The organism is Paraburkholderia solitsugae, from assembly GCF_013177695.1.
GTDB classification, from domain to species: Bacteria; Pseudomonadota; Gammaproteobacteria; order Burkholderiales; family Burkholderiaceae; genus Paraburkholderia; species Paraburkholderia solitsugae.
Genome location: NZ_WOEY01000074.1, coordinates 1 through 46,251, shown reverse-complemented (window position 1 = coordinate 46,251; position 46,251 = coordinate 1). Strand labels below are relative to the sequence as shown.

Genomic DNA, 46,251 nt, shown 5'->3' with positions numbered 1-46,251 from the left:
ACCCGGAATTGACCGGCGGCACCGCCGGTCAATTCCGGGTGATCCCAGACGATGATGCTCAACTGGTCGCCGATGCCAAGCCGGTAGTCGTAGGCGCCGCGTGTCTGCAGCGTCAGGCACGACAGCGGGCAGACGGCCGGCACCGCAGCCGCGCGTTGCTGGCGAAAATAGCCGACATCGATGATGTGCACTGGAAATTTTTCGGCGGTCTGCTCCGGCGGAGCAGGCGGCTCCAGCCGCTTGGTGTCCAGATAGGGTCCCGGCGCCAGTGAACAGGCGCATAGAGATGCGGCCGCGAGCCCTGCGGCAATTGTTCTGATAGTCATTTTGGTGGTCCCTCGCGTGAAGCAACGCGTTGATCGGTCAGCGCGCCGCCTCCTGCCATGCCCCGCGCATTGCGCGTAAACCAACTCGCCATTTGCGAAGCGCGAGTGCCACGCCGCCGCGCTCGAACGCCAACGACAATGCGCGCAGGAACCCCGGGTCCGCGCGATCGCCGATCAGCGTCGAGTAAACGACGAACGCCCATCGGCCGGGTGGCGTCAGGTATTCGCACATGATGAGTCGGAGATTGAATGACGCGTTATAGAAGGCGGCGTCGTTAAATGTGAAGCGCTGGTCTTCGTCGCTGCGCTGAGCCGGGAAATGCTCCACCAGCAGCGACGGGTCGTAGATCAGGGTCCAACCGCGCCGCTGCACGTCCAGACTGAAGGCCATCTCGCAGTGAACCTGCGCGCCGGTACCGCGCAAGCGGGCGTCGAAGCGCAGCGTGCCGATCGCCTCGCGGCGAAACGCCATGTTGACGCCCTTGAGCACCTGGACTTCGCGTGCCGCGCCGTGGCCGATATGGTGATTGCCGATGGTCCGGCCATACCAGCGCACGAGGCCGACGCGTGGCTTCTGCCCCTGCAGAATGCCATTGCGTTCATGCACGATGTCGCGTCCACCGAGGCCGCCGAGCGCCGGATCGGTGTCGAACGCGAGGGCGATCCGCGCGATCCAGTCGGAATGCGGCGCGGCATCGTCGTCGGTGAAGCAGAGCACGTCGCCGCTCGCGCTGTCGATGCCGAGGTTGTAGGCCGCGACCACGCCCGGCTTGTGCACCAGCACGATCCAGCGGCGCGGGTCGGGCCGGGTCGTGTCGCGCGTGCGCAACCAGTCGAGCGTCGCGTAGTCGTCGTGACGCGCTATCACGATCACTTCGTCGGCACGCCGCTCCTGCGCATCGAGTGCCGCGAGGCAGCGTGCGAGATCCGCCGTGCGCCGGTACGTCGGCACGATCACGGAGACTTTCACAGACGGTTTCCGAAGTGGCATGGTCAGAATGCGTTGCGGCCGACGAAACCCTTGAAAATCGTGATGAACACGATCTTCATGTCGAACCAGAACGACCAGTTGTGGATATAGAAGAGATCGAACTTGACGCGTGCCTCCATCTTTTCGACCTTGGTGGTGGCGCCGCGATAACCGTTCACCTGCGCCCAGCCGGTGATGCCTGGTTTGATCCGGTAGCGGTTCATATAGCCGTACACCTGATCCTTGTAGAGATCGTCGTGTTCGACCGCATGGGGACGCGGCCCGACCACCGACATCTGGCCGAGCAGCACGTTCAGGAATTGCGGCAGTTCGTCGAGACTGGTGCGGCGCATGAAGCCACCGAGCTTCGTGACGCGCGCGTCGTGGCGCGCGGCCTGCGTGACCCGGCCGTGCGCTTCGTGGTGCACGGTCATCGAACGGAACTTGTAGATCGCGAACGGCTGGCCGTCCACGCCCTTGCGGGTCTGGCGGAAGAACACCGGCCCCGGCGAGCTCAGCTTGATGCCGATCGCGAGTGCGACGAACACGGGCGCGAGCACCAGCAGCGCGGCCGCCGCGAACAGGCGGTCGAAGATCAGCTTGGGCCACATCTGCGGCGACGAGACGGGCGTGGCGCTCAGATTGAGCGTCGGTAAACCGACGACATCGACCAGCGCGTGGTTGAAAAGCGAGAGGCTGCGTACATCGGGAATGAAGCGCAGATTCACGAAGTCATGTCTGAATATGCGCGTGAAGCGATAGATCATATGTTCTTCTGAGAGCGGCAAAGCGAGCCATACCTCGTTCACATGCTCTGCGCGCACCTTGGCGGCGAACGCATTCAGATCGGTCAGCACGGGCAAGCGATTGAGACGCACGCCGTAGGTGCCAGCCGCTTCGATGCTGGTGTCGAAGACGCAGACGGGCCTGAAGCCGGCTTGTGGCGCGTGGTTGAGATGCGCGAGCAAGGTACGCGAGAAACCGGGCGCACCGACGATCGCGACCGTGCGGAAGTTCATGCCGCGCCGGCGCACGCTCTGCAAGGCCACATGCACGAGGCACTTGGTGGCGACGATCAGCGCGCCGGAGATCAGCGTCGAGTACGCGAACCACAGCCGCGACACCGCATCCATGCGGTGCAAGGTGAACGCCAGCAGAAGGGCGGTGGCGACCACCACCAGCCACGCGGCGGCGACTCTCAGCAGCATGGCAGGCAGCGCCTTGCCACGCCACGTTTCATAGACGCCGAAGCCGGGAAACATCAGCAGCACGAGCACACAGTTGAAGGCGATCAGAAGACGCTCGGTGTCAGACAACGCGATCGGCGTCGAAAAACGCATCCAATGAGCGAGCAGTCCGCCCGCAATCACAAAGAGTGCGTCGAGACATCGCGCAGTATTCCTGAACATGTAGATCTACCCTGTAATCGAACGATGCAGCCCTTGATCGATTGCTTATTCGACGGTTTCGGCCTGACGCAGGCGCGGCAGCAGGCGATCGAATTCGCGCTTGACGAGGCCGTAGCATTCGCAGGCGCGCGCTTCGAGACCTTTGCGATCGAGTACCTTGATGTGGCCGCGGCTGTGATGGATCAGGCCTTCGTCGTGCAACTTGCCGGCCGCTTCAGTGATGCCTTCGCGGCGCACGCCGAGCATGTCGGCGATCAGTTGCTGGGTGACCGTCAGGTCGTTCGATGCCACGCGGTCCACTTCGATCAGCAGCCACCGGCACAGTTGCTTGTTCAACGCGTGGTGGCGATTGCAGGCCGCGGTTTGCGCGACTTGCGTGAGGAGGGCGTGCATGTACAGCAGCATCAGGCGGCGCAGGAAATCAGAGCGTGCGAATTGCTGCTTGAGCGCCTGTGCGCTCATCCGGTAGGCGAAGCCGGCGCATTGCACCTGCACGCGGTTCGGCATGGTTTCGCCGCCTGTCAGCACGGGCACGCCGGTCATGCCTTCGCGGCCGACCGCGGCGATTTCGACCGAACTGCCGTCTTCCATCGTCGAGAGCATCGAGATGATCGCCGTGGTCGGGAAGTAGACGTGATGGATGCGTTGACCGGAATCGCACAGCAGCTGTTCGGTGCGCAGATGAACCAGCTCGAGATGGGGGGCAAGGGCTTGCCATTCGTGGGACGGTAATGCACCGAGCAAATGGTTGCCGTGCAGATCTGATTGAAGTGTCAACATGATCGGTCCTCGCTGAAGCCGCGCGCAGCGTGACTTCGTGTTTTTTGATCCGATGCCTGCATCCTTGAATAAACGACGTGCTGCCTGGCGAGCAGCGAGGGATGGACAGGAACGGCCCCGTATTGGCCTGATGCATCACCGCCGTTCTTGTGGATCTGGTTGCGGCGACGCGGTGCTGCGCTTTCTCTTTAGCGAGGAGCGTGCCAGCCCTGGGGAAAACGAGTGCTGGTGCGGCGCAGCGAACCAGGCTTTAGCGATGCGCGAAGCCAAATGTGGCTTTTTGTTTCAATTCTGTACAACGCCTGCTTAACGCGCGGCCCCTTCGCAGGGTATTTCTATTCGAGTCAAGTCCTTGACCGGATTGGGTTAGAGGCCGATGAGCATACCTTTGCAGGGGGTGTCTCACAGATGAAATAGGCTTTGTGTGCGCGTTGTCGGGGGTCGTCCGGGATGTGCCGGAATTGATTCAGATGTGTTCTATGCGTTGCGCACGGTTTCGCACGCGATGTCTCTTTTTGAAGATCAGGAAGTCGCAAAATAACTAACAGTGATTCTGTAGACCAGACAGGTGAATTCGCGCAGCGCGAGGTTTTACGCGGCTTGCGAAGGCATAGCTAGTTGAAGGACGACAATCAACCGTAAAAGGTGGCGGAAATCGCATTGATCGCGCGTACTTCGCCTGCGGGTGCCTCGCATGTTGCGTCAGCTTTAAACACCGCGTTAGATGCACGCGCAACGAATTGTTCAACGGGGAGGAGCGGCACGACGCAGGGGCGGTTCGGCGGCAGATGGAACCAGTCGTGCGCTGCGCGGTAATGCGTGTCAATGATATGAACGAAGCGCGCAAAGCGCTTTGCTTCGATGATCAGCTGCCAGCCGTCGGCGCTGCGTTCGGCGCCGACCGTGAGGCCGAGGTCCTGACGTTCACCCGCGCGCCGCTCCGGCAGATGAGCCGCTTCTGAAACGATCCGGCCGCTCGCCGGATCGCGTAGCGTCGCAATCGTGACGTCGTGGGCGCGCGGACCGAAGCGGTAGGCGTGCGTGAAATCGAAGAACTGGCCGAGGCACCCGGCCGCGCTGATGCGCTGCGAGCTGTGCGGCGCCAGTTCGACCGCGCGGCTGGCCGACGCGACCTTGACGCTGCCCTCGCGCAGGCAGACCAGCTCCAGTTGCGCGCGCAACGGCTGAGCACGTTCGTTCACCAGATGAATATCGAGGCCGTTGAGGCCTTCGTCGGTCAGGACCACCTGGATGGGTTGCAGCGTCCGCGCGAGGCCGTGCAGGGCGCTTTTAGGCCGTCCTGTGGCGTCGATCAAGCCCCAGCCTGCACCGGGGCGCAGATCCTGGAGTTGCCAGACCAGCGCGCCGCCGCATGTCGAGCCGGCGCGCCGCCATTCGGCGAACACGTCGCCCATCAGCTCGGCGACCACCGCGCGTGACAGATCCAGATAGCGCTCGGGGTCTTCGTAGCGCAAGCGCGCCGGATCGACGCCGTAAAGCGTCTGAAGATAATGATCGCGCACATCGTCGAAATCCCAGCCGGCGCCGGGGTCGCGCGGCACCGCCGCTTTCCAGCGCGGATCGTGCAGATGGATCGTGCCCAGCGCGTCGTGCAGGGTGGCGTCGTCGGGCACGTTGGCGAAGGCGAGGCATTCGGCGGCGAAACGGACCTGCGCACGGCGCACGTCGTCGAGCGGGCGTTGATAGGCGCCCACACCGTAGTAGTGCGTGATGCCCTCATTAGTCGAAAACGGCCACGCGCCGCCCGAGGGCGAATTGCTCACATACGGAACATCCGGCCGCTCGCGCGCGACGATGGCGGGTAATTGCTTGGTAAAAAGTGGTTGCGCGCGCATCGAAGCGGGCAGGCCGAACATGGCCGCCTGCTGGTCGACTTCGCTACCCCCGCACAGCACCGCGAGCGATGCGAAGCGCCGCGTGCGGGTCAGAAATTGCGTCGCTTCGCGCTCGATGGAAGCGCCGAAGTCGGCGTCGTTCGGGTAGTCGAAATTCGCCAGCGCAAAGTCTTGCCAGACGAGCAGGCCGTATTCGTCAGCAAGCGAGTAGAAGGTGTCGGACTCGTACACCATCGTGCCGCCGACCCGCAGCATGTTCATGCCTGCATCGCGAGCAAGCGCGAAAGCGTGGCGAAATTGCGCCTCGGTGCCGCTCAGCGTGACGAGATCCGCGCTGGTCCAGCAGGCGCCGCGGCAAAACACCGGCGTGCCATTTACGCGTAATGCGAAGCCCGTACCGTCCGCGCCGCGATCCACTTCGATGCTGCGAAAGCCGACCGATCCCAATGAATGGGATTTCGCGCACTCGTCATCAAGCTGCAACGTCAGAGGATATAAAGCGGGTTCGCCATGCGTGTGCGGCCACCAGCGTTCGGCATGCGGTACACGCACGCTGCCGGTCAGTGTATATGCATCGCGCCATTGCAAAGACGAAACAACGCCACCGCAATTCAATGAGGCGGCGCACGCGCCGACTTCATGCGGATGAAGGAAATGTAGCGTCAACGAAACAACGCCGTCGTCGTCCTCGAGTCGGCTTGTCAGATCAATCGTGTCGAATGCGTGCGGCGCGTCGCTCAACATTTCAATCGGCCGCCATGGCCCGACTGCCTGCACCGATGGACACCATCCCGGCATATGGCCGAGCAGGGTGGTGCGCACGTTGCGCAAGGTGGAAGGTGTGACGAGCCGCGGCCGCCAGCGGGCACGGGAGCGTTTTGCCGCTAGCGCCGGGGTTAGCGAGCGAAAGCACAGCGCGAGCGTCGCGCTGCCGTGCAGTTCGATGTCGAGATCGTGCGCGACGAACATCGAATCCGACGTCAGGCGCCGGGTGCCGTCGAGCCAGACTTCGGCGAGCGTGGCGAGGCCGTGCAGGCGCAAGCGGCGTTTGCCGGTACCGGTCAGCGTGAGCTTGTACCAGTGGTCGTCGAAGGCGAGCGGTGGCGGATTCGCGGTGTCAAGCAGGCCCGCGGCGCGGCGCGCGCTCGCCACCGTGCCGGGGACTTGCGCGGCGAGCCAGCCCTGCGCGGGCAAGTCGGCGGGCGACGCGCAGGCACCGGCCGGCGTGCTGACGCACTGCCAACCCGTGTCGAGTTGCCGCGGCCAGAGGTGCAGGGATTGGGCGTTGGCCGCGGCGACGGCCGCGGTCATGCCAGCAGCTTCGGCCGTCTCAGCAAACACCGGCGGAAGCGAGTCGTCTTCATCCGGTAGCAGGTCAGTCGTCAGCGCGTCCACGGCGATTTCCTGAAGCTCGACTCGAGCTCGTCAAAGCACAAGTGCGGCGAGCGGCGGCAGCGTCTTTTCATAGGCGCTTTCGAGCACGTCGAAGCAGTCTTCGCACGGATCGCGGCGTCCGCGCGCGATGGCCCGCACGAGCCGGAACTGCATCACCATCGCCTCCGATGCGATACGTTGCGCCGCCTCTGGGATTGACGCCGGCACCTCGAAGCCTTGCGCGGAGAGCCACAACAGATACTTCGAAAGAAACTCGAAGTTCGCGCCGAGCTGCCGCATCAGGTTGAACGAGTACGGATGGAAGAACGTCTCGCCGCGTTCAAGCAGCGTATCGAGGTGCGCGGGAAACGCGGCGCGCCACTGCGAGATCGGATTGGTCAGTGGCCGCCGGTTTAGATGCGCACACAACAATTCCGCCGATGCTTCGGCGAGCGCGGTGCCCTCCAACGCGGGCCGCGCCTGCTTGGCGAATTCGACGTACGGAAACAGCAGATCGGGCTGCTGCGCGAATTGCGGCAGCTTGCGAAACACGCCGTCGTAGTCTTCACCGTCGAGCAGGTAATAGCCTGTGTTGTGGAAATAGCCGAGGCGGCGCGCCGGCGGATCGATAAAGTCGATCCCTACCGTGGTTTTCGGATGTTCGCGCCGATACGACGTGGCACGCGTATTCGGCAGGTAATAGCCATCCACTTCCACCAGCACGGTATGGCCGCGCGAGGTCTGCGCGAGCACGCGGGCTTCGAGCGAGTCGTAGATCGCCAGTTCCTGCACCTGGGTGCCGTATAGCCGTTCGAGGTCTTCGAGCGGGAATTTGAAGAACGTGAACTGATCGCCTTCGAAGTCCTGCGTGACGGTAAAACCGAGCGCCGCGCGCGGATCGAGCCCGAAGCCGTGCAGCAATTCGATCCACAGGTCGACGTAGCAGTTGGTTTCCTGCCAGACGCGCTCGCCTTGATGCAGCGCGTGCGGCGCGTGCTGGCGCAGCGCCGCTGCGGGCGCAGCCGCGCCGCCCGCAGCCGGCAGATCGAGCCGGCGGGGCAACGGGAAGGGGGATTGCGCGCCCTTCGGCACGGGGATCGGCGAGGGATTCATGCGCTATCTCCGGCACCCTGCACAGCCACCCCGGAAGCCGGCGGCATGGACTGCATGCCCTGCGTCACGCGCGCCTTGGTGTCGCCCCACAGCAGCGCGCGCACATCGTCCGGCCACGCGTCGACGGCGAGCCCATGATGACGGAACAGCGCCAGCGTGATGCGCTCCATGCCGAAGCCGACGCAACCCGTGTGCGCCACCGCGCCGTCTTCGCACGCGATTTTCCAGATCGCGCCGAAGTGGTCCATGTGATAGTTGAACGAGAGGCACGCCGTCTTGCTGTCGGGGTTCGCCACCGGAATCAGCAGTTCGAATTTGAGCGCCTGGGCACGCTGGCTATCGGCGACGATCTTGCCGCCGCGGCCGAAGAACGGATCGTTGGCGAGATCCACTTCCACCGGGAGTTGCAGCAGCGTAATCAGCAGCGAGCCGCGTTCGACCCACATCTGCCGGAATGCCATCACCTGCTCGGCGTTGCCGAGGCGCACGTATTCGCGCTGCCGGAACATCTGCATGCGGCCCGGATCGAGCGACGGTTCGTGGCGGAAGCAATACGACAGCACATCGATGGTGCGGCCGCCGGCGGGCAGCGGGCCGCGCCGCGCCATCACCGGATAGATCGGATAGCAGGCGGCCGGCGTGAGCACCACGCGAGTCGGCTTCTGCTGCGCCATCCATTCTTCGCTGCGTTCGTCGTCGCGCTCGGTCACGGCGTCGTCGAGTGCGCGCAACAGGCGCTGGTGGCCCATGTCGTTGCCGCAGAACGAGTGGATCGTGCCGGCGAGGTTCGGGAAGCTCTTCAGATATTCGCTGTCTTCGAAATCGGTGCGGCGCATGGCGGGCGGAAAGCGCAGCACTTCCGGCTGCTGGTCCGCGCCGAGATGCGTGATCGCCACGTTCAGGCGCTCCACCACGTCTTCGAAAATCTGGCTGCGGCCGTACAGGCCGTTTTCGCCGGTATCGATCAACAGGCCTGCAGCGAGCAGCTCGTCGCGGAAAGTCGGCGCCGCGGGTTCCGGGGCGGCAGCGGCCAGCGCGGCGGTATCGGTCATCGTGTTCATGTCAGGCTCTCCCCGGGGGGGCAGGACGCTGCGCGAGCAACAGGCTCGCCGTGTTCTGCGCGATACGGTCGTTATTGATCATCAGCGGCGCGGAGTAGAGGTCGCGCAGATGCCGTCCCACGCTGTATTCCGTGCCGTTCTTGTAGCCTGCCATGCCGCAGATCATCAGCACTTCATGCACGACTTGTAGCGCAGTGGTCGAGATGCTGGTCTTCAGCGTATTCATGTCGGAGGCGAAGCCGAGCATCGCCGAGAGCGGCGCATCGGCCTGGCAGCCGCCGTGCCGCGCGTGGTGGGCGGTGCGTGCCGCTTCGAGCGCGACCGACAGACGCGCCTGCATCATCTGCAGCAGACCGACCGCTTCGGCGAGGCGCAGGCCGGCCGGCGGAATCGAGCCGGGCTTCGAGCGGGCCTGCGCACGGAAGAAGGCTTTCGCGCGATTGACCGCGTCGCTGGCCACGCCGGTCCATACCGAGGCCCACAGCGTGTGCGAGACCGGCAGCATGGTCTGATCGGCGATATCGGCGAAAGGTGTCGGCAGGATCTGCTCGGCCAGCCCCGTGGCGACGAGCCGGAAGCCCTCGCTGCAGGTGCCGCGCATGCCCATCGAATCCCAGCCGCCGCGCTTTTCCAGTTGCGTTTCTTCACGTAACGCGACGATCAGCACCTGGTCGGCCGCGGCCGATTCAGCGGTGCGACGCGCGGTGACCAGAATGCCGTCAGCGTGCGCGCCGTACGAGATCGTCGGCGCGAGCTTTTCGATGCGAAAGCGCGGGTTGTCTGGCGCTCCGTCGAGTTCGACCGAGCAGGCGCTGGTGCGCATATTGCCGCCGATGGTTTCTTCGGAGGTCGCCGAAGCCAGCAGCCATTGATGCTCAACCAGTTGCGCGAGCAACTGCCGGTGCCAAGCCGACTCGCTGCCGTGCGCCTCGATGCAGGCCACCTGGATCTGATGCATCGCGTACACCATCGCGGTCGAGGCGCATCCCTGCGCGAGCATTTCGCAGATCGCGCCGACATCCGCGAGCGAGAGTCCCGCACCGCCGAACGCGGCCGGCACCATCGCCGACAGCAAACGTTCGCGCTTGAGCGCGTCGAAAGCTTCGTGGGGAAAGCGCGCTTCGCGGTCCACCGGATCGGCGAACTGCGCGGCCACAGCGGTGCAGCGCTGCGCGGCGGCGCGCCAGCCGGGTTCGGATTCCACCGTGCTCAGTACGACGCCTGCGCCGGCGGGTTGCGCCGCAGCGGGGTCGGCGAGCGGCGCCGCCACTGCGGCTGTGTCCAGCAGCGGGGCGTTCATGCGGCCGCCTGTGCCCGTTGCAGCTCGGTGACCGCGGCGGCCATCGAATCGATGCTGGAGAACAGCCGGCGCGTCAGCATGCGGTCTGGAATTTCGATGCCGAATTCATCTTCGATGGCGAGCATCAGATGCACTGTGGCAAGCGAGGACAGGCCCGCGGCGTACAGATCGGCGTCGTCGGCCAACGTGTCTGGCGGAACGTCGAGACGGGCTGATTCGGAAAGGATGCGTCGCAGTGCGGTTTTCATGTTGAGGTGCCCCCTTGTTGGTCAACGGTCTCTCGAATGTTGCTGACGTAAAACGAACGGATGTCGTCGTTTCTGGGTGTCTATCGCAGCGCGTGACGTCATCGCGGCGCGTCTTGTGGCGGTTCGGTGCGTAGCTTTGTCGCGCAGGCACGGTGCCCTGAAGCCGTTTTGGCGGTTTCTTGCTACACCATGTCCCGTCGCCCCGTATTTAAGAATTGTCAAAGCCCAGCGTCAGTGCGATGGCGCACGGAAACACGCGTTTCGCGGACGTACCGTGTAGCCATGACAACAGGCCGGCGTGTCGAGCCAGGCTGGCGAGGACGGCGTGCGACGCCGGCCTCGCTGAACTTATTTACCGCTGGGGAACGTGATGAACTGGAAAACGCTGGACTTCGAGCAGCTTTCGGCACGCGAGTTGTATCTGATCTTGCGAGCCCGCAGTGCGGTCTTCGTGGTCGAGCAATCGCACGTCTGTCTTGACGCCGATGGCCGCGACGAGAACGCGCTGCACGTCTTCGCAGTCGAGGACATGACACGGCCCATGCCGATCCTGGCCTATGCGCGCCTGCAACCCGGCGACGCCGAAGATCCGGAAGTCACCATCGACAAGGTGCTGACGAGCCCGCTGCGGCGCGGCGACGGCACCGCCGAACAGCTGCTCGAACGGGTGCTGCAGGCGATCGCGGAACGTTGGCCGGGGCACGCCGCGCGCGTGAGCGCGCCGCTCGGGTTGCGCGACTTCTACGAGCAGTTCGGTTTTCGTAAAACGGAAGGGCCGTACCTCGAACATGGCGTGCCGTTCATCGGTTTGACGCGCCAGGTGCGCGGCAGCCAGCCGTTCTTCGGCATGCGGCGCCGCGAGCGCGATGGCGTGGCGCTCGTCAATACCTTCGAGCTCCTGTAATGGTGCGGATGCTGATCACGCCTTCCACGCAGGTCGGACTATCGACGTCGCCAGGCACACCGCGCACGCTGCCCGGTGAGGCGCTCGCGCCTGATCGGGCCGTGCCTGCCGCCCAGGCAGCCCGCACGCGGCGCAAGGGCTTGCGTCATCCTCTGAGCTTGCCGTTGCTGCTGTTTGCCGCGACCTTGGGCTTGATCCTTCTGCATCAAGGCCGGCTGGTCGAGTACTTCTTTCCGCTCGGCGCGTTCGGCGTGGCGGCGGTGTTGTACTGGCGCTCGCCCGCGCATTACATCGGATTCGTCTGCTGGCTGTTTTTTCTGACACCGGAAGTGCGGCGCCTCGCGGACTTCGTCAACGGTTCTTTCAATGAGCAAAGCCCGATCATGGTGGCGACCTTGCTCGCCGTCGCGCTCACCGGTCTGACCTTGATCCGGCGTGCCGCCTTGCTGGGGCAACGCCGTGCGGCGCCGCTGGTGCTGATCGTGATCGCGCTCCTCTATGCCTTTGTCGTGGGCATGGCGCAGGCCGGTCCGGCGGCCGCGACGTTTACGCTGATCAACTGGCTGTATCCCGTGATGGTGGCGTTTTATCTCACCGTGACGTGGCGCCACTATCCGGACTATCACCGCGTCCTGCTCAAGACCTTCGTCTATGGCGGACTCCTGATGAGTGTGTATGGCCTGCTCGAGTTCGTTTCGCCGATGCCGTGGGATGCGTTCTGGCTGATCTCCTCGAAGATGCTGTCCGAGGGGCAGCCGGTGCCGTTCGGCATGCGCATCAGCAGCACGATGAATTCATGCGGCCCCTTTGCCGTCACGCTCATGACGATTCTGCTGATGTCGCTGGCCGCGCGGGGCAAAGCGCGCATTGTGCTCGGCTGCGTGGGGATTCCCGCGCTGCTGCTCACCAGCGCGCGCAGCACGTGGGGCGGCTTTGCGATCGCGCTGGTGTATTCCTTCGCCATGCTCGACGGCAAAAACCGCATGCGGCTGATGGCCGGCGTGCTGGGGCTGGCCGTGGTGGCCGCGCCGCTGATGATGATCGATCAGGTCGCGGAACCGGTGATGCAGCGGTTGAGCTCGATTCAGGACCTCGGCCGGGACGACAGCTTCCAGGCGCGCGCGGATTTTTATAAATCGTTCATGTCGTCGGCGCTAACCGATTTCGCCGGCCAGGGACTCGGCACGACCGGTCTTGGCAGCAAGCTGTCCAACGACACGGCGGCGCAGGCGATGCTCAATTTCGACAGCGGCCTGATGGAGGTGCCCTACGTGATGGGGTGGCCAGGCACGCTGCTTTACACGACCGGCATCGTCATGTTGCTGTGGCGCGCATATCGGGCGAGCCGCCAGCACCCGTCCGACCTGCTGGCGATCTCCGGCGTCGGCGTGGCCGTGGCGATTCTGTCGATGATGGTTTTCATCAACACGCTGACTTCGGTGTCGGGGATGTTTTTCTTTCTCGGCGTGACCCTGCCGGTGATTTCGCTGCGCTATGCGCGTGAACGCCACAGCGCGGTCACTGCGGCGCCGGCACGACCCTAAAAAATACCAATAAGAAGGACAACAGGATGCGGATTTTGATCGTCACCCACGTCGTGCGCAAGAACGATGGGCAAGGACGCGTCAACTACGAGATCGTGCTGGCGGCGCTCGCAGCCGGTCATTCGGTGACACTGCTCGCCGCCGAGGCGGCCCCCGAACTGGTGCAGCACCCGCATGTGCGCTTCGTGCAGATCGCCCGGAGCCGGCTGCCGACCAAACTGGCCCAGTACCAGATATTCGCATGGCGTTGCGGTGCGTGGATCCGTGCACATCGTCAGGCGTTCGATGTGATTCACGTGAACGGCTTCATCGCCTGGGCGCGTGCCGATGTCAATGCGGCGCATTTCGTTCATGACGGCTGGTATCGCTGCGGTTTCTATCCGTTCCGCCTGTTGCGCAGCTTCTACGATGCGTATCAGGTCATCTACACGCTGCTGAATATCGGCTGCGAAAAATGGGCCTTCCGGCATGCGGAGGTCATCGTGCCGGTCTCGCATGCGGTCGCCGCCGAGGTACGCGCGCTGGACATCGGCCGGGCGCAACTGCACGTGATTCATAACGGTGTCGATGTCGACGAATTCGCGCCCGGTGCGCCTGAGCGGGCCCGCTTCGGTCTGCCGTCAGCGCCGTTCATGCTGCTGTTCGCGGGTGATCTGCGCATGTCGCGCAAAAATCTCGACACGGTGCTGCGTGCACTCGTGCACACCTCGGCCGATGTGCATCTGGCGGTCGCGGGGATTCTGCACAACAGTCCGTATCCGGCGCTGGTGGCTTCGCTCGGGTTAACGGAACGGGTCCACTTCACGGACATGGTGATGGACATGCCCGCATTGATGCGTTCGGTCGATGCGTTCGTGTTCCCCTCGCGTTACGAACCGATGGGACTGGTGCTGCTCGAAGCGCTGGCCGCGGGATTGCCGGTCATTACCGTGCGTACCGCGGGCGGCGCCGAAGTGATTACGGCCGGAAGCGGCATCGTGCTCGACGATCCCAACGATGTGGCCGCGCTAGCTGCCGCGATCGAACGCCTTGCGAGCGATCGCGAATACGCCCGCCGGTTGGGGCAGGCGGCGCGTGAAGTCGCCAGAACCTTGAGCTGGCAGGCGATGGCGGAGCGCTATCTGTCGCTCTATGAGCAGGTGCATGCGCGGCGCACGGCGCAATCGTTGCCGGCCGGCTGTGCGACCGCATCGGTGGACCTATGAGCGCGCCAATCGATTCGCTGCAGATCGGCATGCACTGGTTCAACGAGCGGCCAGGTGGCCTCGATCGCATGTTCAAGGCGCTGATCGATACGCTCCCGGCGCAGGGCGTCAATGTCCGTGGGATGGTGGCGGGCAGCCCCGCTGTGTTCGATGCGTCGGGCGGCAGCGTGCTGGCCTTCGCCGGCGTAGAGGCGCCGCTCGGCACGCGCCTGTGGGGCTCGCGCAGGCAGTCGCGTGCGCTGCGGGCGGCGAAGATGCCCGACGTCGTCGCCACGCATTTCGCGCTCTACGCGGCGCCGACCGTGGGCCTGTTCAGACACGTGCCGAAGGTCGTGCATTTTCATGGACCATGGGCGGCCGAGTCGTATCCGGACGGCGGTGGCGGCTGGTCGCGCGCGATGCGGGTTGCGCTCGAGCGCTTCGTGTACCAGGGCGGCACGCGTCACATCGTGCTGTCGCAGGCGTTCGGAGAGATTCTGCGCGAGACCTACGGCGTCGACGAGGAGCGCATCCGGATCGTGCCGGGCTGCGTGGACGTCGGGCAATTCGATATCCGCGTGACGCAGCGGCGGGCGCGTGAGCGCCTCGGTTTGCCGCTGGACCGGCCGCTGCTGTTCTGCATGCGGCGCCTGGTCTCGCGCATGGGACTCGAGGACCTGATCGATGCGATGGCCATCGTCAAGCCCATCCTGCCCGACGTACTCCTGACGATCGCCGGCAAAGGGCCGCTGGAGGCGCAATTGCAGGCGCGGATCGCTGCGCGCGGGCTCGAGCGCCACGTGCGGCTCGCCGGCTACGTGCCCGACGACAAGGTGCCGCTCTGGTATCGCGCCGCCGATTTGACGGTGGTGCCGACCGTGTCGCTCGAGGGCTTCGGGCTCACGACGATCGAATCGCTCGCCGCCGGCACGCCGGTTCTGGTGACGCCGGTGGGCGGTCTGCCGGAAGCGGTCGCGCCGTTATCGGCTGAACTGGTGCTGTCCTCGGGCGGATTCAAGACGATCGGCGAAGGTATTGCCGATGTCCTGCTTGGCCGGCGCGTGATGCCGGACTCGCAAGCATGCCGCACGTATGCCCGCCGCCATTTCGACCGGCCGGTGGTCGCCGCGCAGGTCGCGCAGATTTACCGCGAAGCGATCGACGCGTTCTGACGCGTAAAAGATCATGCGACGCATTGCACGCAAAACCTTCGAACGGCTCGTATGCGCCGCCGCTCTGGCGTTGCCGGTGCTCGTGCTGATCGCGGCAAGTGGCTTCGGGGGCGGCACGACACTGGGGCCGGTGCAGACAGCCCAAGCCGCGCCGGGCACACACTTCGTGGCTTCCGCTGGCAAGCCCGCCGCCGAAGCGCGCGCCGCCGCCGCGCATCCGTCGCTGTCGTACCGCACTTCGTGGATCGGCAACACCTGGGGCTACGCGGATCATCGCTGGGTGCAGATCGACGTGCAGGCGCTCGCTGTCACGCCTGATGGCGACGTTTTCACGAACGCACCCTGGGACGAAGGCGGCGGTGAGATCGGCCAGTACCGTAACGGTCAACTGGTTCGCTACGGCGGCGAGTCGCACGGCTGGGGCATGATGGGCGGCGACGCGATCGCCGTGAATGACGAATACGTGTTCGTCGCGCAAACCGTCGTCAGTCTCGGCAACGAAATGGCGCAACACCGGCGCATGCCGCGCGAGGGCGAACAGTGGACCGGTGTGGCGCGCCGCAGCCGCGCCGATATCCGCGACGGCGTGCCGTTCGCCGGGCAGGTGAGCTGGCCGGGCGGTAGCCGTCTGGCGTTTCTGCTGGTCTCGACTTTTTCGAGTAAAGAGGATTACGCGATCCGTGGGCTCGCCGCGGACGAGACGCGGCTCTTCGTGTCGAATCAGCGTGACAACCGCGTTCAGATCTTCGACGCGCAAACCATGCAGGCGGTCGGCAGTTTCCCGGTGCACGAACCGGGCCGTCTCGCGCTTGGCGCCGACGGCTCGCTGTGGATCGTCGAGAACAGCCGCACCGAAGGCGCCGAGCGCGTGGTCCACCGTGCGCGCAATGGCGCACGCCTGGGCGAGCTCGTCTTGCCGCCAGGCGTGGTGCCCGCGGATCTGACGGTCGACACACACGGACGGCTGCTGATCGCCGACAACGGCGCGCGCCAGCAGATCCTGATTTTCACGGCGAATCCTGACGCAGCGGCATCCAGCGCCGCGCAGCCGGGCGCGGGCATGCACCTGTCGGCGAGCTTTGGGGAAGAGGGCGGCATTTATGCCGGCCGCGCCGGTGCGCCGGGGCCGCGGCGCTTCAATGGATTGACCGGCGTCGGCGTGGACCGGGCCGGCAACATCTACGTGTCGATGAACGGTGCGGGACCGCGTCCCATCGGTACGGGTCCGAGCACTTACGACGGTGCGTTGATCGAGAGCTATACGCCTGACGGTACGCAGCGCTTCAGTCTGCAAGGGCTGCTGTTCGTCGATGGAGCGCAGTTCGTCGATGGCGAACCGCCCTCGGTCTATAGCGGCAGCAAGCGCTTCACACTCGACCTGACACGCCCGGTCGGCGAGGAGTGGTCTTACGCCGGCTACACCGCCGACCGTTTCCGCTATCCCTACGATCCGTATTTCCATCTGTACCTTGGCGGCCAGCGCGGCATGCCGCTCGTACGCGACGTCCACGGACATCGGCTGCTCTATACGACGGACATGTATTCGTCGTATCTGCGTATCTATCGCTTTACAGCTGATCGCGAGACGGCGATTCCTTCGGGTCTCTTCGCGCAGTCGCACATCGACGGCGCGTGGCCGCCCAACCAGCCGCCGCAAGGTGAATGGATCTGGCGCGACGCGACCGGCAAGGGCGACTTCTCCGCCAGCGCGTTCGACCAGAACACCGACAGCACCGACGCGCCGCAGATGCGCGCGTGGTGGGTCGACAGCCGAGGCGATATCTGGCAGGGCACGGAGTCGCAGGGCATCCGCCTGTTTCCGTTAGAGGGTTTCGATCGGGTGGGCAATCCGGTCTACCGCTACGCCGCGATGCGGCAGTATCCGCCGCCCGCGCCGTTCTACCGCATCGCGCGCCTGAATTATTTTCCCGCCGACGACACGATGTTCATCTCCGGGTCGACACCGGTGCATCCATTTGTTCAGGACAACTGGAATAGCGCGGGTTCGCAACTGGCGCGTTATGACCACTGGAAGAGCGGCAAGCCGGTGCTGCGCTACGTCATCGGCTTGCCCGACCGCGGCGCACCCGACTGGTCGTCGATCAGCGGCTTCGCGGTGGCGGGCGACTACGTCTTCGCCATCGAATCCCGAAGCGCGATCGTGCGCGTCTACGACCGGGATACCGGACGCGATGTCGGCCGGCTCGAACCGGGCAAGGAAGTCGGTTCGACGAGCGGCTGGATCGATGTGCCGATGCCGCTGACCGCCCATCGCCTCGCGTCGGGCGAGTACCTCGTGCTGGTCGAGGAGGACGCACACGGCAAAGCGCTGATGTATCGATTCACGCCACAGACGGCGCCGCTCGCAGCGGCGCCCCCTCACTCAACGGACGTTGCGCAGACTCCATGAAAATCATCCATCTCGCCAATCACGCGCGAAGCGTCGGCAACGGTATCGTCAACGTGATGATCGACCTTGCCTGCCTGCAGGCGCGCGCCGGCCACGACGTCACGGTGGCGTCGGCGGGCGGCGGTTTCGAAAACCTGCTGGCGCGGCACGGCGTGCGTCACGTGCTGCTTCCCCAGTCGCCCAGGCCGTCGCGCGTGCCGGGCATGGTGGCGGGCTTCCGACGCCTTGTCGCGCAGGTCGACCCCGACGTGGTGCACGCGCACATGATGACGGGCGCGCTGATTGCACGCATGAGCGCGCTGCGGCGGCGTTTCGTGCTCATCACGACGGTGCACAACGCGTTCCAGCGGAGCGCCACGCTGATGCGCGTCGGCGACCACGTGGTGGCGGTCAGCGATGCCGTCGGGGTGGAGATGGTGCGGCGTGGCATCCCCAGGGCGCGCCTGAGCGTGGTGCGCAACGGCACGATCGGCACGCCGCGCCTCGCCGGCATGCCGGTTCCCGCGGCGCCGCAGTTGGCGCATCCGTGCGTCGTCACGGTGTCGGGCATGTATGAACGTAAGGGCATCGGCGATTTGCTGCACGCCTTCGCGTTGCTGACCAAGCGCCTGCCTGACGCGGTGCTGTATCTCGTTGGCGATGGGCCCGATCGCGCCGCGATGGAAGCACTCGCCGGGCAGCTCGGGATTGCCGGGCAGACGCATTTCGAAGGCTTTGTTGCCGACCCGCGTGCTTACCTCGCGCAGGCCGACGTGTTTGCGCTGGCATCGCACTACGAAGCGGCCGGACTAGTGCTGTGCGAGGCGCGCGAGACGGGACGCGTGATCGTGGCGACTCGGGTGGGCGGCATTCCCGAAATGCTGGATGACGGCGAGGCCGGTCTGCTGGTGCCGGCTCACGATCCGGCCACGCTGTCAGAGACACTCGGGCTGCTCCTGACCGATCGCGTCGCGCATGCGGCGCTGGCTGCGCGGGCGACGCAGAACCTCGACACGTTCAGCGTGCAGCGGGTGAGTGACGGCTATCTGTCGATCTACGAACGCACGCTGGCCCGTTGCCAGCCGCGCCGCTTTGCGACCATGGCGACGCGCAGCGGTAGTGTGCCTGGCATCGCCACGGCCACGCTCGCGGTGCCGGATGCCCTGAACAAGCCTTGAAAAGGCGGGTCACGAATGGTGGCCCGCTTCAACGCCCAGCTTCAACCCTCGTTACGACCGGTTGACTAACTTGCCGACAGCGTCACGCGCGTCCAGAGTTTGTAGACGACACGCCTGAGTTCGCTGGACCCATGCAGCGACATGCCCAGATTCGCCGCCGCCATGACGAGTGCCGCGGCGATGAGCGTCGGCAACGCGGTGATCGATTCGGAGAGCACCAGCGCGACGACCAGGAACGCGAGATGGACCACCATATTGCGCACGATGGACCAGGCATGCAGTCGCGCGAACCACAGCAGCACGGCATAGTCGAAAAGCGCCTTCGTCACGACGACGACGCCCGCGCCCATGATCCCGAACCAGTGAATCCCGCACCACAGCGCGCCGGCGAACACCGGCAGTTCGAGCCAGTTCACGCTCGCGATATAGGCAGGATTGGTCTGCGCCTGAATCAGAATCCCCAGAATGCCCGACTGGCCGCCCAGCCACACGCCCAGCACGAGCACGCTGGCAACGGGCGCCGCGGCCGCGACCGTCGGCCCCAGCCATAACGTCAGAAAAGGCTTGAGGGCGAACAGCGCGACGATCACGCACGGCGTGAAGGCGCCGTTCAGAAAGGCGAGGGAGCTATGCGCAAGTGCGTCGGCGTCGGCGCGCGAAACGGCTGACAGGCGCGGGAAGAGGGTGCGCACCATCGCAATCGGCAACAGATTCAGACGTGTGATGAGATTCTGCGGGGTGGCGTAGTAGGTGACGAAGCGCGCGCCCAGCAGTGCGCCGACCAGCACCCGGTCGAGTGTCGACGCAATCATGTTGGCGCCGGAGAACATCAGCATCCAGCGGCCATAGCGAAAGAGCTCAGTCATTACGCGCCATTGCGGCATCCGCACGCGGCGAATGCCGATCGCGCGGAACGCCGCCGCGCCGAGCAGCACGCCGGCTATCAGACGGGCCACCACCGCGGCAGGAATCACGACGGCGAGCGAGGGCGAGAAGCAGAAGATCGCCGCCAGCGGCAGCAACTGGAACAGCGCGGTGCCCAGGGTCTGGTTGATATTGAAGCTGGTGAAGCGTTCCACGCCGTTGATGGCGCCGGCAAACACCCACGAGACGTTCGCGATCGGCACGGCCACCGCGATCCACGGCAGGCTCGCCATCACCTCACGCTGAAAGCTGGGTTCGATCTTCACGCCGTGCGTGATGTAGAGAAACGTGCCGAGGTACACCAGCAGGCCGCCCACCATGCCGGTCCCCAGATTCATGAACCACGCGCTCCAGAAGATGCGCTCGATGGAGTCGTCATTGGCGGCGCGCGCCTTGGAGATCTGATTTTCGGTGGCGAGACTCGTGCCAAGATCAAGCACACCGAAGTAGCCGATGAGCGTCCACACCAGATTGATGACCCCATAGCGCTCGACACCCATCAGGTGGATATAGGCGGGCACGGTGACGAGGGAGATGAAGGTCGGCGCGATTGCTCCTGCAAAATTGATGAAGATGTTCTTGACGATACCTCTTTCCATGGTGCGCTGTTCCGGCGGGTGAAGGCATTGAATGGTGTGGTCGATCGTGGACGCTGTCGGTGCGCAGCCGCACCCAGCAGCGCACCTGAAACAATGGCGCCGGCCTGTCTTATGCCTCGATAGTGCACTTTCGCCCTCAGCGCATGTGTGGGTGGGCGTACAGATTGTCTTGGTCCGGCGGGGTTAAATGAAATCCGTGATCGGTGACGACGGCATGCCGCGGCCGCAAGCCACCGAACGTTTGAATCACGACTATCTGCGCGTGCCTGGGCGCGCGGGTGAATCAGCCGCCCTCTGGCGTTTTTTTGTAGTGGTCGAAAGTGGAGATGGGCCGGTGAGGAGCCTAGCGTGAGACCAGTATTGTTCGATGGCCGGTTCGGATGGTTGCATCCGGCAGAGGGGGCAAGTGGCGTCGTGCTGTGTTACCCGTTCGGGTATGACGCACTGTGTACCTATCGCGGCATGCGCCGGCTGGCCGAGCGGCTCGCCGCGCACGGCATGCCTGTGCTGAGGTTCGACTATCTGGGCACCGGCGATGCGGCGGGCGAGGGGGCCGCGCCTGGCTGCTGGCGCGCGTGGATCGACAGCATCAAGCAGGCCGTGGCGCTGCTGCGCGAAACCACAGGTGTCGAGCGTGTGACGCTGTGCGGGCTGCGGCTTGGCGGCACGCTCGCGGCACTGGCCGCTCAGGAACTCGGCGGCATGGATGGTCTGGTGCTGCTCGCGCCTGTTTTGTCGGGCAAGACTTATCAGCGCGAGTTGCGGGCGCACTACCGCCAGTGGCTGTCGATGCCGGGCGCGCTGGATTGCGAAGTCGAACCCGATACCGATGCATTCGTCGAAGCGTACGGTTTTCGCCTCTATCGCGACGCGCTGGAGAGCTTGCGCGCAGTCGATTTGCAGCGCGATGCCGGCTGGCCGGCCGAGCGTGTGTTGGTGCTCGATTCGCTGGACCCTGCGCGGGTCGACGCGCTGGTTGCGCACTATCGTGAGCAACGTGTGCAGGTGGAGCGGCAGTCGTTCGATGAGTACGGCAAGTTCATGCTGGAGTCGCTCGATAGCGAGATCCCGCAGGCGGCGTTTCGGTCAATTGAAGACTGGCTCACGCGCGCAACAGGAGAGCCGGTTGCGCGCGTGAGCCAGGCAACGGACTGTGACGCTGATTCCCGCGCCGGTCGAATTGCTGAACCTATGACGGATCACGTTGGCGACCATGCCGCAGGCCACTGCGTCGAGCCGGGCGTGATCGAAACGCCGGTGTGGCTCGACGGCGGCAGAATGTTCGGCATCTATTGCACGCCCGAATCTCAAGCTGCCCGTGCCGCGCCCGCCGTGCTGATGGTGAACACCGGCGCCGTATCGCGGATCGGCAATGCGCGGCTCGCTGTGCGCTTTGCCCGACGCCTCGCGCGACAAGGTGTCGTGTCGCTGCGTGTCGACCTCGGCGGTCTGGGCGACAGTCAGCCATCGCTCGATGCGCTGAGTCTCGATGCGCTGTATTCACAGGCGGGAGCCGACGATGCCGCGTGCGCGGCGCGTTGGTTGACGGCGCAAGGTCATCGCGGCGCGGTGTTGTTCGGCATCTGCGCGGGCGCCTTCGTCGGCCTGCACGCCGCGTCGCGTGAGCCGGCGGTGATCGGCGCCGTGCTGGTCAATTTGCAGAAGTTCACGTGGCGGAACACCTGCGATGAACACGGCAAGCCGTCCGTCCAGCTAGCCGCCCTCGGCTCGACGCGCAGGTACCTGCGCTCGATGTGTCAGCCGCGCAAATGGCTTCGCGTCGTGCGGGGACAGACGGGCGGCCTGCCGGTCGCGCGCGAGTTGACGGCGCGTTTCGCAGCCAGATTGGGCGCAACGTTCGCCGACAGGATCGAGCGCATGTGCGGAATCCAGCTTGGATTGAAGGACGAGCAACACCTCTTCACCGCGCTGCACGCACGGGGCGTTGATACGCGTCTTTTGTACGGTGCGCTGGACGAGGGTGTCGAGGAGCTCGAACGCAACTTCGGGGGGCGCGGCGGGCGGCTGCGGCGCTTCGACCGGATTGGCGTGGCCTTTTGCGAGCGCACCGATCACGCGATTCTGTCGGCCCGCGCGCAGGAAAACGTGATGTCGTACTTCGAGGATTTCTTCCGAAGCACTTTCGGCGAGACCCGTCGGCCCGAGCCATCCGTTGCAGTCGAGCCGCTCGATGCGCGGCTCGACTGGCGGCATGCGCGTGCCACACGGTGGCTTCTAAAACGTGCGCGCGCGCTTCGTCTATCAGGGGAAGCGTAATGGATACGCTGGACTGTCTCTCCAGCGCACTTCCACTCCGATGGAGCAAGCCATGAACAATCAATCCGAGTTGGACCGCGTCAACCGCGTCGCATGGAATTCGCCGGATGCCACCCGCGAATTCACGCTCGAGAAAACTTTCTCGGACCCCGGTGAGCAGGCCGCGTTCAAGTGGCTCGCGCCGCGCTGCGCCGGTGAGCCGTTGCTCGATATCGGTATCGGCACGGGCCGCACGATCCCGCTGATGACGTCGATCTCGAACGACTACACCGGCGTCGATTACACGCTGAAACTGCTGGAGATCGCAAAGTCGCGCTATCCCGACCTCGATTTGCGGCATATGGATGCGCGCGACATGTCGGCGCTGCCGTCGGGGCATTATGGGCTCGTGGAGTTCAGCTGGAACGGCATCGATTGCGTGGACTACGACGATCGCGTGAAGATCCTCGAAGAGATGTATCGCGTGGTGCGGCCCGGCGGGTATGTGCTGTTCTCTTCGCACAACCGCGGCGGCCCGGGTTATCGCGAGAACATCTGGCAATTGCTGCCGCAATTCACCTTCAATCCGCTCAAGCTCGGCTGGCGCACGCTGCGCTCGATGCGGAGTTTTCAGCTCGGCACGTTGAACTATATGCGCAACGTGAAGCTGAATCACGACTACGGCGACTATGCAGTGAAGACGGCAGCGGCGCACAACTTCGGCATTGTGATCGTCTATACGACGCTGCGTGAGCAGCGCCGGCAACTCGCGCAGATCGGTTTTCAGAGCGACGCGGTGTTCGGCAGTTGCGAAGGCAATCGCATTGCTGACGACGTGGAAACCAGTGACGCGTGGTGGTTTCACTTCATTGCGCGCAAACCGTTTGCCGCGTGCCGCTTCGACTGATTGAACGCTAACGGGAATGGCACATGAATCGCATCGTTGAACCAGGCAATCCGATTGCCTCGACGGCGGGCGTCACCGAAACGGCTACGTGCTTGTCCGTCCAGCCGGCGATGCTCGCGTGTGAGGCGTTTGCCGCGTGCCCCTCCGATTCGATCGCCCACGCGGTGATGGAGCGCGCCGGGGGCGACGCAAAGTCCGGCGCGGCCTGTCTTGACGCGACCGGTGCGAACGTGTTCGACGAGCGCCGTTTCCGCCATGCGCTGGGCCGTTTTGCCACCGGCGTCGTGGTGATTTCGACCGGCAGTGGCGGCGGGATGCACGCGATGACCGCCAATGCCTTCATGTCCGGATCGCTCAAGCCACCGCTGATCGTCGTGTCGGTCGGGCACCGTGCGCGCATGCACGAGCGTCTGATGAACAGCGCGAGGTTCGGCGTGAGTGTGTTGTCCGATGCCCAGGAACCCCATAGCCGCCATTTCGCCGGCGAGCCGCAGCGCCGGCTTGCGCCGCGTTTCGCGCCGGTGGACGGCTTGCCGGACGTGGTGCTGCTCGAACACGCCGCGGCCCGTTTCGCGGCGCGCATGGTGGACCGGCATCCGTGCGGCGACCACACGCTCTTTGTCGGCGAAGTGCTGGTGTTCTCGCTCGACGAACACGCGCCGCTGATCTTCTTTGGCGGGCGCTATGCGTCGGTGGGCACACCGCTTTGAGACACCCGCTTTGGGACACCCGCTTCGAGACACGGTTTACCTCACCGCTTGCCCTACCGGTCACCATGCCGCTCACAACCCGGCTCACGACGGGCGCCGGCCAAGGCGGCGAGTTCGCTGAGTTTCCTTTCAATTCGCCCGCGTTTTCTACATTTAACGACCGACGATGTTCGCCGCCTGACGTGTCGCATCGTTGCGCCAGTCCTTTTGCGCCTGTCCGGATCCGCCCAGGGGGTGTGGATCAGACAATTCGATTCACTACGTGCGTCTTCGCACTATGCAAATTCTGCAACGCAGGCACGCTTGAGACGCAAGCTTGTGGCCCGTCGAACCATGCGGCGTTACACGGACGAAACAATTCTTCAGAGGGATAACCCTCTCAGGACGTTTCCCAACTGGCGCAACCGTTTCGAAGCTAGCAACGTATCGTAAAAGAACAATGACACACCGATAAAACGACACACTTGGGCCGCTTGATCAACAGGCTACGCGGGGGCAAACACCGCTTCGGGGAGAGAGGGTCATGGAACAGGCAAACAAGGATCGATCGCTGGTCAGCAAAGTCATGGACGGACTTGTGACTGGCATCGTCGAAGAGAAATACGGCGCCATCCTGCCACCGCAGGATGTGCTGTCGAAGGAGTTCGACGTCAGCCGCACCGTCATGCGCGAGGCGCTGTCGATGCTGCTCGCGCGCGACATGCTGGACGTGCGGCCCAAGATCGGCACGCGCATCCGGCCGATGAGCGATTGGCGCATGATCGACGAGGACGTCGTGAACTGGCGTTTTCGCGCGAAGCCCGATCCGCTGTTTTTGCGCGACGTGATCGAGTTTCGCATTCTGATCGAACCGCGCGCCTCGGCGCAGGCGGCCGCGCGCGGCAGTGCCGCCGACATCGCGGCGATTCGCGAGGCGTTCGACGCGTTCCGCTTGATCCGGCCGGGCGAACCCGGCTATCAGGCCGCTGATGAACTCTTCCACGCGCGCATCGTGGTGGCGAGCGGTAATCAGTTCTTCAAACAGATGGCGGCGATCATTCGCGGCGCGCTGTCGACCGTCAACCCGATCGTCAATCACAAGGAAGGGATGTGGGAGAAGGCGGTGAGCACGCATCAGCGCGTGATCGAAGCGATCGAACGGCGCGATCCGAAGGAAGCGGAGATCGCCTCGCTGGCGATGATCGACTACACCACGGAAGAGCTCGGCAGCAACTTTACGTCGGAACCGCCGGTGCGCGGCTGAGCGTGGCCGCTACGGCGGCAGCTCAGGTTGTCTTCCCGCAGAGACCTTGCATAACGGACGGCGCAGCAAGCTGCCGGCGCATGTGCGCACGGCTTGCGTCACAATAGCGCCTGTTCTGAACTGCACGGACTCGAAGGAACGATGACAATCGCAATGCAAGAAGCCCCCTCGGGCGGCATGATTCGCTGGGGGATCGTCGGGACGGGCCGCATCGCCCGTCGATTTGCTCAAGGACTCACACACGTGCCGCACGCGCAACTGACCGCGCTGTGGTCACGTCGCGCCGAACCGGCCATGGCCTTCGCCCAGGAATTCGGTGGCGAGGTGTGTGCGAGTTTCGAGGCACTGCTCGCGAGCGGTATCGACGCGCTTTATATCGCCACCGTCCAGGACAGTCACGCCGGCTATGCGATCGCCGCGCTTCAAGCCGGTCTGCACGTACTGTGCGAAAAACCCGCCACCATCAACAAGCCGCAACTCGAGCGCGTGCTTGAGGTCGCGCGCGCCGAGCAACGGCTTTTCATGGAAGCCATGAAGCCGCCGTTTTATCCGCTGTACAGAAAGTTGCGCGCGCATCTGGATGCCGAGCCGATCGGCGAGGTGGGTTTCGTGCGCGCCGGCTGTTCGGTGCCGGGCGTGCCGGACGATCATCCGTCCATGTCGTTCGAGCATGCGGGCGGCGCGCTGCTCGATATTGGCGTCTACGAGATGTTTCTCGCGGTCGACTGGCTCGGTGCGCCGCGTGAGGTGCAGACGCTTGGGCGGCTCGGCTCGACCGGCGTCGATACGTTCGCGAGCCTGAACAGCCAGCATGAGCGTGGCATTGCGCAGCTGTTTTGCGGACTCGACCTGCACGGCAAGGGCGACGCGTTGCTGATGGCCAAGGGCGGCCATGTCACGATTCACGAACCCTGGTGGAATCCGGCGCGCGCGACGATCCGGCACGCCGACGGTCGTGTGGTCGAGTTCGACGAACCGTTCGAAGGCGGCGGTCTGAACTACGAGACCACGCATTTCTGCGAGCTGATTCGAGCGGGGCAGACGGAGAGCCCGCTGATGCCGCATAGTAAGTCGCTGCAGATGATCGAGATGGCCGACGCCGCGCGCGCCGCGTTGGGGCTCAAGTTCGCGGGGGAGTGAGGGCCGCTTGACGCGTTGCTTCCAGCGGCGGTGGTACGATTTGCGCGGGCACACTGACTCGAATAAAAAGGGTCCGCCTGCCCACAGCTTTCGATCACCTTCCATTGGAGCCGCCTGCGATGCGCATGCTTGGAAAACTGTGGCGCGACAACAAGAGCCTCGTCGCCTTTCTGTTTCTGATGGTGCTGTTCCGCAGCGCCGTGGCCGACTGGAACGTCGTGCCGAGTGGTTCGATGTTGCCGACAATCCGCGAAGGCGACCGGATTTTCGTCGACAAAATGGCCTACGACCTGCGCGTGCCACTTACCCACATCACGATCGCGCATCTGCACGATCCGCAGCGCGGCGATATTGTCACGATCGATTCGTCGGCCGCGCATGAGTTGATCGTCAAGCGTCTGATCGGCTTGCCCGGTGACAGCGTCGCCATGCGCGACAACGTGCTGTACGTGAACGGGGTGCGCGCGGATTATCAGCCGCTGCACCTGAAGCCGCTGCCGGGCGATGCGGCGTCCCCCGGCGACTATCTGACCGAGCGCTTCGACGGCGTTATGCACACGGTGCGGCTGGCGCCTGACGCGCCGAGTCCGCGCAATTCGTTCGGGCCGGTGGTCGTGCCGCAAGGCGAGTATCTGATGCTCGGTGACAATCGCGACGATAGCGCCGACTCGCGGTACTTCGGCTTCTTTCCGCGCAAGGAACTGATGGGCCGCACGCGTCACGTTGCGTTTTCGCTCGACCCGGATCACTTCTACAAACCGCGCTTCGAGCGCTTCGGCGCGCCGCTGGATGCGGCGTCGCTAGCCGCCAGCCGGTAGGTTGGCGGCGAGAGATGCTCAGGTTCAGTGGCGCGACGGCAGCGCCAAGCGCTTTTCGTACCAGTGCTGCACCCACTCGAGCACCTGGCATAGCACCCAGTAGACCGCGGCTGCCGCGAGGTACAGCGGCAGCGGCTGATAGGTCGACGCAATGATCTCCTGCGCGCTGCGCAGCAATTCGGTCACGGTAATCACCGATACCAGCGACGTATCCTTGATCAGGCTGATCAAGCTGTTCGACAGACTCGGTACGGCAATGCGCAAGGCCTGTGGTGCGATCACGTAGCGCAGCGTCTGGCGCCGCGAGAGCCCCAGGCTGTACGCCGCCAGCCACTGGCCGTTGTGGATGCCGAGAATCGCGCCCCGCATGCTTTCCGACAGGTACGCCGCCACGTTCGCCGACAACGCGATCACGCCCGCGGGCGTGGGGTCGAGCGAAATACCGAGACTCGGCAAGCCGTAATAGATCACGAAGATCTGCACGAGCAGCGGCGTGCCGCGGAACACGCTGACATACACGCGCGCGATCCAGTTCAGCGCGCGGTTGTGGCTGATGCCCATCACCGCGAGCACGGCGCCGGCAATCAGGCCGAAGACCATCGACAGAACCGCGAACTTGACCGTCAGGACGGCACCCTGTGCGAGCACAGGAAGCGATTGGACGAGCAGGGAAGTGGTGGACATGAGCGGTGGGTAGGGTTAGCGCGGCAAAGCGCACATCATAAACATTGGCGGGCGTGAGCGCGGGGGCCGCAAAAGCGAAGGGCGGCATCATCAACGATGCCGCCCTTCGTTTCATCCAGCGCGCGTTACTTGACCGGGTTGCTGACGTCGATGCCGAACCATTTGTCCGAGATCTTCGAGAACGTGCCGTCCGCTTCAAGCTGGGTCATTGCGTCGTCGATCGCCTTGGCGAACTTCGGATTGTCCTTCTTGAACGGAATGCCCGACGGGTTGCCCGCGCCGACCGTCGCGCCCGTGCGCAGCGGCAACTGCGAGTTCTTCATCAGATACGCGAGCATCAGGCGGTCGTTCAGTGCCGCGTCCAGACGTCCGGCGGCCAGATCGCGCAGGTATTCAGGCGCGCCCGGATACGTCTTCACGTCGATGCCCGGCACCGACTTCGCCATGTCCATGTAGTTCGTGCCCAGACCGACGCCGAGCTTCTTGCCCTTCAGATCGTCGAGCGATTTGAACTGGCGCGTGTCGTCCTTACGCTGGATCAGCTGCGCGGCCGAGTACGTGTAGGCCGGCGAGAAATCGAGTACCTGCTTGCGCGCGTCGGTGATGCCGACCTGGTTGACGATCACGTCGAACTTGTTCGCCTGCAGACCGGCGATGATGCCGCTCCACTCGGTCGTGACGAACTCCGGCTTCACGCCGAGCTTGGCGGCGACGGCCTTGGCGACGTCGACGTCATAGCCGACCAGTTCGCCCGACGGCGCTTTCGAATTGAACGGCGGGAAGGTGCCTTCCAGACCGATGCGCAGCGTGCCGCGCTGTTTGACCTGGTCGAGCAGGTCGTCCGCGTGGGCGGCGACAGCAGTAAACGACGCGCCGATCAGGCCGACGACGAGCATCTTTTTCAGCAAGCCAAAATTCATCGTGTTCCTTTTTGTTCGTCTGGCGTTTTAACAGACAAAAGCATAACAAAGCAGGCTATCGAAATCTAAATATCGTTTGTTTATGTCTATATGACTTTAGCGCAGCGCCTGCGCGCATTCGGCCACCAGCGCCGGTCCGCGGTAGATGAAGCCGGTATAGAGTTGCACCAGCGAAGCGCCCGCCGCGAGCTTCGCGCGCGCGTCCTCGCCTGAAAAAATCCCGCCCACACCGATGATCGGCACCGTTTCGCCGACTTCCTTGCGCAGTTTGCGGATCACTTCGTTCGACGCGTCGAACACCGGCTTGCCCGACAGGCCGCCGGCTTCGTCGCCGTATTGCATGCCGCTGACGGCGGTGCGCGACAGTGTGGTGTTGGTGGCGATCACGCCTTCGAACTTGTGGCGCAACAGCGTATCGGCGATCGATTTGATCTGTTCGTCGTCGAGGTCCGGCGCGATCTTCAGTGCCAGCGGCACCAGCTTGCCGTGCATGTCGGCGAGACGCTGCTGCTTGTCCTTCAGCGCGGCGAGCAGCGCGTCGAGTTCGCCCGCGCCTTGCAACTGGCGCAGGTTCTTCGTATTCGGCGACGAGATGTTGACCGTCACGTAGCTCGCAAACGGGTACACGCGTTCGAGGCAGTAGAGATAGTCTTCGGCGGCGCGTTCGATCGGCGTGTCGGCGTTCTTGCCGATGTTCAGCCCGAGAATGCCGCGATAGCGCGCGGCCTGCACGTTCTTGACGAACTGGTCGACGCCCGCGTTGTTGAAGCCCATGCGGTTGATCACGGCATTCGCCTCGGGCAGGCGGAACATGCGCGGGCGCGGATTGCCCGGCTGAGCGCGCGGCGTGACCGTGCCCACTTCGATGAAACCGAAACCGAGCGCCGCCAGACCGTCGATGCACGCGCCGTCTTTGTCGAGGCCCGCGGCGAGCCCGACCGGGTTCTTGAACGTCAGCCCCATCACGGTGCGCGGCGCATCCGGCACGCGTGGCGCGAGCGCGCCGGCAAGGCCGGTGCGGCCGGCGGCGCCGAGGATGCGCAAGGTCAGGTGGTGAGCGTCTTCCGCGTCCATGCGAAAGAGTTGGGCGCGTACGAGCGGGTAGAGGGAACTGAACACAGGACGAAGCCGGGCGGCCGGAAAATGGTAACCCGCCATTTTACCGGCTTTAAGGCCTGAATGAGACTAACTGGATGCGGCGCGAAAGGCGGGGGCGCGGGGACGCTGCGGGTGAACCTGCTTGATGTGCCCTGGCGTACTGGCACAGCGGCGTCGGCTTCGGTGCGCGCAGACCGTCCCGCCTTGCATGGTGGACCCCGGAGTTGTTACGGTCGCAGCGGCCCGCGCTTGCCCTGAATTGCCATATCGACCGGCGGCAGATCGATGGTGGCGGGATCGAGCACCTTCCACGCACCGTCGATCAAGCCTTCGAGCGGCCGGAAATTCGCCTTGTACGCCATCTTTTGACTCTCGCGAATCCAGTAACCGAGATACACGTAGGGCAGCTTGAGGCTCTTCGCCTGCTCGATCTGCCAGTAGATGTTGTAGGTGCCGAAGCTGGTGTGCGGCAGACCCGGTTCGAAGAACGTGTAGACCGACGAGAGCCCGTCACCGAGGATGTCGATCATGCTGATCATGCGCAGAATGCCCGGCGCGTCCGGATGATCCGGCAGCGGCTCGCGAAACTCGACCAGCCGCGAGTTGATCCGGCTCTGCAGCAGGAACTGTTCATATTGGTCGCGGCTGTCGCGGTCCATGCCGCCGCCGGCATGCCGTGCCGACTGATAGCGCATGTAGAGCGCATAGTGCTCTTCGTCGTAATGCAGTGGGGCGACCGTTGCGATCAACTCGCCGTGCTTTTTCCAGACCCGGCGCTGCGTGCGGTTTGCTTCGAACTGATCGACCGGCACGCGCACGGGCACGCAGGCGCGACAGCCATCGCAATACGGGCGATAGGTGAACACACCCGAACGGCGGAAGCCGGCTTTGACAAGGTCGGTATAGACGTCGGAGTTGATCAGGTGACTGGGCGTGGCGACTTGCGAGCGCGCGACGCGTCCATCCAGATAGCTGCAGGGATAGGGCGCCGTTGCATAAAATTGCAGCGCGGAAAGCGGGGAAAGAGGCAGCTCGTTGGGATGAGTCACGTTGGCAGCTCTCGAAGCGTCTCTGGTATTGCAAACCCGGCGCGCCTTGCGGCTCGTGACCCGCGGCTCGGTAGGCGACGGATCCGGATTCGGCCTGATTCTTTCTACGCCGCAGGCGCGACGACATCGCGCAATACGGTCTTGTCGAAGCGCCAGGGAATCGATGGTGCGTCGACGGCGGTGCGAACATGCGCGATGAACGCTTTGCGCGCTATCTCACGGCCGCCCAGCGATGCCAGATGCGACGTGTTCTGCTGGCAGTCTATCATTTCTATTTCGTGACGGCGCAAGTGTCCGACAAGCGCGGCCAGCGCCATTTTCGACGCATCGGTGACCTCCGCGAACATCGATTCGCCGAAGAACATCCGGCCGAAAGACACTCCATACAAACCGCCTACGCGCTTGCCTTCGAACCAGGTCTCGATGCTGTGCGCATCGCCCACCCGGTGCAGCGACGAATACGCTTCGACCACGTCGGCAGTGATCCACGTGCCGCGCTGGCCGCGCCGCGGCGCCTGCGCACAGGCCCGCATCACGGCGGCGAAATCATGGTCGACACGGATTTCCCATGCGTCTTCGCGCAGCACACGCTTGAGCGTTTTGCGCAGCGACGGTGACAGTTTGAACTCGGCGGGGCGCAGGATCATGCGCGGGTCGGGGCTCCACCACAACACGGGCTGCCCGTCCGAATACCAAGGGAAGATGCCACGCCGATAGGCGTCGATCAGGCGCGACGGCAACAGGTCGCCGCTGGCGGCGAGCAGGCCGGGTGCGCCGCTGGTCGCGCCGAGCGCACGCTCGACGGCGGGAAACGGATCGTCAGGTCCGAGCCAGGGCACCATGCGCGCCGCTCAACCTTCGCGCAGCGAGCGGAAGATATCGCCCGTGTGCAGACCGAAGCTACCGGCAGCGCGGTCGGCGAAAAAGAAACGCAAGGTCTGGCCGACGGTCGGGAAGGCGATCTCGTCCCACGGAATTTCGTGTTCCTCGAAGAGTTTCACTTCGAGGCTTTCCTCGCCGGCGGCGATGTCGAGGTCGAGCAGGCGCGCCATGTAGAACAGATGCACCTGATGCACGTGCGGCACGTTCAGCAGCGAGAACAGGTTCTGCACCTCGACGCGCGCGCCGGCCTCTTCCAGCGTTTCGCGCGAAGCGGCTTCGGCGGTGGTTTCACCCATTTCCATGAACCCTGCCGGCAGTGTCCAGTAGCCGTAGCGCGGTTCGATCGCGCGACGGCACAGCAGCACTTTGTCGTCCCAGACCGGAACGGTGCCGACCACGTTGCGCGGATTCTGATAATGCACCGTGCCGCAACTGCCGCATACGAAGCGCTCGCGGTTGTCACCCGGCGGAATGCTCAGGCTGACGCCGTGGCCGCAGACAGAACAGAATTTCATAGGAAGGGGACGAGAAAGAGTGATGGGAGTTTATCACTGGGCTGGCGTTTTCTGAGGTCCGGCAAAGGCGGCGTGCGGATGGTGGTGCGAAGGCAGCGGCGTGCATCGCGCGCGGAACGCGGCTTGGGCGATTGTTGCCTCGGCCGATTGGCTGGCGTCGGCGCTTTTCCGCGCTATTCGAGGGCGGGTGAATTAGGATTGCTACCCATATAACCCGGTGCCGGGGCAGAAACCGTCTCGCTGAGCGTGATCCGGGCGTCTGCAGGACTTTGGTGTGGAACTGACTACAAGAAGGGGCAGGGCGCGGAACGCACTACAGCCGTGAAGAGCGAGGCAGAAAACAAAAAAGGCCTGCCGGTTGGGCAAGCCTTTGATGCTGTTTCGACGTTTCGAACCGTATGAGTTACTTGGTTGCGGGGGTAGGATTTGAACCTACGACCTTCGGGTTATGAGCCCGACGAGCTGCCAGACTGCTCCACCCCGCGTCCGTCGAAGAAAAGATTATAGGACAAAGCGGCAGCCAACGCAATAGCTATTTAAGAACCGACTTCATATCTGCCAATGCGGCGCGACTTGCGACGCCTCGCGCTGTCCAAAGTCGCGCCGCTGTCCAACGTCGCGCTGCGCTTGGCCGGCGTCGCATACCGGAAGGCCCTCGTAAGGCACTGCGCTAGAATCCAGATTCTCTTCGCGGTGCCAAGGTGCAGGTGCAACGGCCCGCGCTTCACTTCTTACCTTGCTCAGAACTCCATGGATATCGCTCACGATCTACAGGTGATTGCCGCTCAGGAACACGCGCTGGTGTTCCCGCAATTCGACGCCGACCGCGCATGGCAGGTTGGTGCGTATCTGCACGAGGTCGCGAGAGCACGCGGCATTGCCGCCGCCATCGACGTGCGCACGTTCGGTCAGCCGCTGTTCTTCAGCCTGCTTGACGGCGCGACGCCGGACAACGTCGATTGGGCGCGCCGCAAGGGCAACACGGTCGCGCATTTTCGGCGCAGTTCGTACGCGATCGGTTTGAAGATGCAACAGGCGGGTAGCACGCTCGCTGACAAGCACGGCTTGCCGGTCACGGAATATGCGTCGCATGGCGGCGCTTTCCCATTGACGGTGGCGGGCGCCGGTGTGATCGGCTCGATCACGGTATCCGGATTGCCGCAGCGTGCGGATCATGAACTGGTGGTGGAAGCGCTGTGCGCGCACCTTGGCCACGACTACAGCAAGCTCGCGCTTGCAAAGGCCTGAGGCGATGCGGATGCCTCCATATGCATTGCTCGCCATTGCGATCGTCGCCGAAGTCATTGCGACCTCCGCCATGCGGGCGTCGGAAGGTTTTTCGCGGCTCTTGCCCGCAACGGTTGTGGTGATTGGTTACGGCATCTCGTTCTATTGCCTGTCACTCACGCTGAAGAGTATTCCAGTGGGCATCGTCTACGCGGTGTGGTCCGGCGTCGGCATCGTGCTGATCACGCTGGTCGCGGTCGTGATGTATCGGCAAGTGCCTGACTTGCCGGCCATCATTGGGCTGGGGCTGATCATTGCCGGGGCGGCCGTGTTGAACGTGTTCTCGAAGATGCAGGCGCACTGAGCGTTACTTGCAGCGCACGATCATCGAACGGTTTTTCACGTTGGCCGAGACGACATTCGTGACGCTGCCGCCCGCGGCGCCGCCTTCGTCGTTATCTTTCGACACGATGTCGTAACCGGTCGCGCCACATGCCTTGCCGGCCTGCACGTAGCAGGAGGCCCAACTGGACGCGGCGTCGGCACCGCTGCAGTTCACCGCAAAACCGGTCTGGCCGTTCGGCAGATTGATGAGCGATGTGGTGTTCGACGACGCGCAGCCGGCGAGACCCGCGCCGAGCAGCACGGCGGCGGGCAGGGCGGCAGACAGGGACGCCCTGCGGACTAGCGCAAGCGCGGTGTTGCCGGATCGCAAGCGACCGGCGCGGCGCAATTGCGTCATGAAATGCATCGTGAAGTTTCCTTTCAAATAGGTGTCGAGACTCGCCACGCACACGGGAAGTGCGCACCCAACCAAGGCTACGACGTTTCGATCGAGATGCCCGCCGCGCTGACCAATTGGCGGCTTTCTGTGCCGCTTTCAGTCGCTGCGTCTTCCCAGATGCTGATGGCTCGCGGAATGTCGATGCCGTTGCTTTCGGCGTAGGCAAACCATGCGTTTGCCGCATCCGGCTCGGGCAGTTCGTGGTTCTGCAGAAAATATTTTCCCATATTGCGCTCACTGGACTCGAAATGGTGTCACTGCGTCGGCACAGGTCGTGCCGGCGAACCACTTCGACAGAAGCAGGCGGAACAAGTGCAATTCGGCGTATCGATTGGCATGCAGAACCGCTCGGCTCGGGGCAGCGCGGCTGCGAGCAGGAGGGCGAAGGAGGCTGGACCGCGGTTGAGGCGCGCGAGTACCATAGCGGGCATGTCCGGGGGCGGCCGGTTCTCACCGGTGTCCGTTTCCTGCCGGATACTTCTCATGAGGCGACCATGGAAATCCGGTTTCCCGCGGACGCGCCCACTTACCGCGACTCCAATCTGACGGTGGTGTTTCCCGCGCTCGTGAACGGTGAGCCGGTGCCGTGCGCGATTTCGGTCGAGGCACTCGAGGATCATTTCGGGGCGTACTCCGAGGATCTCGAAGGCTGGCTGCGCGCGTTCGACGCCGGGCGTCCGCACATCGAGGCGGTTGCACGCGAGCATTTGCAGATCAGCAATGGCACGCCCGTGCTGCTCAAGAGCGGCCATTTTCCGCCGGGCAACGTCGCGGCCTGATACGGCTCGTTCGCTGGTACATGGATAACGTGGTTCAAACCCCTTGCTTGTGAGCGCCGTCCTCAGGTCAGGCCGTCTTTCAGGCCGCCTTCGCGGCGTCCCGATGCGAGTCAGCACTCGCCGATGCCGTCGCGCGCGCGGCCTCGAACGCATGCCGGATACCGTCTTCGTACGACGTTTTTGCGATCGGGCCGATCAGCTTCGTCAACGCGGCGTCGTCAAGCACAACCGGCTCGGTTATCAGGTAATTCATCTCCACCAGTTCCCGCATGAGCGGATTGAAGAGGCCGAGCACGCGCAGCATGGTCTTGCCGGCCACCATCAGCTTCGGCTCACGGCCCGCTAGCGCATAGGCCTGTCTTGCCACTTCGCGCTGCGTGATCGTGCCCGTGCCGGCCAGGTGCCACCACCGGCCGTACGCGTCGGGGGTATGCGTGAGTTTCTCGACCACCGGCCCGATATCCGGCAGGTAGATGAATTCGTGCGGCACATCCACCGGCCCGATCACCTGCGCGCGCTTGCCGTGCGCCGCCCCCTCGAATATGCCGTTGATCAGACTGCGTTCGACACCAGGCCCGTAGAAATCCGGCAGGCGCAGCACCAGCGTCGACAGGCGGGACGATCCGCTGGCGCGTCCATGCGCCGCCAGCACCAGCTTTTCCTGCGCGAGCCGCATCTTGCCTTTGAAGGTATGGGGCTCACGCGGATGATCTTCGCTGATCGGATTGCCGCGTGCGCGGCCGTACGGATACACGGTGCCGATCAGAATGAAGCGCTCGACACCTGCCGCCGTCACGCCGGCGAGCGTTTTTTCCATAAGCGGCGGATGCGCGGCGAACTGATCGTAGGGCACGCCCACCAGATAGATCACGGTCTGCAAACCGGCGGCCGCGGCGCTGATCGAAGCCGGGTCGTCTGGATTCCACGTGACGATTTCCGCATGCGGGTCGCGGCCGAAAGCCGCTTCGAGCGGCGCGCGCGAGCGCCCGATCACCCGGTAATCCCGGCCCGCCGCGCCCAGCGCGGCCGCGATGATTTGACCTGCCGCGCCCGCGGCACCGAATAAACCCACTTTTCCCGTGGCTTGCATGACGACTCCTGAAGACAGCGCCGTATCGCGCCGCGATGATGTTGGCTAACCGATGAGAATTTACTGAACACCGTTCAATAAACAGTGTTCAGTTTAATTTGACTTTTCAGTTTGTCAACCCGAAAATGTTCGTCATGGGAATCGTCGAACGAAAAAAACGTCAGAAGCAGGCGCTGCGTGAGCGCATCCTCGATGCAGCGCGGCGCATTGTGATGCGCGAAGGCTTTGCCGCGCTGTCAATGCGCAAGATTGCGGACGCCATCGAGTATTCGCCCGCCACGCTGTACCTGCACTTCGCGAGCCGCGATGAGATCGCACAGGCGTTGTGCGCGGAAGGCTATGCACAATTGTTGGAGACGTTCGTGCCGCTTGTGCAGATCGCCGATCCGGCTGAGCGCTTGAAGGCGCTCGGGCGTGCTTATGTGGCATTCGGTGTCGCGCATCCGGAAACCTACCGGCTGATCTTCATGGAAGACCCGAGCTACACGGGCGCGGCGCTGGGCGGCGTGGCGGCTGCGGCGGGTGCGGCGGGTGCGGGTGCCTCGGCGGCTGCGGTCGCGGACACGGGTTTGGTGGGCGACGTGGTCGAGATCACGGCGCCTGGGACAATGGCCGCGGGAACAACGGCGGCAGGAACACCGGCCGTGGCTTCTTCCGCGTCCGGAAAAGCGAGCCTCGCGCCGGCGAAACCGGACGACGACCCCGGCGACGCCGCGTTGCACATCATGATCTCCGCGCTCGAAGAGTTGAAAGCGGCGGGGCGCTTGTCCGCGTCGATGAACGTGCACGTGTGGGCGGAAGCGTTCTGGGCGACCATGCATGGCATCGTCGCACTCAATCTCACCTGTCCCGTGTTTCCGACCGCGCCGCTGGATACGGTGGTGGGCGTCGCACTCGATGCCTGGCTGGGCACGCAAAACGCCGGGCAGCCGCCAGGCGTCACGAGCTCCGTGCGCGCCCGCAAAAGAAAGTCCGCTGACGCACTGGTTGAAGCGCGCGTCGAGCCCGGCGGCGAACCGGCTGCTCAGCCATCTCAGCCATCCGCACCGTCGGGAAAAAAGGCCGCCAAGCAGCCGGGACCATCGGCCACCCAACCCGCCAGCGATGCGGATACCAGCCCAGCCATCAAAGCGGACACCCAGCCCACCGTCAAACCCGCCACCAGGCCCAAAGCCACGAGTGCGTGATAACGTTCAGTTCCAATTCATTTCGCGCCATCGCGCTTAGCTCTCCATGTCCATTTCCGCCTCGCCCGCCGTTAGCGACGAAGTCGCGACTTACGTAGCCAACCGCATCGGTTTCATCGAACTGGAAAGGCCGAAGGCGCTCAACGCGCTCTCGAGCGGCATGATCCGCGCGATGCACGCGGCGCTCGATCAGTGGCGCGAAGATCCCGACGTTCTTGCCGTGGTGGTGCGCAGCCAGCATCCGCGCGCATTCTGCGCGGGCGGCGATATCCGCTTTCTGTACGAGTCGGCGCAGCGCGGCGAGCATGACGCGCGCGATACGTTTTTCACCGAGGAATACCGGCTCAATCACGCGATCTTCACGTACCCGAAGCCGTATATCGCCTTGATGAACGGCGTCGTGATGGGCGGTGGTATGGGGATTTCGCAGGGCGCGCATCGTACCGGCGGCCTGCGCGTGGTGACCAACTCGACGAAGATGGCGATGCCCGAGACCCGCATCGGACTCTTTCCCGATGTCGGCGCGAGCTGGTTTCTGGCGCGCACGCCGGGTGCGCTCGGCCGTTATCTGGCAGTCACCGGCGAGACGATCGGCGCAGCCGATGCACTTTATGCAGGTCTCGCCGACGCCTATATCGACGACGCGGCATTGCCCGCGTTAGTCGATACGTTGCGCACGGAACTGTTCGAACGTGGGGCTGACGTGGTCGCGTGCGTCGAGCGCGAGACAGCGGCGCATCAGGTCGTGCCGGAACCCGATGCCTCGCCGCTCGCGAGCACGCGTGCGTTGATCGACCAGCATTTCGCGTTGTCCGACGTGGCGCAGATTCTCGCTTCGCTGGAGCAGGAACGGGAGCGTGGCGGCGAGGCCGCCGATTGGGCCGAGCAGACGATTGCCATATTGCGCGAGCGTTCGCCGCTATCGATGGCCGTGTCGCTGGAAGTGGTGACGCGCGCCGAGGGTTCGATGGCGGACGTGCTGCGCGGCGATCTTGATCTGACGCGCACGAGCTTTGCGCAGGGCGATACGACCGAAGGGATTCGCGCGCGCATCATCGACAAGGACAACGCGCCGCGCTGGCGTTTTGCGCGCATTGAAGACGTGCGCGCCGCCGATGTGGCGAAGATGTTCGAAAGTCCGTGGCCGGCCAACGAACACCCGTTGCGCGATCTGCGCGGTTAAGCGGGGTCAGGCCACAGCGTTAAAACAATTGAAGCAGGAGGGCTATGCCGGGCGTTGTCCCGGCATAGCCGGAACGAACCTACACCAGGAAGACGCTCAGTCTTCGTCTTCGCTAGCCATGAAGGCGCGCATGAACACCAGCGCGCCCCAGCCCCACATCGCATTCGCTGCGAAACCTACCGCGAGGCGCGGCAACATGTTGCCGCTCGGCCAGATGCCGCGCAGCGGATCGACCACGAACACGCTCGCGGCCGTCAAGGCAATGCCGCCGAACACGAAGGCGGGCACCCAGGGCGCGCGCCGCCCAGGCGCCACGCGCAACAGCCACGCCATCAGCACCGCCCAGAACGCGCTCCAGATCGCGTTCGCAATGAACTCCGGTAGCCCGAGCGGCAAAAAGGGCGCGGTCGAAAAACCGGTTGGGTCGATCAGACCGGCGGCGTGCAGCAGCGCAAGGGTCGATTCATGAAAGAACAGGGAAGCCAGAAAACCGGCGACGAACGGCAGGATGAGTTTTTGCATGCATGACACCGCGAGAGCTCAGGCGGCGTGGTTTGCGCGGCCTGCACCGGATTATTGGAAATGTGGCGCCATTATATAGAGGGGTATCCCGTTTTCAGCGTAGGTAAGGTGCAACACCCGTATGCTTTAACGTCGGGCTAATCACGAAAGTGGAAAACCTAAGCTAAAAAAAATCGTTCAAAAGCCGGGCCCCGATCCATAGACTGTTTCTCCATGCAGACGGCGTTTGCCGCCGTCGCCCATTTAATCGAGCGCATCACGCGCACGTCTGGTCGAGGGAAGCCGCCGCGATGTCCTGCCTGATGCCGATCTTCAACTGCTGCATGGCGCGCGCGCGTTTGCGGATGCGCTGTCGGAACTAGTCCGCGCCCCACCGCAGTATTTCCGTCCTCTTTTGCGCTTGCATCTCCGGCTCTCGTGCCGGATGGATGTGCGCGACCAGCGGCGCGCGGCTAGCGGCGCGCGACCGGCGTGTGTGCTTTCACTCGACGCACCGTCGTGACACACGTCTCCATTCAATCCAGTTTCGAACAAGCAGGAGCAGCAAATGAATGTGTTCTGGTTCATTCCGACTCACGGCGACAGCCGCTATCTCGGTACGTCCCAAGGCGCACGCGCAGCCGATTACGACTACTTCCAGCAGATCGCCGTGGCCGCCGATACCCTCGGCTACGAGGGCGTGCTGCTGCCGACCGGCCGTTCATGCGAAGACGCATGGGTCGTCGCATCGAGCCTGATTGCCGCGACCAAACGCCTGAAGTTTCTGGTGGCGATCCGTCCGGGCATTTCATCGCCGGGTCTGGCGGCGCGCATGGCGGCGACCTTCGACCGTCTGTCGAATGGACGTCTGCTGATCAACGTCGTGACCGGCGGCGATTCGGCTGAACTGGAAGGTGACGGCGTGTTCGTCGATCACGACACGCGCTATGAAATCACCGACGAGTTCCTGCACATCTGGCGCAAGCTGCTGAGCGCCGCGCATACCAACGACGCGATCGACTTCAATGGCAAGCATTTGACTTCGAAGGGCGGCAAGGCGCTGTATCCGCCGGTGCAGAACCCGCATCCGCCGCTGTGGTTCGGCGGGTCGTCAGCGGCTGCACACGACATCGCGGCCGATCACATCGACACGTATCTGACGTGGGGCGAGCCGCCCGCCGCCGTCGCGAAGAAGATCGCCGACATTCGGGCCCGTGCTGAAGCGCGTGGCCGCAAGATCAAGTTCGGCATTCGCCTGCACGTCATCGTGCGCGAGACCGAAGAAGAAGCATGGGCCGCCGCCGACAAGCTGATCAGCAAGCTCGACGACGAAACCATTTCTCGTGCCCAAGCTTCGTTCTCGAAGATGGATTCTGAAGGACAGCGCCGCATGGCGGCATTGCACGGCGGCAAGCGCGGTGGCCGGGCGGAACTCGAGGTGTATCCGCATTTGTGGGCGGGCGTGGGTCTCGTGCGCGGCGGCGCGGGGACGGCGCTGGTCGGCAATCCCGAACAGGTGGCGGCGCTGATGAACGAGTACGCGGCGCTCGGCATCGATACGTTCATCCTGTCCGGCTATCCGCATCTCGAAGAGTCGTATCGCTTCGCTGAACTGGTGTTCCCGCTGCTGCCGGGCCATCGAAGCAAGGCCTCGGGCGGCCCGCTGTCGGGTCCGTTCGGCGAGATTGTCGGCAACAACTATCTGCCGAAGGCGGCGAGCTCGAGCTGAGCGCTTGCGCCCGGTTCGATAACGACGCCCAACGGTTAAGCAATGAGGGAATCATCATGGCTCAATCCACTGTGAGTGCGGGACGAGGTACACACGCCGGCGCGCGTGCAGACGTCAATGCAGACGTGAATGCAGGTGCGCGTTCAGGCGCGAGCCGCTCCGCGAGTCTCGCCGTATTACGCCGCATCGGTGCGCATCTGGCACCGTGGCTCGCGCCGCTGGCGATTCTGCTGGCATGGGAATTCGCCGCGCGTAGCGGCATTCTCTCGACGCGCGTGCTGCCCGAGCCGCTCGCGGTCGTGAAAGCCGCGTGGTCACTGATCCAGTCCGGCGAAATGTGGGCGGACGTGAAGGTCAGCACATGGCGCGCGGTGTCGGGCTTCGCAATCGGTGGCGGCATCGGACTCGTGCTCGGCCTCGCGACGGGTCTCTTCAAACCCGCCGAAATCGCGCTCGATTCGACTGTGCAGATGGTCCGCAACATTCCCGCGCTGGCGATGATCCCGCTCGTCATCCTGTGGTTCGGTATCGAGGAAGAAGCGAAGGTGTTTCTCGTCGCGCTGGGCGTGTTTTTCCCGATCTACGTGAACACGTTTCACGGCATCCGTTCGGTCGATGCCAATCTGATCGAAATGGCGCGGAGTTACGGCGTGAAGGGTTTCGCACTTTACCGGCACGTGATCCTGCCGGGCGCGTTGCCGTCGATTCTGGTCGGCGTGCGTTTCGCGTTCGGGCTGATGTGGGTCACGCTGATCGTCGCTGAAACCATTTCCGCGCAATCGGGCATCGGCTACATGACGATGAACGCACGCGAATTCCTGCAAACCGATGTGGTGGTGGTGGGCATCCTGCTGTACGCGGCGCTCGGCAAACTCGCCGACGTGCTGGCCAAGAGTCTCGAGCGCGTGTCGCTGCGTTGGCATCCGGCCTATCAACGAGGAGCGAAAGCATGAGCGCAACGACATTGTCGGCGTCATTCGGCGGTATCGCGGGCAGCGATCTCGAAGCCGAACTGGCGCAACCGCGCACCGTCGATCACGACGCGGATGAGGCCGCCGGCTTCGACCGCGCAGATCCGGCGCACGATTACCATCGCGTGGGCGTCGTGCCCTCGGCGGCGGGGGCATCGGCGCGCAACGACGCACGCCGGTCCGCCGATTATTGCGTCGAGTTGCGCGGCGTCGGCAAGCAGTATGGCGCGCGCAAGGTGTTGTCCGATTTTGATCTGTCGATCGAGCGCGGCAGCTTCGTGGCCATTGTCGGCCGCAGCGGCTGCGGGAAATCGACCTTGTTGCGGTTGGTCGCGGGTCTGGAGAAGACCACGTCGGGCGTGCTCGAAAAGCGCACCGAAGACGGCCGCCCGCTCGACACCCGCATCATGTTCCAGGACGCGCGGCTCTTGCCCTGGAAGAGCGTGCTGCAAAACGTGATGCTCGGCCTCGGCCGCAGCGCGCGTGAAGATGCGCGCGCCGTGCTCGCCGAAGTCGGTTTGCTGGAGCGCGCCAATGACTGGCCCGCGCAGCTCTCCGGCGGTCAGCGTCAGCGTGTGGCGCTGGCGCGTGCGCTGGTGCATCGGCCGCAATTGCTGCTGCTGGACGAGCCGCTCGGCGCGCTCGACGCCTTGACGCGCATCGAGATGCACGCGCTGATCGAACGCCTGTGGCGCGAACATCAATTTACCGCGCTGCTGGTGACGCACGATGTGCACGAAGCTGTCGCGCTAGGCGACCGGATTCTGCTGATCGAAGAAGGACGCATCGCGCTCGATCAGCCGGTGCCGCTTGCGCGCCCGCGGGCGCGCGCATCGGCCGGTTTTGCCGCGCTGGAAGAACATGTGTTGCAACGCGTACTGAAGACGGCGCCGAACGACGACGCGCTGTCCCACCGCGCTTACGACGCACGTAACGAGGGCCGCCTCACGCGGCCGACAGACGTCCGCTGGGCCGTCTGACATCCCTTGACTGACTGTTTTCAATCGCTTTTCTGGAGTCACTCGATATGACCATTTCCGCAATCAATGTACGCAATCAGTTCAAAGGCAAGGTCAAGGAAATCATCCGCGGGCCGGTGGTGTCCGAGGTCGATGTGGACACGCCGTTCGGTATCGTCACCTCGGTGATCACCACGCGTTCTGTCGACGAACTCGACCTGAAGGTCGGCTCGGAGGTAGTTGCGCTGGTGAAGTCGACGGAGGTGTCGATCGCGCGTTTGTAAGCGCGAGGCTGCACGATTCGCACTGCTCGTACCGTCTCGCGCGCCGACGCTATGTTGCGTTGGCGCCGCTTCGCTCCATCTCGTCCTCCTTTCCTATCCCGCTTGCTGGTTTGCTGCCGCCACGCATCCGTACGGCACGCAACCCGTACGCCTCGACGTGCCCCTGCGTGCGGCCGCGAAACTTGCTACGATAAATTCAGCACCACGACGGAGACGGCCATGTCGAAGTCATTAAGTCCGGAAGCGGTTGAAGCGTTGCGGCGCCTGAACGATGTCGGCGTCGGACAGCCCATGCCGAGGTTTGAGCAATCCGTCACGGCGGAGTTGCTGACGAACGGGCTCGCCGCTGAAGCAAGCGGCGGCGAAGTCGAAATCACCTGTAGCGGCCGGCAGTACCTGTCTGGCGATTGCGACTGATCGTCAGGCGAGGGCGGGCCGGTGCATGCTCCGAGCCGCAACGACGGCCCGGTGGACAGGTATGGCCGCCGACATTTAAGGGCACGCAGGACACCAAGGAGGCGATCATGGAGCCGAAGGGCCTCGACATGGGCGACTACCAGGAGCGCTATCAGGACTACGACATCGAAGTCGCGGTCGAACAGGTGCTCACCGGTGTTAAAGCGCATTTTCGGGTGTTGCGTAACGATGCAGTGGTGGTCGACTGGCGGCTCGTGCACATCGACACCCTATGGTCCACCGAGCATGCCGCGGCCGAGGCAGGCTTCCGGGCGGCGCGCGAAACGATCGATACCGGCCTCGCCGCATAGCCACAAACCCGTCAATTGGCAAACGCATTCGATTTAGCTGACTTTGCGAATCGCCGAACGAGTCGCCCAACGAGGCGGTGCGCGAGGCGTGACGAAGCAGGGGCCGGGGTTTGATACCGCGGGCGCAACGGACACGTAAACGGAACTGGGCGCCGACATGCATTGCTGCATGCGCGGCGCCCAGTTCGGCTGCCGTCTTGTGAACGGCAACCTGCAACGGCGACAGATTAGTGGCCGAAGAAAACCGACTGCGGACCCGACGAAGCCGGTGCACGCGTACCCGATTGCGACGACACGTTGTTCACGCCACCGTATGCGTTCGATTCGGCGTTAGCGCGTTCAGCCGCGACGGTTTGCGCGTTCTGGCCTTGTTGCGAAGCCGGTGCGCCGACCGACGGACGATAGAACGGTGCCGGGCCGTAGCCGCTAGCGAATGCGGGAGCAGCGATCGAGGCAGAAACAGCAACCAACAGGGCGGCGATGAGCTTGGTCTTCATGGTGTGACTCCGATAAATTTCGATTTCATTCAGGAAGGCGTCGCAGGAGCCGGTAGGGGTGTGTCTGCAACGTCGATGGAAGGCAGTGTATACCCCTACTATTGAAAATTTGTATCGATAATCTGAAATTACTGTTCTCGGTATTGAAATAATCGGTCAGCGGTATATGCGACAGGGGTCAGCGATGGTCTGCCCCCGTCTGTTAAGTGTTTTAGTTGGTCAAAGACCCGGTTGGCAGGGCGGTTTATCGGTGGTGTTTTTGGGCAATCCTGCCGTGTCATCAGCGTTTCAGGGGCATTTGGCCACTTGCGGTAAAATCGTGGTTTGATTCAAGCCGTCTGGCCGCCCCATGTCTTCAGCTCAAACTCCCAGCCCCCGCCGCGTTTCCGTTGCGCCGATGATGGACTGGACCGATCGCCACTGCCGCTCGCTGCATCGCGTGATATCGCGCCATACGTGGCTTTACACCGAAATGGTCACTACTGGCGCGTTGCTGCACGGCGATGTGCCGCGCCATCTCGCGTTTACGCCCGATGAAGCGCCAGTCGCTTTGCAACTCGGCGGCAGTGAGCCTGACGACCTCGCGCGTTCGGCTAAGCTCGGTGAGCAGTGGGGCTATGACGAGATCAATCTGAACTGTGGCTGTCCATCCGAGCGCGTGCAGCGAGGTGCGTTCGGCGCTTGCCTGATGACCGAGCCGCAACTCGTCGCTGACTGCGTGAAGGCAATGCGCGATGCGGTCTCCGTGCCGGTGACAGTCAAGCACCGGATCGGCGTCGATGCAGTCGAGGAATATGGCTTTGTGCGCGACTTCGTCGGCACGGTCGCGGACGCCGGCTGCAACGTGTTCGTCGTGCACGCACGCAATGCAATTCTCAAGGGCTTGAGTCCGAAAGAGAACCGCGAGATTCCGCCGCTTAAATACGAGTACGCGTATCAGTTGAAGCGCGACTTCCCGCATCTGGAGATCATCATCAACGGCGGCATCAAGACGCTTGATGAAGTGGAGACGCATCTTCAGCACATCGACGGCGTGATGCTCGGGCGCGAGGCTTATCACAATCCTTATCTGCTTGCGGATGTCGATGCACGCTTCTATGGCTCGACGGATGCACCGCTCACGCGCGAGCAGGTCGAGGCGAAGCTGATCGAATATTGCGCGGCCGAAATGGCACGCGGTACGTACCTTGGTTCAATCACGCGTCATGCGCTCGGCCTTTACCGCGGTGAGGCAGGTGCACGTGGATGGCGTCGCGTGTTGTCCGATAGCAAACGTCTGGCGGCGCGCGATCTGACCATCTTCGACGAGGCAAGACAGCATCTGCGTGAGCCCGTCGAAATTTTTGAATAAAGGACTAGGCAAACGAGATTCTTGTTCGTATAATCTCGTTTCTTCATCGACGAGCCAAGTTTCTCAGCAATGAGTTGCTTAGCAAGTCAAGCAGATGTCAGTGGTGGCTGTAGCTCAGTTGGTAGAGTCCAGGATTGTGATTCCTGTTGTCGTGGGTTCGAGCCCCATCAGCCACCCCAAAGAATTCGAGCAGTTAAAGTTTTGCCAAGCGGCGTTGTGAGAAATCACAACGCCGTTTTTGTTTTGGCCTTCGCCAAACGATCGCGCGATGCAGGATTGCCTCGTCATTCAATACGAGGTTCGATTGACGTCAATGCCCATGTCCCCCCTGGCCGCCGGCGCTGCTCCACGAACTGCCGCCGCTGCCGTGCCCGCCACCACCGCCGTGC

The 46,251-nt window shown here is 63.8% G+C and carries 44 protein-coding genes, 2 tRNA genes and 1 pseudogene; 25 read left to right on the top strand and 22 right to left on the bottom strand.

From position 1 onward, the window contains the following. The 9 genes and pseudogenes from GNZ12_RS18950 to GNZ12_RS18910 form a co-directional block, all read right to left on the bottom strand. Positions 1-326 (bottom strand): annotated as a pseudogene (locus GNZ12_RS18950) (polysaccharide biosynthesis/export family protein); the annotation flags it as partial. A gap of 37 nt (positions 327-363) precedes the next feature. Next, positions 364-1,317: a glycosyltransferase family 2 protein gene (locus tag GNZ12_RS18945; RefSeq protein ID WP_172312467.1), complete on the bottom strand. Its 954-nt coding sequence runs from the start codon at positions 1,315-1,317 to the stop codon at positions 364-366. Positions 1,318-1,319: 2 nt separating this feature from the next. Then, a complete protein-coding gene (locus GNZ12_RS18940) occupies positions 1,320-2,705 on the bottom strand; it encodes an undecaprenyl-phosphate glucose phosphotransferase (RefSeq protein ID WP_172312465.1) in 1,386 nt (461 codons plus the stop codon). A gap of 45 nt (positions 2,706-2,750) precedes the next feature. After that, the gene (locus tag GNZ12_RS18935) at positions 2,751-3,485 is read right to left on the bottom strand and encodes a Crp/Fnr family transcriptional regulator (protein WP_006048767.1); all 735 of its coding nucleotides are present in this window, start codon (positions 3,483-3,485) and stop codon (positions 2,751-2,753) included. A gap of 632 nt (positions 3,486-4,117) precedes the next feature. Then, complete coding sequence (locus tag GNZ12_RS18930) at positions 4,118-6,652, bottom strand: glycosyl hydrolase 2 galactose-binding domain-containing protein (protein WP_235993805.1); 2,535 nt, start codon at positions 6,650-6,652, stop codon at positions 4,118-4,120. Positions 6,653-6,766: 114 nt separating this feature from the next. Next, on the bottom strand, positions 6,767-7,828 hold the full coding sequence (locus tag GNZ12_RS18925) for a DUF1839 family protein (RefSeq protein ID WP_172312461.1): 1,062 nt from the start codon (positions 7,826-7,828) through the stop codon (positions 6,767-6,769). Further along, complete coding sequence (locus GNZ12_RS18920) at positions 7,825-8,889, bottom strand: amino acid--[acyl-carrier-protein] ligase (protein ID WP_172312459.1); 1,065 nt, start codon at positions 8,887-8,889, stop codon at positions 7,825-7,827. The genes GNZ12_RS18925 and GNZ12_RS18920 overlap by 4 nt, the downstream gene beginning before the upstream one ends. A 1-nt stretch (position 8,890) precedes the next feature. After that, positions 8,891-10,189 carry an acyl-CoA dehydrogenase family protein gene (locus GNZ12_RS18915; protein WP_172312457.1) on the bottom strand — a complete coding sequence of 433 codons (1,299 nt, stop codon included), beginning with the start codon at positions 10,187-10,189 and terminating at the stop codon, positions 8,891-8,893. Next, positions 10,186-10,437 (bottom strand): acyl carrier protein, encoded by a 252-nt coding sequence (locus tag GNZ12_RS18910; protein WP_172312455.1) that lies wholly within the window; start codon positions 10,435-10,437, stop codon positions 10,186-10,188. Before GNZ12_RS18910 ends, GNZ12_RS18915 begins: the two co-directional genes overlap by 4 nt. Before the next feature lie 370 nt (positions 10,438-10,807). Here GNZ12_RS18910 and GNZ12_RS18905 point away from each other — a divergent pair, with 370 nt between their 5' ends. Genes GNZ12_RS18905 through GNZ12_RS18880 form a run of 6 tightly spaced genes read left to right on the top strand, consistent with a single transcriptional unit; the run spans position 10,808 to position 18,808 of the window. Beyond that, positions 10,808-11,341 carry a GNAT family N-acetyltransferase gene (locus tag GNZ12_RS18905; protein WP_172312453.1) on the top strand — a complete coding sequence of 178 codons (534 nt, stop codon included), beginning with the start codon at positions 10,808-10,810 and terminating at the stop codon, positions 11,339-11,341. Continuing rightward, on the top strand, positions 11,341-12,885 hold the full coding sequence (locus GNZ12_RS18900) for an O-antigen ligase family protein (protein ID WP_172312451.1): 1,545 nt from the start codon (positions 11,341-11,343) through the stop codon (positions 12,883-12,885). Before GNZ12_RS18905 ends, GNZ12_RS18900 begins: the two co-directional genes overlap by 1 nt. 26 nt (positions 12,886-12,911) lie before the next feature. Further along, on the top strand, positions 12,912-14,090 hold the full coding sequence (locus GNZ12_RS18895) for a glycosyltransferase family 4 protein (protein WP_172312449.1): 1,179 nt from the start codon (positions 12,912-12,914) through the stop codon (positions 14,088-14,090). Next, the gene (locus tag GNZ12_RS18890; protein ID WP_172312447.1) at positions 14,087-15,241 is read left to right on the top strand and encodes a glycosyltransferase family 4 protein; all 1,155 of its coding nucleotides are present in this window, start codon (positions 14,087-14,089) and stop codon (positions 15,239-15,241) included. Before GNZ12_RS18895 ends, GNZ12_RS18890 begins: the two co-directional genes overlap by 4 nt. A 13-nt stretch (positions 15,242-15,254) precedes the next feature. Continuing rightward, complete coding sequence (locus GNZ12_RS18885) at positions 15,255-17,651, top strand: NHL repeat-containing protein (protein ID WP_172312445.1); 2,397 nt, start codon at positions 15,255-15,257, stop codon at positions 17,649-17,651. Then, the gene (locus GNZ12_RS18880) at positions 17,648-18,808 is read left to right on the top strand and encodes a glycosyltransferase (protein WP_172312443.1); all 1,161 of its coding nucleotides are present in this window, start codon (positions 17,648-17,650) and stop codon (positions 18,806-18,808) included. The genes GNZ12_RS18885 and GNZ12_RS18880 overlap by 4 nt, the downstream gene beginning before the upstream one ends. Before the next feature lie 65 nt (positions 18,809-18,873). Here the strand turns inward: GNZ12_RS18880 and GNZ12_RS18875 are convergent, their stop codons facing one another. Next, on the bottom strand, positions 18,874-20,331 hold the full coding sequence (locus tag GNZ12_RS18875) for an oligosaccharide flippase family protein (protein WP_172312441.1): 1,458 nt from the start codon (positions 20,329-20,331) through the stop codon (positions 18,874-18,876). 348 nt (positions 20,332-20,679) lie between these two features. Between GNZ12_RS18875 and GNZ12_RS18870 the strand changes: the two genes are divergently transcribed. From GNZ12_RS18870 to lepB, 6 genes are all read left to right on the top strand, one after another. Next, entirely contained in the window at positions 20,680-22,608 is a 1,929-nt protein-coding gene (locus GNZ12_RS18870; protein WP_172312439.1) for a serine aminopeptidase domain-containing protein, read from the top strand. 52 nt (positions 22,609-22,660) lie between these two features. Continuing rightward, positions 22,661-23,494: a class I SAM-dependent methyltransferase gene (locus GNZ12_RS18865; RefSeq protein WP_172312437.1), complete on the top strand. Its 834-nt coding sequence runs from the start codon at positions 22,661-22,663 to the stop codon at positions 23,492-23,494. 284 nt (positions 23,495-23,778) lie between these two features. Continuing rightward, positions 23,779-24,204, top strand: coding sequence for a flavin reductase family protein (locus GNZ12_RS18860; RefSeq protein ID WP_407947714.1), 426 nt, complete (start codon positions 23,779-23,781; stop codon positions 24,202-24,204). 523 nt (positions 24,205-24,727) lie between these two features. Then, entirely contained in the window at positions 24,728-25,447 is a 720-nt protein-coding gene (locus GNZ12_RS18855) for a FadR/GntR family transcriptional regulator (protein WP_172312435.1), read from the top strand. 153 nt (positions 25,448-25,600) lie between these two features. After that, the gene (locus tag GNZ12_RS18850) at positions 25,601-26,587 is read left to right on the top strand and encodes a Gfo/Idh/MocA family protein (RefSeq protein ID WP_172312433.1); all 987 of its coding nucleotides are present in this window, start codon (positions 25,601-25,603) and stop codon (positions 26,585-26,587) included. A 119-nt stretch (positions 26,588-26,706) separates the two neighbouring features. Continuing rightward, complete coding sequence (gene lepB, locus GNZ12_RS18845) at positions 26,707-27,405, top strand: signal peptidase I (protein ID WP_172312431.1); 699 nt, start codon at positions 26,707-26,709, stop codon at positions 27,403-27,405. A gap of 24 nt (positions 27,406-27,429) precedes the next feature. Here lepB and GNZ12_RS18840 read toward each other — a convergent pair whose 3' ends face one another. The 7 genes from GNZ12_RS18840 to GNZ12_RS18810 form a co-directional block, all read right to left on the bottom strand. Then, complete coding sequence (locus GNZ12_RS18840; protein WP_172312407.1) at positions 27,430-28,089, bottom strand: amino acid ABC transporter permease; 660 nt, start codon at positions 28,087-28,089, stop codon at positions 27,430-27,432. Positions 28,090-28,214: 125 nt separating this feature from the next. After that, positions 28,215-29,009 carry a cystine ABC transporter substrate-binding protein gene (locus tag GNZ12_RS18835; protein ID WP_172312405.1) on the bottom strand — a complete coding sequence of 265 codons (795 nt, stop codon included), beginning with the start codon at positions 29,007-29,009 and terminating at the stop codon, positions 28,215-28,217. 96 nt (positions 29,010-29,105) lie between these two features. Further along, positions 29,106-30,167, bottom strand: a complete 1,062-nt coding sequence (locus GNZ12_RS18830) for a quinone-dependent dihydroorotate dehydrogenase (RefSeq protein ID WP_172312403.1) — start codon at positions 30,165-30,167, stop codon at positions 29,106-29,108. Positions 30,168-30,334: 167 nt separating this feature from the next. Continuing rightward, the gene (locus tag GNZ12_RS18825; protein ID WP_172312401.1) at positions 30,335-31,156 is read right to left on the bottom strand and encodes an arginyltransferase; all 822 of its coding nucleotides are present in this window, start codon (positions 31,154-31,156) and stop codon (positions 30,335-30,337) included. 104 nt (positions 31,157-31,260) lie between these two features. After that, positions 31,261-31,998, bottom strand: a complete 738-nt coding sequence (gene aat, locus GNZ12_RS18820) for a leucyl/phenylalanyl-tRNA--protein transferase (RefSeq protein WP_172312399.1) — start codon at positions 31,996-31,998, stop codon at positions 31,261-31,263. Between the two features lie 9 nt (positions 31,999-32,007). Further along, on the bottom strand, positions 32,008-32,553 hold the full coding sequence (locus GNZ12_RS18815) for an NUDIX hydrolase (RefSeq protein WP_074284429.1): 546 nt from the start codon (positions 32,551-32,553) through the stop codon (positions 32,008-32,010). Between the two features lie 408 nt (positions 32,554-32,961). After that, positions 32,962-33,038: transfer RNA gene (locus tag GNZ12_RS18810), tRNA-Met, on the bottom strand. Between the two features lie 265 nt (positions 33,039-33,303). On the opposite strand from GNZ12_RS18810, the gene GNZ12_RS18805 reads away from it, so the two are divergent. Further along, a complete protein-coding gene (locus tag GNZ12_RS18805; RefSeq protein ID WP_172312397.1) occupies positions 33,304-33,801 on the top strand; it encodes a heme-degrading domain-containing protein in 498 nt (165 codons plus the stop codon). Between the two features lie 10 nt (positions 33,802-33,811). Beyond that, positions 33,812-34,144 carry a DMT family transporter gene (locus GNZ12_RS18800; protein ID WP_407947713.1) on the top strand — a complete coding sequence of 111 codons (333 nt, stop codon included), beginning with the start codon at positions 33,812-33,814 and terminating at the stop codon, positions 34,142-34,144. 3 nt (positions 34,145-34,147) lie between these two features. Here GNZ12_RS18800 and GNZ12_RS18795 read toward each other — a convergent pair whose 3' ends face one another. Then, on the bottom strand, positions 34,148-34,531 hold the full coding sequence (locus tag GNZ12_RS18795; RefSeq protein WP_172312393.1) for a hypothetical protein: 384 nt from the start codon (positions 34,529-34,531) through the stop codon (positions 34,148-34,150). A gap of 68 nt (positions 34,532-34,599) precedes the next feature. Further along, positions 34,600-34,791 carry a hypothetical protein gene (locus GNZ12_RS18790; protein WP_172312391.1) on the bottom strand — a complete coding sequence of 64 codons (192 nt, stop codon included), beginning with the start codon at positions 34,789-34,791 and terminating at the stop codon, positions 34,600-34,602. 267 nt (positions 34,792-35,058) lie between these two features. Here GNZ12_RS18790 and GNZ12_RS18785 point away from each other — a divergent pair, with 267 nt between their 5' ends. Beyond that, a complete protein-coding gene (locus tag GNZ12_RS18785; RefSeq protein WP_172312389.1) occupies positions 35,059-35,343 on the top strand; it encodes a DUF1488 family protein in 285 nt (94 codons plus the stop codon). 79 nt (positions 35,344-35,422) lie between these two features. On the opposite strand, the gene GNZ12_RS18780 is transcribed toward GNZ12_RS18785, so the two are convergent. Next, positions 35,423-36,433 carry an NAD-dependent epimerase/dehydratase family protein gene (locus GNZ12_RS18780; RefSeq protein ID WP_172312387.1) on the bottom strand — a complete coding sequence of 337 codons (1,011 nt, stop codon included), beginning with the start codon at positions 36,431-36,433 and terminating at the stop codon, positions 35,423-35,425. Between the two features lie 134 nt (positions 36,434-36,567). Here GNZ12_RS18780 and GNZ12_RS18775 point away from each other — a divergent pair, with 134 nt between their 5' ends. Then, a complete protein-coding gene (locus GNZ12_RS18775; protein WP_172312385.1) occupies positions 36,568-37,620 on the top strand; it encodes a TetR/AcrR family transcriptional regulator in 1,053 nt (350 codons plus the stop codon). A 46-nt stretch (positions 37,621-37,666) separates the two neighbouring features. Next, positions 37,667-38,803 (top strand): enoyl-CoA hydratase/isomerase family protein, encoded by a 1,137-nt coding sequence (locus GNZ12_RS18770; RefSeq protein WP_172312383.1) that lies wholly within the window; start codon positions 37,667-37,669, stop codon positions 38,801-38,803. Positions 38,804-38,899: 96 nt separating this feature from the next. Here the strand turns inward: GNZ12_RS18770 and GNZ12_RS18765 are convergent, their stop codons facing one another. Next, positions 38,900-39,325, bottom strand: a complete 426-nt coding sequence (locus tag GNZ12_RS18765) for a hypothetical protein (RefSeq protein WP_172312382.1) — start codon at positions 39,323-39,325, stop codon at positions 38,900-38,902. 547 nt (positions 39,326-39,872) lie between these two features. Here GNZ12_RS18765 and ssuD point away from each other — a divergent pair. The 6 genes from ssuD to GNZ12_RS18735 all read left to right on the top strand — a co-directional run bounded on the left by ssuD (position 39,873) and on the right by GNZ12_RS18735 (position 44,014). Beyond that, positions 39,873-41,033 carry an FMNH2-dependent alkanesulfonate monooxygenase gene (gene ssuD, locus GNZ12_RS18760; RefSeq protein ID WP_172312381.1) on the top strand — a complete coding sequence of 387 codons (1,161 nt, stop codon included), beginning with the start codon at positions 39,873-39,875 and terminating at the stop codon, positions 41,031-41,033. A 56-nt stretch (positions 41,034-41,089) separates the two neighbouring features. Beyond that, positions 41,090-41,986 (top strand): aliphatic sulfonate ABC transporter permease SsuC, encoded by an 897-nt coding sequence (gene ssuC, locus GNZ12_RS18755; RefSeq protein WP_216673269.1) that lies wholly within the window; start codon positions 41,090-41,092, stop codon positions 41,984-41,986. After that, positions 41,983-42,984, top strand: coding sequence for an ATP-binding cassette domain-containing protein (locus tag GNZ12_RS18750; protein WP_172312379.1), 1,002 nt, complete (start codon positions 41,983-41,985; stop codon positions 42,982-42,984). The genes ssuC and GNZ12_RS18750 overlap by 4 nt, the downstream gene beginning before the upstream one ends. A gap of 47 nt (positions 42,985-43,031) precedes the next feature. Further along, positions 43,032-43,247 carry a TOBE domain-containing protein gene (locus tag GNZ12_RS18745; protein WP_028198179.1) on the top strand — a complete coding sequence of 72 codons (216 nt, stop codon included), beginning with the start codon at positions 43,032-43,034 and terminating at the stop codon, positions 43,245-43,247. A 219-nt stretch (positions 43,248-43,466) separates the two neighbouring features. After that, a complete protein-coding gene (locus GNZ12_RS18740) occupies positions 43,467-43,664 on the top strand; it encodes a hypothetical protein (RefSeq protein ID WP_172312377.1) in 198 nt (65 codons plus the stop codon). A gap of 107 nt (positions 43,665-43,771) precedes the next feature. Continuing rightward, positions 43,772-44,014: a DUF6566 family protein gene (locus GNZ12_RS18735; protein WP_172312375.1), complete on the top strand. Its 243-nt coding sequence runs from the start codon at positions 43,772-43,774 to the stop codon at positions 44,012-44,014. 227 nt (positions 44,015-44,241) lie between these two features. Here GNZ12_RS18735 and GNZ12_RS18730 read toward each other — a convergent pair whose 3' ends face one another. Then, on the bottom strand, positions 44,242-44,511 hold the full coding sequence (locus GNZ12_RS18730) for a hypothetical protein (protein WP_172312373.1): 270 nt from the start codon (positions 44,509-44,511) through the stop codon (positions 44,242-44,244). 349 nt (positions 44,512-44,860) lie between these two features. Between GNZ12_RS18730 and dusA the strand changes: the two genes are divergently transcribed. Together dusA and GNZ12_RS18720 are read left to right on the top strand one after the other, a co-directional pair. After that, positions 44,861-45,862 (top strand): tRNA dihydrouridine(20/20a) synthase DusA, encoded by a 1,002-nt coding sequence (gene dusA / locus GNZ12_RS18725; protein ID WP_172312371.1) that lies wholly within the window; start codon positions 44,861-44,863, stop codon positions 45,860-45,862. 103 nt (positions 45,863-45,965) lie between these two features. Further along, a tRNA-His gene (locus tag GNZ12_RS18720) sits at positions 45,966-46,041 on the top strand. The last annotated feature ends 210 nt before the right edge of the window (positions 46,042-46,251 follow it).

What these genes read in the sequence shown, in the direction of transcription:
- GNZ12_RS18920 (WP_172312459.1), bottom strand. Translation starts at nt 8,889, where the DNA reads ATGAACACGATGACCGATACCGCCGCGCTGGCCGCTGCCGCCCCGGAA.
- GNZ12_RS18915 (WP_172312457.1), bottom strand. Translation starts at nt 10,189, where the DNA reads ATGAACGCCCCGCTGCTGGACACAGCCGCAGTGGCGGCGCCGCTCGCC.
- GNZ12_RS18945 (WP_172312467.1), bottom strand. Translation starts at nt 1,317, where the DNA reads ATGCCACTTCGGAAACCGTCTGTGAAAGTCTCCGTGATCGTGCCGACG.
- GNZ12_RS18935 (WP_006048767.1), bottom strand. Translation starts at nt 3,485, where the DNA reads ATGTTGACACTTCAATCAGATCTGCACGGCAACCATTTGCTCGGTGCA.
- dusA (WP_172312371.1), top strand. Translation starts at nt 44,861, where the DNA reads ATGTCTTCAGCTCAAACTCCCAGCCCCCGCCGCGTTTCCGTTGCGCCG.
- GNZ12_RS18910 (WP_172312455.1), bottom strand. Translation starts at nt 10,437, where the DNA reads ATGAAAACCGCACTGCGACGCATCCTTTCCGAATCAGCCCGTCTCGAC.
- lepB (WP_172312431.1), top strand. Translation starts at nt 26,707, where the DNA reads ATGCGCATGCTTGGAAAACTGTGGCGCGACAACAAGAGCCTCGTCGCC.
- GNZ12_RS18740 (WP_172312377.1), top strand. Translation starts at nt 43,467, where the DNA reads ATGTCGAAGTCATTAAGTCCGGAAGCGGTTGAAGCGTTGCGGCGCCTG.
- GNZ12_RS18750 (WP_172312379.1), top strand. Translation starts at nt 41,983, where the DNA reads ATGAGCGCAACGACATTGTCGGCGTCATTCGGCGGTATCGCGGGCAGC.
- GNZ12_RS18840 (WP_172312407.1), bottom strand. Translation starts at nt 28,089, where the DNA reads ATGTCCACCACTTCCCTGCTCGTCCAATCGCTTCCTGTGCTCGCACAG.
- GNZ12_RS18745 (WP_028198179.1), top strand. Translation starts at nt 43,032, where the DNA reads ATGACCATTTCCGCAATCAATGTACGCAATCAGTTCAAAGGCAAGGTC.
- GNZ12_RS18790 (WP_172312391.1), bottom strand. Translation starts at nt 34,791, where the DNA reads ATGGGAAAATATTTTCTGCAGAACCACGAACTGCCCGAGCCGGATGCG.
- ssuC (WP_216673269.1), top strand. Translation starts at nt 41,090, where the DNA reads ATGGCTCAATCCACTGTGAGTGCGGGACGAGGTACACACGCCGGCGCG.
- aat (WP_172312399.1), bottom strand. Translation starts at nt 31,998, where the DNA reads ATGGTGCCCTGGCTCGGACCTGACGATCCGTTTCCCGCCGTCGAGCGT.
- GNZ12_RS18930 (WP_235993805.1), bottom strand. Translation starts at nt 6,652, where the DNA reads ATGACCGCGGCCGTCGCCGCGGCCAACGCCCAATCCCTGCACCTCTGG.
- GNZ12_RS18830 (WP_172312403.1), bottom strand. Translation starts at nt 30,167, where the DNA reads ATGGCGGGTTACCATTTTCCGGCCGCCCGGCTTCGTCCTGTGTTCAGT.
- GNZ12_RS18900 (WP_172312451.1), top strand. Translation starts at nt 11,341, where the DNA reads ATGGTGCGGATGCTGATCACGCCTTCCACGCAGGTCGGACTATCGACG.
- GNZ12_RS18785 (WP_172312389.1), top strand. Translation starts at nt 35,059, where the DNA reads ATGGAAATCCGGTTTCCCGCGGACGCGCCCACTTACCGCGACTCCAAT.
- GNZ12_RS18855 (WP_172312435.1), top strand. Translation starts at nt 24,728, where the DNA reads ATGGAACAGGCAAACAAGGATCGATCGCTGGTCAGCAAAGTCATGGAC.
- GNZ12_RS18925 (WP_172312461.1), bottom strand. Translation starts at nt 7,828, where the DNA reads ATGAATCCCTCGCCGATCCCCGTGCCGAAGGGCGCGCAATCCCCCTTC.
- GNZ12_RS18805 (WP_172312397.1), top strand. Translation starts at nt 33,304, where the DNA reads ATGGATATCGCTCACGATCTACAGGTGATTGCCGCTCAGGAACACGCG.
- GNZ12_RS18800 (WP_407947713.1), top strand. Translation starts at nt 33,812, where the DNA reads ATGCCTCCATATGCATTGCTCGCCATTGCGATCGTCGCCGAAGTCATT.
- GNZ12_RS18865 (WP_172312437.1), top strand. Translation starts at nt 22,661, where the DNA reads ATGAACAATCAATCCGAGTTGGACCGCGTCAACCGCGTCGCATGGAAT.
- GNZ12_RS18895 (WP_172312449.1), top strand. Translation starts at nt 12,912, where the DNA reads ATGCGGATTTTGATCGTCACCCACGTCGTGCGCAAGAACGATGGGCAA.
- GNZ12_RS18835 (WP_172312405.1), bottom strand. Translation starts at nt 29,009, where the DNA reads ATGAATTTTGGCTTGCTGAAAAAGATGCTCGTCGTCGGCCTGATCGGC.
- GNZ12_RS18775 (WP_172312385.1), top strand. Translation starts at nt 36,568, where the DNA reads ATGGGAATCGTCGAACGAAAAAAACGTCAGAAGCAGGCGCTGCGTGAG.
- GNZ12_RS18765 (WP_172312382.1), bottom strand. Translation starts at nt 39,325, where the DNA reads ATGCAAAAACTCATCCTGCCGTTCGTCGCCGGTTTTCTGGCTTCCCTG.
- GNZ12_RS18905 (WP_172312453.1), top strand. Translation starts at nt 10,808, where the DNA reads ATGAACTGGAAAACGCTGGACTTCGAGCAGCTTTCGGCACGCGAGTTG.
- GNZ12_RS18875 (WP_172312441.1), bottom strand. Translation starts at nt 20,331, where the DNA reads ATGGAAAGAGGTATCGTCAAGAACATCTTCATCAATTTTGCAGGAGCA.
- GNZ12_RS18850 (WP_172312433.1), top strand. Translation starts at nt 25,601, where the DNA reads ATGCAAGAAGCCCCCTCGGGCGGCATGATTCGCTGGGGGATCGTCGGG.
- GNZ12_RS18885 (WP_172312445.1), top strand. Translation starts at nt 15,255, where the DNA reads ATGCGACGCATTGCACGCAAAACCTTCGAACGGCTCGTATGCGCCGCC.
- GNZ12_RS18730 (WP_172312373.1), bottom strand. Translation starts at nt 44,511, where the DNA reads ATGAAGACCAAGCTCATCGCCGCCCTGTTGGTTGCTGTTTCTGCCTCG.
- GNZ12_RS18890 (WP_172312447.1), top strand. Translation starts at nt 14,087, where the DNA reads ATGAGCGCGCCAATCGATTCGCTGCAGATCGGCATGCACTGGTTCAAC.
- GNZ12_RS18735 (WP_172312375.1), top strand. Translation starts at nt 43,772, where the DNA reads ATGGAGCCGAAGGGCCTCGACATGGGCGACTACCAGGAGCGCTATCAG.
- GNZ12_RS18780 (WP_172312387.1), bottom strand. Translation starts at nt 36,433, where the DNA reads ATGCAAGCCACGGGAAAAGTGGGTTTATTCGGTGCCGCGGGCGCGGCA.
- ssuD (WP_172312381.1), top strand. Translation starts at nt 39,873, where the DNA reads ATGAATGTGTTCTGGTTCATTCCGACTCACGGCGACAGCCGCTATCTC.
- GNZ12_RS18880 (WP_172312443.1), top strand. Translation starts at nt 17,648, where the DNA reads ATGAAAATCATCCATCTCGCCAATCACGCGCGAAGCGTCGGCAACGGT.
- GNZ12_RS18795 (WP_172312393.1), bottom strand. Translation starts at nt 34,531, where the DNA reads ATGCATTTCATGACGCAATTGCGCCGCGCCGGTCGCTTGCGATCCGGC.
- GNZ12_RS18815 (WP_074284429.1), bottom strand. Translation starts at nt 32,553, where the DNA reads ATGAAATTCTGTTCTGTCTGCGGCCACGGCGTCAGCCTGAGCATTCCG.
- GNZ12_RS18770 (WP_172312383.1), top strand. Translation starts at nt 37,667, where the DNA reads ATGTCCATTTCCGCCTCGCCCGCCGTTAGCGACGAAGTCGCGACTTAC.
- GNZ12_RS18940 (WP_172312465.1), bottom strand. Translation starts at nt 2,705, where the DNA reads ATGTTCAGGAATACTGCGCGATGTCTCGACGCACTCTTTGTGATTGCG.